Raw genomic sequence first — 56,610 nt, 5'->3', positions numbered from 1 at the left:
CAGCGTAACCCTGTGTACCAGCGAGGAAACCCTTCACGGCCATCGCGGCTGACATCGTAAAGACCAATGAGCACAAAGCCTGCCAACAGCACCCATAGCCCCGTCACCACATCGAACATCAGCGCAGGCCAGGCAATCAGGCTAGGCACCATGGCCAGTACCAAGCGCCTACCGTTACCCAGCCGCGAGACCTGCAGCGCACTGCCCCAATGAACGCCACCCAGAAATGACAGAATCACCGCACTGTAGTAAGTAAACCCGTAAATCGCCGTGACCTGCCAGGCGGTAGGCGCCCACCATGCTGCGCCACTCGCCGCAATGAACGGGATCAGCCCAGCAAGGCCCAGCCCCCAGGCCAATCGGCGTTCACTCACAACGCTTCCTGCTTGCTTACTCATCCGTCTCCTCGAACTCTTCGGCAGCAATCAGCCAGCGGTGCCACTCACTTGGCATGACGCAGGGAGGATCGAACCTGGAAGGCGCCGCGCGCCAAGGCTGGTGCCGTTCGAGGCCAAAGGGCAAGGACTCGAGGGCGGGCAGCCAGTATGCGACATAGAGGCCTTTTGGGTCATAATGTCCTGCCTGCTTCAACACGTTGAAGTAGCGATCCTGCCGGGGATCTCGCCCTACTCCGGCGATATAGCGCCAATTACCCCAGTTACTGGCCACATCGTAATCGATCAGACAGTGCTCGAACCAGCCAGCGCCCAAACGCCAGTCCACGCCGAGATCCTTGACCAGGAAACTGGCCACGTTCTGGCGTGCGCGATTGGATATCCATCCGGTCCCTTTGAGCTCGATCATCGCCGCATCGATGAACGGGACCCCTGTCTTGCCATCGCGCCAACGGTTGAACGCCTCGTTAGGCACGGGGAGCTGCTCGCGGCCGAATAGCGCAGGGCCTTCCAGCTGCGCTGCACGGTGAAAGTAGTCACGCCACAATAGTTCGAACACGATCCAGTAGCTGGACTCGCAGCTACCATTGATGGCTTCCCAGGCCTTGACCTCACGGTGTACCTGGCGAGCCGAGAGACAGCCCTTGGCCAGCCAAGGCGAAAACCGCGTCGAAAAGTTGGCTCCCAACAAACCATTGCGGGTTTTCTTGTAGGACTCAGCGCCGTTCTGCCGCCACAGATAGTGCTGCAGCCGGTCTCGAGCTGCGGATTCACCGCCGACGAATACAAGCCCCTGACGCTTGTCTGGCTGCCAGGCCGCACTCTGCTGACATACATCCCTGAGCGGCGGGAAGCCACGGGGGGCGTCGTCTGGCCACCCGGGCAGCGTCACCGGCATACTGAGCGGCGCGGGGATCTCACAATGTTTCTCCACCTGACGACGAAACGCCGAAAAGCTGGCAGGCAGCTCCTCCAACGCAAACGGCAGCGCCGAGGCGTCAATCAGGTAGCCGCTATCGGAACGCACCAGCGAGCAGTGCTCAGGCAGCGTCTCGGCCACCTGACCAATGTGCGCCCGTTCTTCGCAGCCCGAGTGTTCGGCGACCAGCACTTGCCGGGCTTTGAGGCGCGTGGCCATGGCCACTACCTCTTCGGCAGGGTGACCAATACGTACCAGCAGATCGCTGCCTAATTGCAGCAGCTCGCCACGCAGTTCCATCAGGCTTTGCCATAAGAAGCGCAGGCGCGCCGGGCCAAGGCGGCAAGTCTCCTCGCCTGCCATATTGGAACGTAACCACGCCCGGTCCAGTACGTAAAGGCAAACCAGTTGATCAGGGGCGGATGTGAAATGTAGTAGAGGGTTGTCCGCTACACGGAGGTTATCCTGTAGCCAGACAATATCAGTCGTGCTGTTCATGCTCGTGCCTCCTCGGCGTGCTGTGCTGTCTGGCTTCGCGTCGGCAGCGTTCGCTGCAAAAACGCACTTCCTCTCAACAGCGCGCCCATTTTTTCCGCCAAGTAAATGGGCGCTGGCATTGAACGCAGTCTTTTTCCGGTAGGTCTTGTTTTCGTCTCATCTGTCCATCTCGCTGCGCGTAAAGCACCGCGCCACGCTTTCATACATGGACACTATATCTTATACAGTACATATATTGTATATAAATTAACAGGCATTTAGTGGCACTGCGCACTTTGGTTAAACAGCAGCGCCTTATTAACTCCGCATAAAAAAAGCCACCCGAAGGTGGCTTTTGGTTAACTCGTTGATTAATGGTCAGTCGGGATCTGTAGGCCGAGGTTGACGCTTGGCATTTTCATGGGTCTCCAATCCGCTCTTCAATTCATGGGTGAGCGGATCATAATTGGGCCTGAGTTCATCCTTCACCGTACCGCTCCACAGTCGAGAGCCGACGAAGTAACCCGCCCTGCCAATCACATGGGCGGCAATAGGTGCGGTGATCAAGATGAATACGATGATCGCGAATGCCCGCGCCACGACCCCCACTTCGGCAAAGTGCATGGCTGCCGCCAGCATGATCAGGATCACCCCCAGTGCAGCAGCCTTGGTGGTGGCATGCATACGGGTCAACAAATCGGGCAGCCGCAGCAAACCAATGGAGGCCAGCAGCATGAAGCTGGCGCCGGTCAGAACCAGCGTTCCCTTGACGAAATCAATCATCCCGCGGCCCTCCACGTTCCAGAAAGCGAGCAAATCCGATGGCGGCCAGGAAGCCCATCAGCGCAATGACGATGGCCGCATCCAGAAAGCTCGATACACCTGATTGTATGGCATATACCCCTACCAGCCCCACCACCGTGGTGGAAAACAGCTCCAGCGCCACCACTCGGTCCGGCAGGCTAGGGCCACGCACCACGCGCACGAAGGTCAGTATCAGGGCACAGCCCATCACGACCTGGCTAATTAAAATCACGGTATCCATCAGCGAAATAACTCCAGGGCTCGGTACTCCATCTCTTTGAGGCTACGTCTCAACTCATCTTCGTCATCAAGGAACATGGCATGGATATAGAGCACCCGGCGATCATCGGAGACGTCCAGGCTCAACGTGCCCGGCGTCAGCGAAATCAGGTTGGCCACCATGGTGATCTCCATTTCCGTGCGCGCGGCCAGCGGAAAAGCAATGACCCCTGGCTGCATGTGCCAGGGCGGCGTCAGGATATCGAAAGCGACGCGCAAGTTGGCCTGCACCAGCTCTTTCATGAAGAAGCCAATGAAGCCGATGATGCGCGGCACTCGCGAAGGATAGCCTTTCAGCGCTTCAACCTGAGGTTCGATCAACACCAGCGCAATATAACCAAACACCATGCCTACCAGCAGGTTCAAGCCCGAGAAATCACCGCTCAACAGTACCCAGGCCAAGCCAAGTAACAAGTTCCAAATTGCACCGGTCATGGAGCATCCTCCTGAACGTCACTCGCCTGATCCACACCTGCTTCAGCCGCTTCCAACAGCGCATCGATGACACTTGCCGACTCACCGAGTACGGCCTCTATATAGCCTGCCGGGTTCATCAATTGATCGCCAACCTGATTCATGACCTGCATGATGGGCTCGGCGAACACACCCACCAGCAGCGACATCATGGCCAACACGATCACCGGCAGATACATCATCCACAGGCTCGGCTTGAGCATACGGCCGTCATCGCCCGTGGGCGTTTGGGTGGCGGGCACCTTGTTCTCTTCCGGGAGGGCTTTCCAGAACACTTCGTTCCAGATCTTGACCATCGAGTAGAGGGTCATCAAGCCCACGGCCAAAGCGATGCCGGTGGCCACATAGGCGCCCGCTTCCAGGCCTGCTCGCACCAGTACGAACTTGGCGAAGAAACCGGACAGCGGCGGAATGCCCGCCAACGAGAAAGCCGAGATAAAGAACGCCACGGCGAGCCAGGGGCGCTCGCGATACAGCCCGCCCATCTTCTTGAGCTGGTAGGTGCCCTGCAAGCGATGCGTGATACCACTGATCAGGAACAGATTCGTTTTCACGATGATATTGTGCATGATCGCAAACACGCCACCGGCGATGGCCAGCGGGGTATAGAGCGCCAGACCAAGAATCATGTAGCCAATCTGGCTGACGATGTGAAACGAGAGAATACGGCGGAACTCATACTGCGCCGCCGCCCCGAGTACGCCGGTGACCATGGTCAAGACTGCACCCCACAGTATGATGTCCTGAAGGTAGCCCATGGTCTGATCGAAGATCAGCGTGAAGACGCGGAACAGCGAGTACACCCCGACCTTGGTCAGCAGGCCAGCAAACAGCGCCGATACCGCCACGGGCGGCGTGTGATACGACGCGGGCAGCCAGAAGAACAGCGGAAACGCGGCCGCCTTGATACCAAAGGCCACCATGAACATCACGGCCAGCACTTCTACCATGCCGCTGTGCTCGGCTTCGTCCATGCGCAGGGCGATATCGGCCATGTTCAGCGAACCGACCGTGCCATACAGCAGACCGACGGCGGTCAGAAAGATCACCGATGCCAACAGGTTCAGCGTCACATACTTGATGGCTCCTTCCATCTGGGCACGCTCGCCACCCAGAATCAGCAGCGCGAACGATGCCACCAGCATCACTTCGAACCACACGTAGAGGTTGAACATGTCGCCGGTCAGGAAGGCTCCGGCCACACCGGCCAGCAGCAGATGCATCAGCGGGTAGTAGCCAAACTTTTCATGACCACGCCCGGTGGTGGCCAGTGAGTAGATGCCCATGGCCAAGCCGATGATACCGGTCATCAGGATCATCACGGCACTGAGCATGTCCGCCACCAGGGTAATGCCGAAGGGCGCAGGCCAGTTACCCATCTGCATGGTGACATAGCCATCTGTCAGTACCGCGACAAACAGCCACAGACTGACGCCCAGCAGCGCAACGTTGCCAGCAACGGCCACAAAGCGCTGCATGGGCCGCGACCGCCAGAACAGCAGCGATATCGCCCCCGAAAGCAGAGGCAACAGAACGGGAAGTGCAACTTCAGGCCTCACGTGTCGGTATCCTTCATCTTGTCCAAATCATCTGCCTTCACGATCTCATAGGCACGGCGAATCAGTACGACGGCAAATGCCAGTACGCCGAACGCGATGACGATGGCGGTCAGCACCACGGCCTGGGGCAGCGGATCGGCCACGGGGCCCAGTGGCTGCATCATGCCTTCGGGAATCAGCGGTGGCGCGCCACGGGTCATGCCTGCGGTGGTAAAAATCAGCAGGTTGGCGCCATTGGAAAGCAGCAGCAAACCGATCACCAGTTTGACGATCGAACGCCGCAGCATCATGAATACGGCAGTGGCGTACAGCAAACCAATCGCCAGGGCCATTAGCGGTTCCATGGGGAGCCTCCTATGTTATCCGGGGTATGCAGCTCAAGGCTCATCCTTGTCCACCTCCATTAACGCCATGACCATGCCCATCACGGAACCCAGCACCGCCAGATAGACGCCCACATCGAAGATCAGCGGCGTAGAGGCCTTGAACTCGATACCGGGAATCGTCCACCACTGTGCAGTCAAGAAGGGCTCACCCATGAACCAGGCGGGCACCACCGAGATCATGCCCAACAGCAGACCCGCCCCGACCAGGTCGCGGGGGTCGACCATGCGCAGCACTTCTCGGGTGGCGCTGGCACCAAAGGCGAACAGGTAAAGCGCAAACGCCCCCGCCGCCACCAGCCCGGCGATGAAGCCGCCGCCGGGCTCGTCATGGCCACGCAGCAACAGAAAAATAGAGAACATCAGTTGCAGCGGCATCAAAAAGCGTGCCGCCGTATTGAGAATGATCGTACCTGACTTAACCATCGTAGGGCTCCTTGACGCTGCTCTTCTCCGCCTCTACTGATTTGCCCTGGGGGCCATCGTGACGCAGTTTCAACATGGCAATGACACCAATGGCGGCCAGCGCCAGCACGAACATCTCACCCAGCGTATCCAGGGCGCGGTAGTCCACCAGAATCACGTTGACGATGTTACGGCCATGGGCCAGTGGCGCGCTGTTCTCGACCATGTACGTGGAAATGGTTTCGAACTGGTCGATGCTCCATGCCGTCATGATCAACAGGAAGATCATGACCCCCATGGCAGCTGCCACGACCCCATCGCGCACGCGCTCGAGGCTGGTCGAGAGGTTGGAGTAACGCGGCAAGCGGAACAGCACCAGCACCAGCAGAATGACCGTCATGGTCTCTACCAGCAGCTGGGTGATGCCGAGATCGGGGGCACTGAACAGAATGAAGATCAGCGCAATCGAGAAGCCCATGATGCCAACCGACACCACGGCTCCCAGGCGCGAGCGCGAGATGGTGGCAAAAATTGCCCCCATGGCCATGGTACCGACCACGATGATTTCATGGAAACGCACGTCCAGCGTCAGCGCCAGCTGGGGCGAGTGGCGCAGCAGAATCGAATTACCGATCAGGCCGATCAACACCACCAGCATCACCAGAATGTAATTACGCATGTAGCCATTCTGCAGAATGTGGGTCTGCCACTCGGAGAAGCGTACGACGCCATTCATGAAGCCTTCATAGCCTGCTTCCGGCCCATAGCGCATGACCGGTGCCAATCGCGCCAAATGACTGCGCACATCGTCCCAACGCTTGAACAGCAAAAAGCCCAGCGCCATGCTCACCAGCGACATGATTAGCGCCACGTTGATACCGTGCCACAGCGACAGGGTAACCGTCAGCGCATCGCCTACTACCGAAGTGGCCGCTGCGGTCAGCAGTGCATCCACCCCCAGCAGCGCGGGCGCCAGCCCCAGCAGTAGCGAGCCACAGGCCAACAAAGCTGGCCCCACCAACATGCTCAACGGCGCTTCATGGGCGACCTTGGGGGTGGCATGCTGCGCGCCAAAGAAAGGGCGCAGCGCAATGATGGCCGCCACGGCAATGGTCAGAATGGCCGAGAAGAACGCAAACAGCACCAGCATCAGACGCACGCTGTCGGCGCCCAAGGCAGCCTCCAGCATCAGCTCCTTGCCAATGAAACCGAACAGCGGTGGAACCCCGGCCAACGACAGCGCCGCCACGAAGGCAATCGTCGCCGTCACGGGCATGGCTCTCCGCAAGCCCCCCATGGCCGTGACATCCTTGGTGCCCGTTTCATGGTCCAGAATACCCGCCACCATGAAGAGCGCGCCTTTGTACATGGAGTGCGCTAGCAGGAAGGTGACGAACGCCGTCATGGCATAGTCGGAGCCAATGCCCAGCAGCATGGTCAAGGTGCCCAGCGCCATGATCGTCGAGTAGGCCAGCAGCTTCTTGATATTGGTATGGTGGATCGCCAGGAAGGCGCCCGTCAGCATGGTGGTCGCACCCACCACCGAGAGAATGCCCACCCACATGCCGGTACCGCCCAGCTCGGGCTGCAGGCGCGCCAGCAGGTAGATACCCGCCTTGACCATGGTGGCCGAGTGCAGGTAAGCCGAGACCGGCGTTGGTGCCGCCATGGCGTTCGGCAGCCAGAAATGAAACGGGAACTGCGCCGACTTGGTGAACGCCCCGAGCAGCAGGCAGATCAACATGGGCGTATAGAGCGCATGCTCGCGCAGGTTGTCGTCGGACTGCAGAATCTCGCTCAGCGACCAGCTGCCGCTGGCCACACCCAGCAGGACCAGTCCCGCCATCAGCGCAAGGCCACCGGAAACGGTCACGAACAAGCCCTGGCGAGCCGACTTTCTGGCCTCGATATCGTTATGGTTGAAGCCGATCAACAGATACGAGGTGATACTGGTCAGTTCCCAGAACACGAACAGGGTCAACAGGCCATCGGCCATGACCAGCCCCATCATGGAGGCCATGAAGGCCACCAGCGCCAGATGGAAGCGGGCAATATCCGGATGGCCTTTCAAGTACCCGCCAGCATAGATCAGTACGCAAGTACCGATGACGGAAATCAGCAGGCCAAACAGTAGCGACAGGCCATCCAGCAAAAAGCTCAGGCTGATCCCCAGCGACGGCACCCACGCCCACTCCAGCAGCTGCGGCCCTTCACTCAGCACCACCGGCGCTTGGCCAATCAGCCACGCGGCCATCAGCGCTGGAAACAGCGCAAGCACCAGACTGGTTCGTTCCCTACACCAGAGGTTGAGCAGCGGTGACGAAGCTGCCAGCACGAAGCCTATTAAAACGGCAAATTGCATCCGGCGTTCTCTCCCTAAAATAAGCGCAAACTATTCACGTGAGCGGCGCATGGTACGACATGTGCCGCTTAAACGTTGAATAAATGTGTTTTTATATGCACAAACCTTATACCAGCCCTTCGAAAAACTCCAGCCACCTCGCTGGCATAAAAAAGCCGCTCGGCCAGTGGCCAAAGCGGCGTCAGTGCGAGCAGAAATCTTACTGAGCGGGCACAGGCAACCAGCCCAACAGCTCATTGTTGACCACGGCCAACAGGGCATCGATATGATCATCGCGATCATTCAGGCAAGGAATATAGCTGAACGTCTCGCCACCGGCCTCCATGAAACTGTCGTGAATCTCCTCCTTGATCTCTTCGAGGGTTTCCACACAGTCGGAGGAGAAGGCAGGTGACAGAATGGCAATGTGCTTGTGGCCCTGCTTGGCCAGCTCGGCCACATGGTCTACGGTTTGCGGGCCTACCCACTTTTCCGGGCCAAACTGTGACTGGAAGGCGGTATCGACCTCCTCCTTGCTCAACCCCAGACGCTCACGTAGCAGGCGCGTGGTTTTCTGGCACTGGCAGTGGTAAGGGTCGCCTTCCATCAGATAGCGTTCCGGCACACCGTGGTAGCTGGCCACGAGCTTGGTGGGGCGACTTTCAAAGCCGTCGTACGCCTCTTGCACCGAGTTGGCCAGCGCCTGGATGTAAGCCGGGTGTTCAAAGTAGGCCGGCACCGTGCGCAGGTAGGGCTGCCACTTCATCTTCATCAACGTGCGAAACGCCTGATCGTTGGCGGTAGCCGTGGTGGGCGAGCCGTACTGCGGGTAGAGCGGGAAGAACACGATGCGCTCGCAGCCCTTCTCTTTCATGCGATTCAGCACGCTTTCCGTGGAAGGGTTGCCATAGCGCATGCAGAAATCGACCTCGACACTGTCGCCATACAGCGCTTTCAGCCGGGCGGTCATCTTTTCCGTTTGTGCACGGGTAATGGTCAGCAGCGGGCTCTCGTCTTTTTCGGTGTTCCAGATGCTTTTGTAGGCATGGCCCGACGTAAAGGGGCGCTTGGTCAGAATGATGAGCTGCAGCAGCGGTTGCCATTTCCAACCCGCATAGTCCACGACCCGCTTATCCGACAGGAATTCGTTGAGATAGCGCCGCATGGACCAGTAGTCAGTCGCATCGGGCGTCCCCAGATTGGCCAGCACCACGCCCACCTTGGCGGGGGCAACCGGAGGATGACTGCTTGGCGCGTGGGCCAAGCGCCCTTCACCGGGTTGATCCTTTACAACGCTGTCGGCCATCTCACTTACTCCTGGGGGCTGTCGATCATTCACAATGGTCTAAATCTTATCACTTTTCAGCAAAGACGCGGAATAAAGTTATACTATCAACATAATTTGTATAACTACAGGCGAACTCATGTCCAAGCCTTTGCTACTCATTCTGGGTGACCAGCTTTCCCTGACCCTGCCTACCCTTCGCCAGGCCCCTGAAGGCGCGGTGGTGGCGCTCTGTGAGGTCGCTGAAGAAGCACGCTACGTCCCTCACCATATACACAAGATCGGCCTGTTCCTGGCCGCCATGCGACATTTTGCCCAACAGCTGCGCGACAAGGGCTTCAACGTGCATTACAGCCGCATGGACGATGCGGATAACACCCAATCATTGATCGATGAAGCCGAGCGGCTGGCAAGACAGTACCAGTGCGATGAAATTCGTGTGACGCGCCCCGGCGAGTGGCGGCTGTGGAACGCCATGCAGCAGCGTCAGGCCGCCTCACTGCCCTGGAAAATCCTGGAAGACGACCGCTTCTTCACCACCCCAGACGACTTTGCCCAATGGGCCAAGGGGCGTAAGCAAATCCGCCTCGAATACTTCTACCGGGAACAGCGTAAACGTACCGGGCTACTGATGGAAGGCGACGCCCCCATGGGCGGACAGTGGAATTTCGACCACGATAACCGAGAACCCGTCCAGCCTGGGCTGAGCTTCCCTGAACTCCCCGCGCACGGGCAGGATGAAACCACTCAGGAAGCGCTGGCCAATGCCGCCGAGTGGTTCCCCGAGCACATGGGCGAGATCGAGACCTTCAATTTGCCGGTCACCCGACGTCAAGCACTGGTGGACCTGAAGCACTTCATCACCCACGGGCTGGCCGACTTTGGCCGCTATCAGGATGCCATCAGCGACCAGTCACCCTACCTGTACCACTCGCGCCTCTCTGCTGCCATGAACATTGGCCTGCTCACGCCCTTCGAAGTATGCGAAGAAGCGGCTGCGCAATATCAGGCAGGCAAGGCACCGATCAACGCCGTGGAAGGGTTCATACGGCAGATTCTCGGGTGGCGTGAGTACGTGCGCGGCCTCTACTGGACGCGCATGCCGGATTACAAACGAGAGAACCAGCTGGGTTTTCAGCGCGACTTGCCCGCCTTCTACTGGGATGCGAAGACCGACATGCGCTGCCTGCAACGCGCCATCCAGATGACCATCGACCACAGCTACGCGCATCATATTCAGCGCCTGATGGTCACGGGCAACTTCGCCCTGCTCTGCGGGGTCAAGCCAGAGGCGCTGTGCGACTGGTACCTGGCCGTTTACGCCGACGCCTGCGAGTGGGTCGAGCTACCCAACACCTTGGGTATGGTGCTGCACGCGGACGGCGGCTTGATGGGCTCCAAGCCCTACTGCGCTTCCGGCAAATACATCGACAAGATGTCCGACCACTGCCAGCACTGTCGCTACTCCCCCAAGCTGGTCACCGGCCCCAAGGCCTGCCCGCTCAACAGTCTCTACTGGCATTTTCTGGAGACCCATGCCGAACAGCTCAATCGGAATCCACGCATGAAGCTGATCTACGGCTCGCTGGCACGCATGAAAGAGGAAAAACGCGACGCCATGCGTCAGCAAGCAGAACAGTTCCTGGCATCGCCCCCCACTGCCGCCGGTTACGAGCAAGCCGCTCACACCCAAGGATACCCCCACGAGGAGCGCTCCTTATGAGCCGTTTCGCCACGCTGCATGCCGCACCACCGATCACCCTCTACCACGATGGGCACTGCCCCTTTTGTCGCGTCGAAGTAGCTTGGCTAACCAAACATCGCCACCACCAGCGCATTCGTCTGGTCGATATTCAGCACGAGGATTTCGATCCCGGCGCATTGGGGCTCAGCTTCGAAGCCATGATGGGGCAACTGCATCTTCAGGATCAGCAGGGAAACTGGTATGTGGGGATGGATGCCAGCCGGGCCCTGTATGCCGTGTTGGGCTACAGGCGGCTGGTAAGACTGTCTTGCTTGCCTGGCCTGCGCGCCGTCATGGATGCAGGCTATCGGTTCTTTGCCCGTCGCCGGATTCGGCTGGGCCAATGGTGGGAAAAGTTCGGGTCACGCTCGCGCAATCAGTGATCCTGGGCGTCAGAATACCAGCGGCATACGCGAGGTCAGCGGCGCGCTGTAGTGGGCGTCGCGACCGATGACTTCATCCTGAGGCACGTGCTGCACAAGATACGCCCGGTGGATACCGGCCCGCTTGAGTTCGAGGTAGACATCGTCCAGCGAACGAAACAGCATGGGCTTGCCACGCTGGGTCAGCATATGGCGCTCACCCTCGACATCTTCGAGCTCGACCTGATAGAAACGGCTGCCCGAGTGCGTGATTACTCGAATTTCAAAATTGTCATGACGTTCGACGAACTGTTTAAGCTCTTCAAGTTCCATGGTTCCCTCCTGTTATTGGTCATCGCCATGGAGCACAGCATGCCCTTGCCCCATGACAATAGTATTACCTTGGCACTATCCCCTTAAGAGGGCAATAACAGAAAAGAGTTCCTGACCGAAACGTCAAGATGTGTGTCGTATTACTGATATTCCGAGGGGTCGATGGCCTTGCCAAGCGAGTTGCGATCGATCCAGTTGCCCCCTTTGGTTTCCTTGTAACGAAACACGACCTTGTCGCCAATGGTGACCGGTAATTCCGCATCTTCTGTCTGGTAGCTGTACGGCTCCCCTTCCACTACCAGGTGGTAGCGGTAAAGGTCGGGCATGCCCAGCCACTCCTTGAAGGGACCTTCACGCTCTAACGACTGGAGCTCACCCCGACCTTCCAGCTTGGGAAGCCGCTTACGGTTACCGCGCCTAAAACCACCTGCCATGCGTTACTCCTGTCTATCTACCAATGCGATTGACCCACGCTTCTCATCCCGCCCTTCCAGTGAGGGTTACCCAGACGACTCAGCCAACGGGGAGCGCATTATACGTGCTCCCCCCTCAGCCTCAAGTCAATCGCCGAAGGCTTCACCGTAACTATCCGGCGCCAGGTCTTCGAAGCGCGTGTATTTGCCTATGAAGGCCAGGTGTACCGTCCCGATGGGACCATTACGCTGTTTACCAATGATCAGCTCGGCCAGCCCCTGGTTGTCCGGGTTATCGCGGTTATACACTTCGTCGCGATACACGAAGGCAATGACGTCTGCATCCTGCTCGATCGCGCCCGAGTTATGGCTCACGATGCCATCTGCTAGCCAGCACGCGTCACCGGGGACGGTCAAATCGAAGACCTCTTCTTCACCGCAAGGGCGTATCTCGACGATTTGGTCCCAAAAGAGATCGCTGGAGGCAATCTGTGTCAAAGCCACATCGCCCAGCGCATCTGCATAGCTGCCAAGGGTTTCTCGGGAAGGAGCAAAGCTAAAATGGGACGAGCCACCATAAGATGTGCCACGCATTGCAGCCATTTTCCGGTGACTCACGCCTTTAGCAAGCATGGCCTGCTTGACATGCTCGAACACCTCCTTGGGCAAGGTATCGATATTGGTGTTCGCCACGACGGATGCCGCTTTCAGCGGTGCTAACGACGCCACCTGATGCCCAAAAGCCCCAATTTTCTGTGCAAAGCGCTGCTGTTGATCGCTTCCCGACACGTCGGCGGTATACCAACCACTCCCCTCTCCTGACACGACATGGCGGATTCGGGTCACAATACCGAAACGTAGCAGCAGAGCACTGACATCATCGATAAGCCGACGGCTAACCGTAGAAAAATAGACGCGTGTGCGCCCATTTTCATCTGTCGTAATGCTGCCGTCGGTGGCCCACAAATGACGCATGAACAGCGCGAGCTGCTGATTGGACAGCCTGAAGATGTCACCTGGAATATATTTTTCTGCAGAGCGCTGCCCAAAGATACCCAGCGATTTCAACCAGGCGCCCACTCCCTGGGCGTGCCAGCGATTGCCATTGCCAGCAATGACGAGTTGATGCCAGTTGCCGCGTCCCGCATGGCGAGTCACCGTCGAGCCAAACTGCTCTGCGCAGCGCTTCACAACGTCGCTATTCGCTTCACTAGCGGTGGTATAGCGCAGCGGCTGCCCTTTGACATAGCTGCCGTCACCCAGCAAATGGGCCAGCAGGATAAGCGCATGCTCCTCCCACACGACCGGATGCTCAGGCTGCGCTAACTGCCTGGCCAAGGCGATACGATCCCCCACCTTGAGCTCGGCCACCGTTTTCCAATCCCATAGCGCTTTCAATCGATGCCTGGCTGTTGCACGTATACGCCGCCCACTAGCCAAACAAATCTCGAATACTGGCTTGGTGCCCACTGACCACACCAAATCCGTCGTCGAGCGGCGCAGCTTGCCATCTTCACCCAGCGATATGACGTCCGGCGTTTGCCCGACCAGATCACCAATCGGCAACCGCTCTCCGGTTGCCAGCATCACCCGCGTGTCTCCCGTGACACACTCACGCAAATCCGACATGACCGGACGCTTGTTGGGACGCTGCTCCAGCGAGCGGTTCAGCTGGGAAAGCGCCACCACCGGGCACTGGAACTCCTTGGCCAGGCCTTTCAGCGAACGCGAAATTTCCGAAATCTCGCCCGTGCGGTTTTCGTTAAAGCCAGGAATCTGCATCAGCTGCAGATAGTCGATCATGATCAGGGCAATATTGCCGTGCTCACGCACCACCCGGCGTAACCGTGAGCGCATCTCATTGGGTGACAGGGCCGCCGTGTCATCGATGAAAAGCTGCTTGTCTTTCAGCAGGTTCACCGCCGAGGTCAGCCGCGGCCAATCTTCGTCTTCCAACTGCCCCGAACGCACGCGGGTCTGATCGATACGCCCCAATGACGAGAGCACACGCAGCATCAGCGATTCGGCGGGCATCTCCATGGAAAACACCATCACCGGCTTGTCGCTGGAAATGACCGCATGCTCGACCAGGTTCATGGCGAAGGTGGTCTTGCCCATCGAGGGGCGTCCGGCAATGATGACCAGATCGGAAGGCTGCAGGCCCGAAGTCATCTCATCCAGATCCCGGAAGCCGGTGGAAAGGCCGGTCATTTCCCCTTTCAGGTTGAACAGCTCATCGATTCGATCCACGGCCTTGGTGAGCAGGTCACTCATGCCAATGGGGCCACCGGTCTTGGGCCGCTCTTCGGCAATCTGGAACACCAGCCGCTCGGCCTCGTTGAGCAGCTCGTCGGCGGGCCTGCCCTGAGGCGAAAAAGCCCCTTCGGCAATCTGGTTGGCCGCCCGGATGAGCTTACGCAGCGTGGCACGCTCACGGACGATATCGGCATAGGCGCGTATGTTGCTGGCCGAAGGCGTGTTGCGCGCCAGCTCGGCCAGGAAACTCAGTCCGCCCACCGTATCCAGCTGGTCGCGGGCTTCCAGCGCTTCGGAAAGGGTCACGACGTCCAGCGGCTGGCCCGACTCGGCCAGATGCGTCATCACATTGAACACCAGCCGATGTTCATAGCGGTAAAAATCGTCAGCCACCAGACGCTCGGAGACGTTGTCCCACGCCTGGTTGTCCAGCATGAGCCCGCCTAACACCGACTGCTCCGCTTCCAATGAATGCGGTGGCAGTTTTAACGCTGCCGTTTCCTGATCAGCAGAAGGCTGGTCCTGCATTGCGAGCTCCTTAACAATTACCCGATAGCCAACGGCGCTTATCTTAGCCGTGCGGCTCGGATAACACCACTGGCCCCCGCGTAAAGTGAGGGCTTTATAAGCCTGCTGTGTCGCCCTTTGCCAAAAGAGCCACAGGGCCTAAAAAGACAAAGGGTCTAAAAAGACAAAGGGTCTAAAAAGACAAAGGGCGCGGGAGAACCCGCGCCCTTTGAGGCGTCAGCGTTGGCGAGTATGATTACTCGGCGACAACGACCACGCGTACAACGGCGTCCACTTCTGCATGCAGGTGGAGGTCGATGTCGTATTCGCCAGTTTGACGAATCGGGCCTTGCGGCATACGTACTTCGCTCTTGGCGACGTCGATTCCCGCAGAGGAGATCGCGTCGGCCAGGTCACGAGGACCGATAGAGCCGAACAGCTTGCCTTCGTCGCCTGCCTTGGACACCAACGACAGTTCGATGTCGTTGAGTTGCTCGGCACGCGCCTGGGCTTCCGCCTTACGCTCAGCGGCTTGCGCTTCGAGTTCGGCACGCTGCGCTTCGAACGCTTCGATGTTGTCCTTGGTGGCCGGTACGGCTAAGCCGTAAGGCACCAGGTAGTTACGACCATAACCAGGCTTGACAGTGACCTTGTCACCCAGGCCGCCCAGCTTACCAATCTTGTCGAGCAGAATGACTTCCATCTCGTAAACCTCTTGTCAGTTGCTGCGGGCAAGGCGTGCGCGAACGTTCGCAAATGTATCGATCAGCCCCAACAGCAGCACAATGAGAATCGTGGGCCAGGTCGTGATCAGCAGCACATAAAATGCCACCAGCCACAGCCCGTTCATCCCCTTTATTCCAATAAAACCATGCACCAACGCAATACCGGCAATCAGCAGCGGAACCCAGCACAGCATCGCCAGCGCCTGCGCACCAAGCGCCATGCCTGCCACCCCCAGCACCACCAGAACGACAAGCTCACGGGGGCTCAGGCGCAACGCATGAAACTCTGCGCGAAAGCCACCGGGGTTATACAGCCCGGCTTGCCAGCTGCGGGCCAGCGCCAGACAGATAATGGCGGCCAGCAATACGACCAAGCCCGTCACACCACCGATAACCATGGCAGCCAAGGCCGTCGTGTCGACGCCCTGGTTGGCAAACTCGGTGAGCATACGGTCGATCTCCGCAGAGCTCTCCCGCAGCTGCTCCAGCATGAGCTGCGTTCCCCCTGGCGGGCTGAAAATGCCCAGCTGAACCATGACGGCGGCAGCCAATGTGCCCACGATCAAGGCTTCGCTCCAGCGCATCCGCTCGCGCAGGATGACGGACATCAGCGTGACCAGCAGAACGCTGGCCAGTGGTATCACGTCACCTTGTGCCCACCAGAAACCGGCAGGCAGAGCAGCGGCGATGATGACCGGCAGCGCAGGAGCGAACCCCTTGCGCAAGGTCACCAGTGCGGCAATGGCGGCACCCAGCCAAAACAGCCAGGGCACCAGCGATGCCAGGGCCGCCCCGCCTACGGCATAGGGCGTTCCGCGCATCAGCCATCTTGCCAGTGCCAGCATCACGTTAAACGCTTACTGATGGCTATCGGAGTAGGGCAGCAGTGCCAGGTAGCGTGAACGCTTGATAGCGGTCGCCAGCTGACGCTGATAGCGTGCTTTGGTGCCGGTGATACGGCTCGGAACGATCTTGCCGGTTTCCGTGATGTAAGCCTTCAGCGTGTCGAGATCTTTGTAGTCGATCTGCTTGACGCCTTCAGCAGTGAAGCGGCAAAACTTGCGGCGACGGAAAAAACGTGCCATGGACTAGCTCCTTAAAACGTGCAGTGGATAGAATCAGGCAGTTTCTTCAGCTTCAGCGCGCGGCTTTTCTTCGCGACGCGGACGCTTTTCTTCTGCCGGCTTCATCATCGGAGAAGCTTCGGTAACGGCTTCCTTGCAGCGCACAACCAGGCTGCGGATGATGGCGTCGTTGAAGCGGAAGATGTTCTCGATTTCTTCGAGAGTCTCGCCGGTGCACTCAACGTTCATCAGCACGTAGTGGGCTTTGTGGATCTTGTTGATCGGGTAAGCCAGGTGACGACGGCCCCAATCTTCCAGACGATGCACAGTACCGCCGCTTTCGGTGACGATGCTGGTGTAGCGCTCGACCATTGCCGGTACTTGCTCGCTCTGATCCGGGTGGACCATGAACACGATTTCATAATGACGCATGGAATCTCCTTGCGGTTTGGCAGCTTCCTGAGTGTGCCGGAGCATATGCTCTGGCAGCGACTGGGAAGCAAGGAGTTGACTGAAATGCCCTTGGCAAGCCACGTATGGCTGAAAAGAACATCAAGCAGATAAAACCAGTGTCGTAGAGGGGTTACCTATACGAACGCCCGCTTATGTATAAACGGGCGCAAGCATTCTAGTGGGACGGAGGCTTACTTGCAAGCTGCCGCTGACGCACCGCTTCAAACAGACAGATTCCGGCAGCCACCGAGACATTCAGGCTAGATACCTGCCCTGCCATGGGCAGCTTGGCCAGATGATCACACGCTTCCCGCGTCAACCGGCGCAACCCCTTGCCTTCGGCCCCCATCACCAGCGCGGTCGGGCCGGTGAAGTCGATATCGAATACGCTGGCCTGTGCTTCACCGGCGGTGCCGGTGATCCACACGCCCTCTTCCTTGAGCCTGGCCAGCGTGCGCGCCAGATTGGTGACCTGATAGACCGGCACCACCTCTGCGGCACCACAGGCGACTTTTCTGACCGTGGCGTTGAGCGGCGCCGCCTTGTCCTTGGCTACGATCACTCCATGGGCACCCGAGGCATCAGCACTGCGCAGGCACGCACCAAAGTTATGCACGTCGGTGACGCCATCCAGCACCAGCAGCAAGGGGGGCGTATCCGACGGCCAGGCGCGGAGCTTGAGCCACAAGGATTCCTCTCCTTCTGCCGTCAAGGGTGCACAGAAGGCAACCACCCCCTGATGCGCCGCCCCCTGGGTCAACTGGTCGAGCACGTCACGCGACTGCTCCTTGACCGCCGCACCACTGGCTCGGGCATCGGCCACCAGCGTTTGCAAACGCTGGCCTGCGCCCTGCTGCACCCACAGCTCCCTGGGCGACTCGCCCCGTGCCAGCAGGCTCTCCAGGGCATGCACACCATAGACGTGATCCAGGCCATCAGGCGTACGGACAGGAGTGCGGGTAGCCGGGCGCGGGCTACGTCGAGACGACGCCGATTTCATGCTCAACCCTTTTTCGAAGATGGTTTACGCGACCCGCTGCGCGTACGGCGCGGGCCACGACGGGCGGGCTGCTCACCGGCAGCCGCCTTTGCTCCTGCTCCAGCGCCTTTTTCACCAGAGCTTTCACTACGACGCTTGCGCGGCTGACGCTGTGGGCGCGGCTTGTCATCGGCAAGACCGAAGTCGATCTTGCGATCATCCATGTCCACCCGCGCCACTTGCACGGTCAGGCCATCCCCCAGGCGATAGGTGGTGCCGGTGCGCTCACCCTTGAGACGATGCTTCTCGGCTTCGTAGTGGTAGTAGTCGGAAGGCAGCGACGTGACGTGCACCAGCCCTTCCACGAAGAAGTCATCGAGACGCACGAAGAGCCCGAACTGGGTCACCGAGGCGATGGTGCCCTCAAAGGTTTCACCCAGCTTGTCCGACATGAACTCGCACTTGAGCCAGCTCTCCACGTCACGGGTGGCTTCGTCGGCCCGCCGCTCGGTCATGGAGCAGTGCTCGCCTAGCTCCAGCATCTGCTCGAAGGTATAAGGGCACCACTTGCTCGGCGGATCCACCGGCGCGCCCTCTACCCGCACCACGGTAGCGGTCTGGCGCGGCCCGCGAATCACCGAGCGAATGGCACGGTGCACCAGCAGGTCAGGATAGCGACGAATGGGCGACGTGAAGTGAGCGTAGGCCTGGTAAGCAAGGCCGAAGTGCCCCTCGTTCTGCGGCGAATAGACTGCCTGATTCATCGAGCGCAGCATCACGGTCTGGATGATGTCAGCATCCGGGCGGTCGGCAATCGCCTCCCGTAGCGCCTGATAATCCTGAGGCGTCGGCTCGTCGCCACCACCCAACGAAAGCCCCAGCTCACTCAGGAACAGGCGCAGCTTGTCGAGCCGCTCAGGCGTTGGACGCTCGTGGATACGATACAGCGCTGGCAGGTCGTGCTTGTCGAGGAAACGCGCCGTCGCCACGTTGGCGGCCAGCATGCACTCCTCGATCAGCTTATGGGCATCGTTACGGCTGCGCGGCACGATCTTCTCGATCTTGCGCTCTTCATTGAAGATGATCGCCGTTTCCGTGGTATCGAAGTCGATCGCCCCACGCTCTTCCCGGGCAGCGCGCAGCAGGCCATACAGCTCATGCAGGTTCTTGAGCGGCTTGACCAGCTCGGCGTGCTCCCGACGCAGCGCCTCCCCTTCTTCACTCTCGCCGTCCAGCATGGCCGCCACCTTGTTATAGGTGAGTCGGGCATGGGAATTCATCACGGCTTCATAGAAGGAGTAGCGGCTGATGGCACCGGTCCTGGAAATATTCATTTCGCACACCATCACCAGCCGGTCGACGTGCGGATTCAATGAACAAAGACCGTTGGAAAGCAGCTCGGGCAGCATGGGCACCACTTGCCCCGGGAAGTAGACCGAGTTGCCGCGGGTGCGCGCTTCGTTATCCAGCGCGGTACCAGGGCGCACATAATGAGAAACGTCGGCAATCGCGACGACCAGCTTCCAGCTACCGGACTTGGTCTTCCAGGCACACACCGCATCGTCGAAATCCTTGGCGGACTCGTCGTCGATGGTCACCAGCGGCAGGTCGCGCAGATCGACGCGGTGCTGCTTGTCGGCTTCCAGCACTTCAGCGGAGATTTCACTGATCTGATCCAATACCTCTGGCGGAAACTCGGCGGGAATGTCGTAGCTGCGGATGGCGATGTCGATTTCCATGCCGGGGTCCATACGCTCCCCCAGCACTTCGATCACTTCACCCACTGGCTGAACCCGAGTGGCGGGCTGCTGGACGATCCTGGCTGAGATCACCTGACCATCCTTGGCACCACCGCTGGCGGTGTGCGGGATGATCACCTCCTGGGTAATCCGCGGATTTTCGGGAATGAGAATCCCGAATTCCGGCGTATTGCTGCGGTATACGCCCACTATGGTCTCGGTATTGCGGGCAATCACTTCGGCGATCGTGGCTTCCTCTCGACCGCGACGGTCTCGCCCACTGACGCGCACCAGTACATGGTCTCCGTGGAAGACGCGACGCATCTGACGAGGCGGCAGCAGCAGGTCCGGCTTCTTGCCGTCATCACGCAGCACGAAGCCAAATCCATCCCGATGGCCCAGCACCTTGCCCTTGATCAGGTCGAGCTTGTCGATCAGGGCATAGGCGCCTCGGCGGTCGCGCAGCACCTGGCCGTCGCGCTCCATGGCCGCCATACGCCGACGCACCGCTTCCAGATGGTCTTCATCTTCGATGCCCAGCATGCGGCTCATGTTTTCATGGGTAATCGGCTTGCCATAGCTTTCCAGGGCAGCCAACAGGTATTCACGGCTAGGAGCCGGGTTATCGTAATTCTTCGCCTCGCGCTCGGCGTGCGGATCATCACTCAACGTCCAGTACTTCATGCGATCAACATCCTTGATAACGGTTGCGGGAGGCGAACAAAAAGCGCGGGCAGCGTGCACTGCGGGCGAAAGGCATGTGCGCCTCGAAGGGCGTCGTGTTCAACTAACGATGAGTTGAAATAAGTCATGTTTTGTTTGGTCATGGGCGCAGTATAGCGCCGCCCGTTCAATCACCCAACCACTTGGCGCTGCAAACCCCGGTTTTTTACATTAAAAAAATCACCCGAGGGCTTGCATTTAGCCACAGCCTCGGTATTATACGCGCCACTTGCCCAGATGGCGGAATTGGTAGACGCGCTAGCTTCAGGTGCTAGTGACCGTATGGTCGTGGAGGTTCAAGTCCTCTTCTGGGCACCAAACTGTTTCATGTTATCCCCTTTCATGAATCAGCACGGTGCGGCGGCAAGCAAAGCAGTGAAAGAAAGGCAGTACGTTTGTGTTCGCCCAGGTGGCGGAATTGGTAGACGCGCTAGCTTCAGGTGCTAGTGACCGCATGGTCGTGGAGGTTCAAGTCCTCTCCTGGGCACCATGCGAACACTGACGTAATGGCCGAATGTATTGTGAAAGCAGTACCGCAGTGAAAGAGTCGATACGCCCAGGTGGCGGAATTGGTAGACGCGCTAGCTTCAGGTGCTAGTGTCCGTACGGACGTGGAGGTTCAAGTCCTCTCCTGGGCACCATTGATGCCCCGTATCGCTCCTGCTTTCGTATTAGCCCCTCTGATGCATTTCTATCTGTTTACTGCCCCTCATTAGTCGCCCTGTTTTGGCGCACTCTCATCTGTATGCTTCTATTCTCTGATACCCTTTTGCTCTGATACTTTTTCTTCCCCACTATTTCTCTTCTGCCTGCCTTCTCTTCTGCCTGTCTATTTCATGTATATCGAGCCCATGCCGTTCGAGCATTGCCGTATCTGCGCTCAAGCGGCAGGCCAGGGCAACGCCTTGGCCTGCCAGCATGCAGCGTATCGTACTACTGGAACCGGCCTGGGCGACGAGATACCTCCTCCAGCGCCCACCCCTGGGTACGCAGCTCGCCTTCCAGCACGGCTTCAAGCTGGGGTGAGAGATTCGGGAAGAAGTTCAGCCCCGTGCGGGCTTCGATCTCATCGATGGTCACCAGGTAGTCGTTTAGCGGCTCATTGCCCTGCACGTCCTGGGGCATGATGAACGCCAGCGCCAGGGGCGCCTCATCATGGGGTGCCACGATGATCTTGTAAAAGGCTTCGGGTATTTCCACCCAGCCCACGCGGTTGAAGACGTTATCCATGAAGCGCTCGGGGTAGACCGGCCCGGTAATCACCTGCAAGCGCTCGAAACGCGGCGCAAAGTGATCCATGACGGAGGCTTCGAGCCGCTGCCAGAGCTGGCGATTCAGATTCGGCCGCTGGGGCAGCATGTTGCTCATCAAGAACGTGTCCACCTGCGCGCTGCGCCCATGCACGGCAGCAATGGCGTAGTTGGGCGCCAGATGTCCTCTGTCGTAGCCGCTGCCGGAATAGCTATCGGTACTCACCGGCCACAGCATGCGCCAGTCTGGCTGAAAATTGGGCCTGGGCCCAATGCGCATATCCTCAGGCACGGCCTCTACCTGGTAGCTGACCCACAAGGCCCCCACCCGTACATCCGACCACCCCACTAAAAAGCCATCGTTACGCAGTACACGGTGCAGGCTGGTAGGGTGCAATGTTTCCCAGGTGGGTACGCCCATCCAGGTATAAGCCTGCTGGTGCTGGCGCCCTTGATACTCCCACAAGCCCGTACCGACCAGCACGAACAGCACGGCAATGCCCAGGCGTCGCCCTTGACGACGCCAGCGCAAAAGTGATTTAGCCAACGGAGGACTCCCCTGCTATCTTTCAAGACGCCTTATCAGAGGGTGTTTTCAAACTACTGCGCTTGGCCATGCGGCGTTGAAATCAACCTCAAAATGCTCATTTACAGCCCGTAAACTCCGCTTTTTCGGCTGATTTCGCCTTGCCTGGCCGTCGCTCGTGACATTTGTAAACACCCTCTCAGCGGCGTTTCATCATTCGCTTCATTGGCTTTGCAAAGCCGGGGCGTTACCAACCAACGGAAAACATGGTTTCCAGGTCATGGCGTGAGTGAACCTGCATGGCGTTCAGCGTCTCGGTATCGCTGATGCCTTCCACGGCATTCAACCGCTCGGTCACCAGCTCGGCCAGACTTTCGAAATCGCGGGTGCGCGCAATGGCCACCAGATCGTAACGGCCGCAGGTGGAGTACACCTCACTGATACCTTCCACATCGGCCAGGCGTTCGGCCACGGCCTTGATCTGGCCTTTTTCGGTATTGATCAGGATGACTGCGCTTTGCATGGCGTCCTCGCAAATGAGTGGCGGTAAGATGAATACTGCACGACGCAGCGAGTATAGCAGCCTGCCCGGCGGGGCCAAGCCTTGCCGGCCAGCGTGGTCAATTGTCGCGCTTTTCATAAGGTTATTCGCACTAATTTTACGCTTGCGCTAGCATGTACTAGAGATCTCCAGCAGCGTTTCGCTGTCGGAGTTTTATAGAGGTGGCCCACCACCCGATCACCGTAGCACACCGTCAGACCGTGACGATAAGGAGACACCATGGCTAATCAGAGCCGTCGTAAGTTCATGCGTAACAGCGTGCTGGGGCTTGCTGCCCTGCCGTTTGGTGCGGGTATCCTGTCGAAAACTGCTTTTGCTCAGGAGCTGCCCCGTCTGGACCCGTCCTCACCGACGGCCCAGGCACTGAACTACGTTGAAAATGCCAGCGACGCCAGCGACCACCCGGCTTTCGAAGAGGGTGAACTGTGCTCCAACTGCATGTTTTTTGTGGAAGGCACCGAAGGCTGCCAGCTGTTCCCGGAAAGCAGTGTCGAGCCGGACGGCTGGTGCCAGTCCTGGACCGCACAAGGCTGATGCCCTGGACCCCGCGCTCGCCGCGGGGTCACTGTTTTCAGGGATGGCTTTCCTTGTTTTCTTCTTCTACCGGCCACTGGTAGCGGCGAGTCACCCGCCCTTCGTCCAGCGACACCAGGTGCACCGGAAACCCCCACAGCTGCTGAAGGTGACGAATCACCGGATACACGCTTCTGGCCAGCGGACGACGATGGTCCTGAACGTGATGCAGTGTCAGGGAACGATCCCCCCGAATGTCGGCCTCCACCACTTGAATATTGGGCTCGCGTACCGATAGCGCATACTGGGTCGATAGCGCTTCGCGCACCCGCCGATACCCCCGTTCGTCATGAATCGCCGCCACTTCCAACATTTCCGACTGGTCGTCGTCGACGATCATGAACAGCTTCAGGTCACGCATCACCTTGGGTGATAGAAACTGCTGAATGAACGACTCGTCCTTGAAGTTACGCATGGCGAACTCCAGCGTGGCTCGCCAGGGGCTGCCGGCAATGTCCGGAAACCATTCGCGATCTTCGGCGGTGGGGTCTTCGCAGATACGCTTGATATCCATGAACATCGCAAAGCCCAGCGCGTAGGGGTTCAGGCCGCTGTAGTAAGGGCTATCGAACCCAGGCTGATTGATGACCGCCGCGTGGGACTGCAGAAACTCCAGCATCAGCCCTTCGTCCACCTTGCCCTCGTCATAGAGCCGATTCATCAGGGTGTAGTGCCAGAAGCACGCCCAGCCCTCATTCATTACCTGGGTTTGCCGCTGAGGGTAGAAGTACTGCGCCAGCTTGCGCACGATGCGCACGATCTCCCGCTGCCAGGGGGCCAACAGCGGCGCGTTCTTCTCGATGAAGTAGAGCAGGTTCTCCTGGGGCTCCGAGGGGTAGCGCCCGCCACTGTGCAGCCCTAGCGGGTCATCGTCGCTGTGCAACGCCCCGGGTAGCGGCACAGCACCCGTCGGCGGCTCGGGAATGGTACGCCAGAGCATGTTGACCTGGGTTTGCAGGTAGGCCTCTCGCTCCTCCTGGCGCCTGGCCTCCTCCTCGGCCGACATGGGCGAAGGCCGCTTGTAACGGTCGACCCCGTAGTTCTGCAGGGCGTGGCAGGCATCCAGCAGTTGCTCCACGGCGTGGGAACCGTGGCGCTCTTCGCACTGGGCGATGTACTTGCGGGCAAATACCAGATAATCGACGATGGACTCGGCATCGGTCCAGGTACGAAACAGGTAGTTGCCCTTGAAGAAGGAGTTATGGCCGTAGCAGGCGTGGGCAATCACCAGCACCTGCATCATCAACGTGTTCTCCTCCATCAGGTAAGCGATACAGGGGTTGGAGTTGATCACCAACTCGTAGGCCAGGCCCATCTGGCCCCGCTTGTAGGCCTGTTCCACGGCCAGAAACTGCTTGCCAAACGACCAGTGGTGATAGCCCACCGGCATCCCCACGCTGGCGTAGGCATCCATCATCTGCTCAGTGGTGATCACTTCTATCTGATTGGGATAGGTATCCAGCCGATACTCGTCAGCCAGCCGCGCCAGCGCTTCGTCAAAGCGCTCCAGAATCCCGAAGTTCCAGTCGGAACCCGTCGCGATGGGGTTGCGGTCGACACTCATGGCCCACTCCTTAACGCGCGCTAGCGCTCCTGGCTCAAGCGGCGCTTGAACAACTCACGGAAGACGGGATAGATATCCCCGGTATTGACGATCTGGCGCATGGCAAAACGCTCGGGAAACTGGGCAGCCACGGTTTCATACTCATGCCACAGCGACTGATGATCATGGGGAGTGATCTCCACGTAGGCGTAATACTGCAGCTGCGGCATCAGCTGCTTGACCAGCAAGTCGCGGCAGATATTGGAGTCATCGTCCCAGTTGTCGCCGTCGGAGGCCTGGGCCACGTATAGATTCCACTGGCCTGCCGGGTAGCGCTTTTCGATGATCCTGTTTACCAGCGTCAGCGCGCTGGAGACGATGGTTCCGCCGGTTTCGCGGGAGTAGAAGAACTCCTCCTCGTTGACCTCCCGAGCGGCAGTATGGTGGCGCACGAACACCAGCTCGACCTTTTCGTAGTGCTTCTCCAGAAACAGGTAGAGCAGCAGGAAAAACCGCTTGGCGATATCCTTGTGGTTCTGGGTCATCGAGCCGGAAACGTCCATCACGCAAAACATCACCGCCTGGCTCGAGGGCTGTGGCTGGGCGGCAAGTTGGTGATAGCGCAGGTCGTAGGTATCGATGAACGGAATCGCCTCGATGCGCTTCTCCAGCCGCTCCACCTCGGCCTTGAGCTGCGCCACCCGGGCCGGGTTGCGCAGCACGGGGTCCTTGCGCTCTTCCGCCGCCAGCGCCTCTTCGGCCTCTTTCAAGGCCCGTTTGATGGGGGCGCGCATGGCAATGCGGCGGGCGTAGGCTTCGCGCATGGAGCGGGTAATGCTGATGCGCGAAGGCACGCCGTCACGGGCCAGCCCGGCCCGCACCATCTTGATCTCTTCCAGCGACTTCAAGGGCTTGCGCTGCAAGTGTGGCAGCTCCAGACCGTCGAAGACGAATTCCAGAAACTCCTCGCGGCTGAGGGTGAAGGCAAACTCGTCGTTGCCCTCCCCCTGGTTGGCCGCCCCGCCTTCTCCCGCGCCGCCACCGCCGCCGCCCTGCCCACCGGGGCGACGAATCTTGTCCCCCTGCAGAAACTCCTTGTTGCCGGGGGAAACGATGGTGCGGGCGCCGCCGCTGCCGTGCTGGAACACCGGCTCGGAGATATCCCTGGTTGGAATCGAGATTTTCTCGCCGCGCTCCATGTCGGTGATGGAGCGACGGTTCACGGCTTCCTCGACCGAACGCTTGATATGCTTGCGGTAACGCTCCAGAAAGCGCTGCCGATTGACCGCGCTCTTGTGCTTGGCGTTAGGTCTGCGATCAATGAAGTAGGTCATTCGACCTCCTTGATGCCTCAGGCGGGAGCGCTGAACATTCGCGCCCGCCCATCGTGAGGTTCACCCCCGTAACCGGCTGGCTACTGGGACTTGCGAACGCGCAGATACCACTCGGAAAGCAACCGCACCTGCTTTTCGGTATAGCCGCGGTCCACCATGCGCGCCACGAAATCCTCGTGTTTCTTCTGATCGGACCTGGATGCCTTGGCGTTGAACGAGATGACCGGCAAAAGCTCCTCGGTATTGGCAAACATCTTGTGCTCGATGACGCCCTTGAGCTTCTCGTAGGACTGCCAGCTAGGGTTCATGCCGTTGTTCTGCGCCCGCGCCCGCAGCACGAAGTTGACCACTTCATTACGGAAGTCCTTGGGATTGGAGATCCCGGCCGGTTTTTCGATCTTCTCCAGCTCTTCGTTCAGCGACTGGCGGTTCAACAGCTCGCCGGTTTCGGGGTCGCGGTACTCCTGATCCTGAATCCAGAAGTCGGCATAGGTCACATAGCGGTCGAAAATGTTCTGACCATACTCGCTGTAGGACTCCAGGTACGCGGTCTGAATCTCCTTGCCGATGAAATCCACGTAACGCGGGGCCAGAAACTCCTTGATGAAGCCCAGGTAGCGCTCGAACACCTCCGATGGCAGCTGCTCCCGCTCCAGCGCCTGCTCCAGCACGTACAGCAGATGGACCGGGTTGGCTGCCACTTCCTGGCTGTCGAAGTTGAACACCCGCGAAAGGATCTTGAAGGCAAAGCGGGTAGACAGCCCCTGCATGCCTTCATCGACGCCTGCCGCGTCGCGGTACTCCTGGATGGACTTGGCGCGGGGATCGGTATCCTTGAGGTTGTCGCCGTCATAGACCCGCATCTTGGAGTAGATACTGGAGTTTTCGGGCACTTTCAGCCGGGACAGCACGGAGAACTGGGCCAGCATGCGCAGCGTATCCGGGGCGCAAGGCGCGGCGTTCAGGGACGAGTCTTCCAGCAGTTTCTGGTAGATCTTGATCTCTTCGGAGACGCGCAGGCAGTAAGGCACCTTGACGATGTACACACGGTCGAGGAACGCCTCGTTATTGCGGTTGTTGCGGAAGGCCTGCCATTCGGATTCGTTGGAGTGGGCCAGAATGACGCCATCGAAGGGGATCGCGCCCATGCCTTCGGTGGGGTTGTAGTTCCCCTCCTGGGTGGCGGTCAGCAGCGGATGCAGCACCTTGATGGGTGCCTTGAACATCTCCACGAACTCCATCAGGCCCTGGTTGGCGCGGCACAGCCCGCCCGAGAAGCTGTAGGCGTCCGGGTCGTCCTGGGAGTAGAGCTCCAGCTGGCGGATATCCACCTTGCCCACCAGCGAGGAGATATCCTGGTTGTTCTCGTCACCGGGCTCGGTCTTGGAGATGGCGATCTGGTTCAAGCGCGACGGATAGAGCCGCACCACGCGGAATTGGGAGATATCACCACCGTACTCCTTCAAGCGCTTGGCGGCCCAGGGTGACATGACGCTGCGCAAGTAGCGGCTGGCAATACCGTACTCCTGCTCCAGCAGCTTGCCGTCCTCTTCCGGTGAAAACAGCCCCAGCGGGGATTCGTACACCGGCGAGCCCTTGATGGCGTAAAACGGGATACGCTCCATGAGCAGCTTCAAACGCTCGGCCAGCGACGATTTACCGCCGCCCACCGGCCCCAGCAGGTAGAGAATCTGCTTGCGCTCTTCCAGGCCCTGGGCGGCGTGGCGGAAGTAGGCCACGATCTGCTCGATGGCCTCTTCCATGCCGTGAAATTCGGCAAACGCGGGGTAACGGCGAATCACCTTGTTGGAAAAGATACGTGACAGACGCGGGTCTTTCGCCGTGTCGATCACCTCAGGCTCGCCTATGGCTTCCAGCATGCGCTCGGCGGCGCTGGCATACACCTTGGGATCACGGCGGCATAGCGCCAGATACTCCTCCAGGCTCATGTCCTCTTGCTGAACGCGGGCAAAACGGTCTTGAACGTGATCAAAGATGCTCATGGAACTCTCCTGTGGCCCATCCCCGGCAGCCATCGCCTGACCCAAACCCCCAGGCCGCCTGCCGTGCGAAGTGTCGCTCTATCAGCGTAGTCAGCATTAGCAAAATGTGATGACGAAACCTTCAACGCAGCGCAACGATCCGCGTCTTATATGGCTATGAGCAAAGGCGAGGCAAAATAGTTGCGTTGAAAACACCGGGCTGACAAGAATCCTCTCCAACAACGCAACGCGCCGCCTGAGCAGGCGGCGCGACGACCACAACCGGGCCTTGCTGGCGGCTTACTCCAGCACGGATTTGACGTCGGCCAGCAGCTGGTCCAGCAGCTCGATGGTAGTGTTCCAGGCGCACACGAAGCGAGCGCCGCCCGCACCAATGAAGGTATAAAAGGTCCATCCGCGCGCTTTCAACGCTTCGATGGCTTGCGGAGGCAATTCAACGAAAACGCTGTTGGCTTCGGTGGGGAACATCAGCGAGACGCCAGGCAGCGCCTGCAACCCTTCCGACAGATAGCGGGCCATGGCGTTGGCGTGCTCGGCATTGGTCAACCAGGCGCCGCTTTCCAGCAGGCCCAGCCAGGGCGCCGAGACATAGCGCATCTTGGAGGCGAGCTGGCCCGCCTGCTTGCAGCGGTAGGAGAAATCCTCGGCCAGTTCCCGGTTGAAAAACAGGATGGCTTCGCCAAACGCCAGGCCGTTCTTTGTGCCTGAAAAGCACAGCGCATCCACCCCAACCTGCCAGGTCAGCTCGGCCGGTGACGCCTTCAGGCTGGCGCAGGCATTGGCAAAGCGCGCGCCATCCATATGCAGGCGCAGGTCATGCTTGTCGGCCATGGCGCGAATCGCCAACAGCTCTTCACGGGAGTAGACCGTACCCACTTCGGTGGCTTGGGTCAGCGACACGACCTTGGGTTTGGGGTAGTGGATATCGCTACGCTTGGTGACCAGCGCCTCGATCCCTTGGGGAGTCAGCTTGCCATTGGCACCCGGGGAGGTGAGCAGCTTGGCCCCGTTGGAGAAGAACTCCGGACCGCCACACTCGTCGGTTTCGATGTGGGCCAACTCATGACAAATCACGCTGTGGTAGCTGCGCCCCATCGCGGAAAGCGCCAGTGAATTGGCAGCGGTGCCGTTGAACACGAAGAACACATCGCAATCGTAGTCGAACATCTCACGAAAGCGGTCGGCGGCACGGGCAGTCCAGCGGTCGTTGCCGTAGGCCAGGTCATCGGCCTGATTGGCTTCCAGCAGGTACTGCATCGCTTCCGGGCAAATACCCGAGGTGTTGTCACTGGCTAAAAATCGTGGGGTACACTCCGAGGGCATGACGATTATCCTTTTTCTCTGGCGGTCGTGCAGCGCAGGCCGGGTGCCACCTGCGCCTTAATTCCCTAACAGGGCTTAGTCGTTAGGGTTGACCTTCAGTCTATCGTCATTTGAGCATTAACGTCACGCGCTCAATGCCGCTACAGCGTGGCAGCCAGACGGGTGCCCTGGTCAATCGCCCGCTTGGCATCCAGCTCGGCCGCTTCGTCTGCGCCACCAATCACATGCACGCGTTTGCCCGCCTGCTCCAGAGGCGCCAGCAGGTCCCGCACCGACTCCTGACCCGCGCACACCACAATGGTGTCCACCGCCAGCACCTGCGGCTCTTCGCCTTGGCGAACATGCAGCCCGGCATCGTCGATTTTCAGGTACTCGCAGCCGGTCAGGGTACGCACCCCACGCTGTTTAAGCGACGCACGATGCACCCAGCCCGAGGTCTTGCCCAGGTTTTTACCCGGCTTGGAGCTTTTGCGCTGCAACATCACGATGCTGCGTGGCGAGACGGGCGGTGTGGGGGCTCTCAGCCCGCCTGGCTCACTCACCGTGAGGTCCACGCCCCACTCTTCACACCAGGACTGCAGATCCAGGGCCGGGTGGCCATGATGCGCCAGCAGTTCCGACACATCGAAGCCGATACCTCCGGCACCAATCACGGCCACCCGGCGGCCCACGCGCTCGGGCTGCGCGATGGCTTCGGCGTAACTCAACACACTGGGATGGTCGGCGCCGGGCAGGGTCAGCTCGCGGGGCGTCACGCCGGTGGCCAGCACCACGTCGTCGAAGGCAGCCAGCGCCTCCAGCGTGGCCTCGGTATTCAAGCGCACCTCCACGCCGTGCTTCTCAAGCATGACGCGGAAGTAGCGCAGCGTTTCGTTGAACTCTTCCTTGCCCGGAATCTTGCGCGCAAAGTTGAACTGCCCGCCAAGCTCGCTGCGCCGTTCGAACAGCACCACCCGATGACCTCGGCGGGCGGCTTCCACGGCGGTGGCAAGCCCGGCAGGCCCACCGCCGACCACGGCCACTCGCTTGGGAGACTCGGCAGCCACCAAAGGCAGTTCGGTTTCGTGGCATGCACGCGGATTGACCAGGCAAGAGGTCAGCTTGCCCATGAAGGTATGGTCGAGGCACGCCTGATTACAGGCGATACAGGTATTGATCTCTTCGGCCTTGTCGGCCTCGGCCTTCTGCACCCATTCAGGGTCTGCCAGGAAAGGCCGCGCCATGGAGACCATGTCCGCGTGCCCTGACGCCAGCAGACGCTCGGCCACATCGGGCATATTGATGCGGTTGGTGGTGATCAGCGGGATCGACAGCGCGCTGCGAATCCGTTTGGTCACCTCGCTGAAGGCTGCGCGAGGCACGCTAGTGACGATGGTGGGCACCCGCGCTTCGTGCCAGCCAATGCCGGTATTGATCAGGTTGGCGCCCGCCGCTTCGATGGCCTGGCCAAGCTGCACGACCTCTTCCCAGGTGCTGCCCTCCTCCACCAGGTCGATCATCGACAGCCGGAAGATGATCAGGAAGCGGTTGCCCACGGCTTCACGAACGCGTCTGACGATCTCCACCGCAAAGCGTATACGCCCTGCGAAGTCACCGCCCCACTCATCGTCCCGGTGGTTGGTGCGGCGACAAATGAACTGATTGATCAGGTACCCCTCGGAGCCCATCACTTCGACCCCATCGTAGCCCGCCTGCTGGGCCAGCGTGGCACAGCGCACGTAGTCGGCAATTTGCTGCTCGACCTCGTCGCTGGTCAGCGCACGGGGCACGAACGGATTGATGGGTGCCTGCAACGCCGAAGGCGCCACCAGCTCAGGGGAGTAAGCGTAGCGACCGGCGTGCAGAATCTGCATGCACAGATGTCCGCCCGCCTGGTGAACGGCATCCACCACCTGGCGGTGCTCTTCGAGCTGGCTGGCCTCGGTGAGCGCATGTGCCCCTTGGAACACCGCACCCTCGGCATTCGGCGCAATGCCGCCAGTGACGATCAAGCTGACCCCCGCCCGCGCCCGCTCGGCATAGAACGCCGCCAAACGTGCAAAGCCGTTGGGGGCCTCTTCCAGGTTGGTGTGCATGGAGCCCATCAGCACCCGGTTGGGCAGCGTCAGGTGGCCCACGGTCAAGGGGCGAAAAAGGTGCGGATAAGCGTGCATCACGGCGCTCCTTTGGAGTTGTTAGAAAGACAAGCCTCTCATATTCAAACAAGCGTATGACATAGTTCCTTCGGCGTACAGCCTTTTACCACCGTTGCCCCCTTGCTCATCATGGAAAAGCACGTCACATTAACCGGCTAACGATAAGGGATTGTTTTAAGGGAATGCGCTATGCCATTGATCTACTTCTTGCCCCCACTGGCCACCGTGCTGATCTGGTCGGGGAACATGACCATCAACCAGTTGACGGTCGGCGCGATTGCGCCCAGCAGCATCGCCTTCTTACGCTGGCTGCTGGCGCTGGCGGTCATGACCCCTTTCGTGCTGCCTGCGGTATTGCGTCACCGCGACGAGATTCGCCGCAACTGGCTGAAGCTGGCGCTGCTTGGGCTGCTGGGCATGGGCCTGTGGCAGGGGCTTGCCTACGTGGCAGCCGAAACCACCACCGCCACCAACATGGGCATTCTGGCGGCCATGGTACCCCTGCTGACGGTGCTGCTCAGCGCGCTGATTCTGCGTGAGCCCCCCACGCTGGGCGGCGTGGCGGGCGGCGTACTGGCCTTCATTGGCGTGACGGTACTGCTGGGGCGAGGCAACCCGCTGTCGCTGCTGCAACTCCAGGTGGCCCAGGGCGATGCACTGATGGTGGTGGCGGCCACCTGCTATGCGCTGTACGGCGTCATGTTGAAACGCTGGGCCATGAACCTTCCTCCTTGGGTAATGCTCTATGCCCAGGTCTGTTTTGCCGTGCTGTTCCTGCTACCACCGTACCTGATGGGTCCCATGACCCCAGTCGATAGTAGCAACGTCTGGCTGATTCTCTACGCGGGCATTCCGGCCTCGGTGATCACGACCTTCCTGTGGATGCGGGCCGTCCGTCAAATCGGGGCCAACCAGTCGAGTATTTTCATCAATCTGATGCCGCTGTTCAGCGCTCTGATTGCCATGGCGTTTTTGGGTGAGCGGGTGGCGGGCTTCCACTTCATTGGCGGACTGCTGATCCTGGCAGGCGTGATCATGGCGCAGACCTTGACCCGCCCCCTGGTCAGCCGCGTGGCGGCCGGTAAAACGAGCAACGCCCAGCAATGATACAATGGGCTAACATCATTCGCTGAATGGGAACCCCTGACCTATGTCCCTGGAAGAACTGCACCTTAATCTGCGTAACCTGAGTAGCGACGATTACGAACAACTGAAGTCGCTGATGGACGCGGTGTATCATGATATTGGTGGCGCCTGGCCCGAGCACACCATCGCCAAGCTGATCCAGGAGTTTCCTGATGGCCAGATTGCCATCGAAGACGACGGCGTGCTGGTGGGCGTGGCCTTGACGGTACAAGTGGATTACGACGAGTTCTCCAACCCACACAAGTACGACGACCTGATCGGCCATCGGGAAATCATTCTCAACAACCCCGACGGCGACGCCATGTACGGGCTGGATGTCCTGATCCACCCCGACTACCGTGGCTACCGCTTGGGCCGCCGTTTGTACGAAGCGCGCAAGGAGCTGTGCCGCTCCCACAACCTGCGCGCCATTCTCGCCGGCGGGCGCATTCCCGAGTATCACCAGCATGCTGGCGAGCTGACCCCGGCCCAGTACATCGACAAGGTCTCCCGCAAGGAGATCTACGACCCGATCCTCTCCTTCCAGTTGGCCAACGACTTTCAGGTCAAGCGCCTACTGCGCAAGTACCTGCCCGAGGACGAGCAGTCGCGCGGCTACGCCACTCTGCTGGAGTGGAACAACATCCTCTTCGAACCCGCCGACAGCGTGCTGGATACCCGCCCGACGCAGGTTCGTGTGGGGGGCAGTCCAGTGGCAAATGCGTGAGTTTGCCTCGGTGGAAGCAGCGCTTCAGCAGATCGAGTATTTCGTCGATGCGCTCTCGGATTACCAAAGTGATTTTGCCGTTTTCCCGGAGCTGTTCACCACGCCGCTGATGGGCCTGCAGGATCGCGCCGCCCAGAAAGACCAGACCGCCGCCATCCGTTTTTTGGCGGGCTTCACCGACCGTTTCAAGAGCGAGCTGTCGCGGATGGCGGTGTCCTACAACATCAATATCGTCGGCGGTTCGATGATCGAGGTGGGCGAGGATGATCGCCTCTACAATGTGGCTTACCTGTTCCATCGGGACGGCGAGGTGGAGAAACAGTCCAAGCTGCATATCACCCCGCAGGAACGGCGCGACTGGGTGATCGAAGGCGGCGACGACCTGCAGGTGTTCGAAACCGATGCCGGCCGTGTCGGCATCCTGATCTGCTACGACGTGGAGTTCCCGGAGCTGGGGCGCCTGCTGGCCGACCAGGACATGGATATTCTGTTCGTGCCGTTCTGGGTCGACACCAAAAATGGCTACCTGCGTGTGCGCCACTGCGCTCAGGCACGGGCTATCGAGAACGAGTGCTACGTGGTCATCTGCGGAAGCGTCGGCAACCTGCCGTCCATCGAGAACCTGGATATCCAGTATGCCCAGTCGGCGGTGTTCACCCCCTCCGACTTTGCCTTCCCCCATGACGCGGTGCTGGCCGAAACCACGCCCAATACCGAGATGATCATCTTCTCGGACCTGGATTTGACCCGCCTGACCGTAGTGCGTGCAGAAGGCTCGGTGACCAACCTCAAGGACCGCCGCAAGGATCTCTTCGACCTGCGCTGGCGGGACTGGTCGCTGAAGTCCGGCGCCAAACGGGAAGAGTAAGCCCCCGGCCGCCGTGATGGCTGGATAAAAAAAGCCGCTCCCTCGAGAGAACCTCAGGGAGCGGCTTTTTATTGAACATCCTGCTTAGCGTCGCAACTGGCATGAGATGCCAAAACGGCTGCGCTAATCCGGCCATACCAGATGGGCAGGCACCCTGCCCTTGGCATCGAACACCACGCCCTCGTCACGCAACTTCTGGTGCTGGCGCGCCGCGCCGCCATGGTCGGCCAGCGTCAGCGATGCCGCAATCACGCGGTGCCAGGGCACCTGGTGCCCCTCGGGCAAGTGTCGCATGGCAGACCCCACCATGCGCGGCGTGGCCCCTTCGGTCATGCTGGCCACGCGCCCATAAGTGGTCACCCGTCCCGCCGGGATCTGATCGACGATGGTATAGATCTGTTCCAACAGCTCGGGACGCGGCATGGCTACCTCGAATGCGGGATCTCCAAGGTGAGATGGCTTACAGGCCATCCACCAGTTGATTAATGGCCTGGAAGGCTTCTTTCAGTGCGCTATCACGCTGGGCGTCGCCCATGTTGAGGCCTTCCGCAAACACCACGTCCACATCGCTGATGCCCATCAGGCCCAGCATGGTTTTCAGGTGCGGGGTCTGGCTATCGAACTCGGTGCCAGCGTATTGACCACCCCGGGCCGCGAGGATGATGGCGCGCTTACCTTCCAGCAGCCCCTGCGGGCCATTTTCAGTATAGCGGAACGTTTCACCAGCGCGCAGCACGCGGTCGAACCACGCCTTCAGCTGCGAAGGAATCCCGAGGTTGTACATCGGCACCGCCAGCACCAGTACGTCGTGGGAACGCAGCTCGGCCAGCAGTTCATCGGAGCGGGCCGCCAGTGCTTGTTGGGCGTCGCTGCGCTCGTCAGCCGGGGTTTGCCATGCGCCCAGCTCTTCGATGTCCAGGTGGGGCAGCGCATTGGCCACCACGTCGCGGTGGCTGACCTCCACGCCGCCACGGGCAGCGGCCTGCTGCTGAAAATGGTTCGCCAGCGCATTGGACTGGCCGTTTTCACCCAGAACGGAAGACGTGACTAACAGAGTACGAGTTGCCATCGTAAGATTCCTTGCCAAAAATTAAAGAGATGGCGCTATTCTAAGGCGCTTTCCAATAAGCAAAAGCGCAACGTTTTCCGCCGTTCATTCGACAAAATCGAATCGTGCTCCATAAAATAAAGGTTCTACGCAGACTCGCGTGAATCAATTGGCCTCCCACAGGGTGATTCAGGCAAGGTGCTTGCTCAGGTTGTGGGAGGGAGCTTCAGCTCGCGATGATTCCAGCACCCAGCTTGATAGGGGTGCCTGCTCAGACAGTCGCCCAATGAAATTGGCCTCCCACAATCCGCCATCAACAAGGTTCATCGCACTTTTCCGGGAATGGCTTCACTGTCTCGCTAGAATGCAATGACCTTAAAAAAAGCCCCGCTCCGTGGCCATGGCGGCAACACGGGCGGGGCGTTTTCATGACGCGGTTACGGCTTTTTAGGCCAGGCCTTGGGGTCCACCTTGTTGGCCAGTTTGGGGAACTGGCTGGGGTCGAACACCGGCTCCTTGCCCGCCTTCAACTGCGCGTCGTAATCCTTGAACAGAGCAAAGGCAATGGGCGACAGCATCAGAATGGCCACCAGGTTGATGATCGCCATCATGCCCATGGAAAGGTCGGCAAAATTCCAGATGGCTCCCAGGCTGGCCACCGAGCCCACCATGATCATGCCCAGCACGGCCAGACGATACAGCATCACCGCCAGCGGTGCCCGGCGGCCAGCCAGGTATTCGATGTTGGACTCACCGTAGGAGTAGTTGGCAATCACGGACGTAAACGCAAACAGCAGAATCGCTACCGCAATGAACATGCCGCCCCACTCGCCCACATGGCTGGAGAGCGCCATCTGCGTCAGCTGGATGCCGTTGCTCTCCTCGCTGGCCAGCAGTTCCGGGCCCGCCATGATGATGATGGCCGCCGTGGCGGTACAGATCACCAGCGTATCCAGGAAGACCCCCAGCATCTGAATGAACCCTTGGGCCGCCGGATGATCCGGCCGGGTGCTGGCCGTGGCCGCCGCGTTGGGAGCAGAGCCCATGCCCGCCTCGTTGGAGAACAGACCGCGCTGAATACCGTTGATGATGGCCTGGGAAATGGCATAGCCCATGGCCCCGCCTGCGGCCTGCTCGATGCCGAAGGCGCTCTGCACGATAGTCAGCAGCGCGGCGGGCAGGTCGGCGATATTCAGGGCCACCACCACCAGTGCCAACACCAGATACAGCAAGGCCATCAGCGGCACGACCAGCTCGGCCACCTTGGCAATCGACTTCAAGCCGCCAAAGATGATCGGCGCCACGACGGCCATCAGCACCAGGCCCATGGCCCAGGTGGGAATGGCAAACGCCTGCTCCATGGCCTGGGCAATGGAGTTGGCCTGCACGCTATTGAAGGCCAGGCCGAAAGCAATGATCAAACAGATCGAAAACAGCACCGCCAGCCAGCGCAGCCCAAGGCCACGCTCGATATAGCGAGCCGGGCCGCCACGGAAGGTGTTGTCGCCGTGGTCGGTCTTGTAGGCCTGCGCCAGCGTGGACTCCACGAAACTGGTCGCCATGCCGACCATGGCGGTCATCCACATCCAGAAAATGGCCCCTGGGCCACCGAAGTAAATGGCGACCGCCACCCCGGCCAGGTTACCCGTTCCCACCCGAGCCGCCAGGCTGGTCGAGAGCGCTTGAAAGGAGGAGATCCCGCCATTGGACTGCCGCGAGGTACGCAGCAGTTTGAACATGTGGCCAAAATAGCGAATCTGAATTCCCCGTGTCATCACGGTAAAATAGAGACCTGCTCCAATCAGCAGATAAATCAGTACGCTGCCCCATAACAGCCCGTTGCTGCGATCCACGACCGCCGTCAACAGGGATGAAAGTGTCGCATCCATGGTTAATCGACCTTGATTGAATAAAGTGAAGGCGCATCATTCTTCACGGCTGCACCAAAATGGCAATAAAAATGGCAAATTAGTCCATACACGGAAAGAAACGCTGCGCCATGCTCAGCAGCCCGTGATGGTCGCCAGGATTCTTCTGGGTCCGCCCTGTTCGCGATGCTCGCCCAGCCAGATGCCTTGCCAAGTGCCCAGCGCCAAACGCCCATCGCGCACGGCCAGGCTCAGCTGGGTACCCAGCAGGCTGGACACCACGTGGGCAGGCATGTCGTCCGGCCCTTCCAGGGTATGTCGAAAGTAATCCAGCCCTTCGGGCACCAGGCGACGCAGAAAGGCGTTCAGGTCGTGACGTACATCCGGGTCGCTGTTTTCATTCAGGGTCAAGGAGGCCGAGGTATGCAGAAGCTGTAAGTGCACCAGCCCCTGATGGCACTCTTCGAGGCAGGGCAGTGCCCGAGCAATCTCATCAGTGATCAGATGGAAGCCTCTGGGCATGTCGGGCAGGTGAATCTCTTGTTGGTGCCACATAAACACTCCTTTGTCATGGTGGGCCTGCAAACAAGCATGGGTGTCTTCAAACCCAAACGTTTCGTTCAACCATAGCCTATTTCGCCGCGCACCCATAAAACTCACCACAGGTCATCGCCGCCATGGCGGTGGCGTCGCCTCGCTGTTAAATTGAATGGCGATATTCCCATCGCTTGCAAGGAACCGTTCACATGGAGGTCGTCATGCGCTATTCCCTACTGTCGCCAAGGAAACTGGCAACGGCATCGGCGCTTTGTGTTTCGAGCGTGCTGCTGGCCGGATGCACGGGCATCCCCGATGGCACCGAGGCCGTCACCGGGTTCGAGCTCGATCAGTACCTCGGGGAGTGGTATGAAATCGCTCGTCTGGACCACTCCTTCGAGCGCGGGCTGGACTGCGTGACCGCCAACTACAGTCTGCGCAACGATGGCGGTGTGCGGGTCATCAACCGGGGCTACAACCTGGAAGAAGGCAGCTGGGACGAAGCCGAGGGCCGGGCCTATTTCATCGATGACGACAGCGTTGGCCGCCTGAAGGTAAGCTTCTTTGGCCCGTTCTACGGCGGCTACAACGTGCTGGCACTGGATGACGACTATCAGTGGGCGCTGGTTTCCGGCCCTAACCGAGACTACCTGTGGATTCTGGCACGCACACCGACGCTGGATAGCGAGCTGGAAGCGCGCCTGCGCCAGCAAGCCGCCGAGCTGGACTTCCCTACCGACGAGCTGATCGATGTGGTTCAAGACGAGCGCTGTCCCGGCCGCTAGGCTCTGCCTGAAAACTGGCTGCGCTCGACCATACGGCGTTAAAAATCGGATCAAAGTACTCATTTACAGCGTGTAAACTCCGTCTTTTCACCGATTTTTGCCTTGTCTGTTCTTCGCTCGCCGACTTTTCAGACAGAGCCAGGCTCGCCTGCACAGCACCTACTCAGCGTCAGGCAGCGCAGGCACCCGGCCCGCGATCTCCTGCTGGAGAAAATCGATCAGCGCACGGATGCGGGCCGGGGTATGGCGGCGCTGCTCGAACACCGCATAGAAGTCTGCCCGTACGCCCTGCCACTCGGGCAGCAGCAGTTGCAGCTCGCCACTGGCCAGGTGTTCGTTGACATCCCACCAGGAGCGCAGCATGACGCCATGGCCATCCAGCGCCAGTCGCGTCACCACTTCGCCATCGTTACTGGCCAGGTGGCCACTGACCTTGACCGATTGCTGGCGCCGCGCTGCCGCACGCTGCTCGAAGCGCCACAGCGCAAAGTCACTATCGTTCTCGCGGATCAACAGGCAGCGGTGCTGCGCCAGATCCTGCGGCGTACGCAGGGCGGGCATGCTGGCAAGGTAGCTCGGCGACGCGCAGAGCATGCGCCGATTGGGCAGGATACGCCGAGCCACCAGCCGTGAATCCGGCGGTTCGCCAATGCGAATCCCCACATCGAACCCATGGTCGCTGAGATTGAGAGGAAAGTTGGTCAGCTCCAGCCAACTCTCGATGCCCGGATGCCGAACGCAGAAGCGTGACAGCAGCGGCGCAATGTGGCGTCGTCCAAAGCCAAAGGTGGCATTGACCCGCAACCGCCCCTGCAGCCCCTGGCTGGCCGCATCGCGCAGGTCACTCTCCAGGGCGTCCAGCTCATCGAGAATCAGGCTGCCCTGGGCAAGATAGCGCTCGCCTTCGGCGGTCAGCGTCAGGCGGCGGGTCGTGCGCGCCGCCAGCGACACCCCCAGCCGCGCCTCCAGCTGCTTCAGCCGTTTACTCACCGCCGAGAGGGAAATACCCAACTCCCGGGCTGTCGCCGTCAGGCTGCCCGCTCGAGCCAACTGCTGAAAAAACGCCAGATCGTCCAGTGGAGCCATGGGATTCTATACCTGAAAGCAACAATGGCTTGAATAGTAGCCTGAATATCTCATCGCCAACAGCCGCTACACTGCATGAACGGTACGCCTTTCACACGACCATAAAAAAAGGAGGCCCCATGGCCCATCAGATTGCAGTCATCGCTGGCGACGGCATCGGCACAGAAGTCATGCCGGAAGGTATTCGCGCACTGGAAGCGGTGGCCCAGCGCTTCGACCTCGCGCTGGAGTTCACCACCTTTGAGTTCGGTAACTGCGACTACTACCTTGAGCACGGCAAGATGCTGCCGGATGACTGGTACGAGCAGCTCAAGGGCTTTGATGCGCTGTTTTATGGCGCCGTGGGCTGGCCGGACAAAGTGCCTGACCATATTTCCCTGTGGGGCTCGCTGCTGCAGTTCCGCCGCCAGTTCGATCAATACATCAACCTGCGCCCCTGCAAACTGATGCCGGGCATCAAGAGCCCGCTGGCCGGTCGCGCCCCGGGGGATATCGACTTCTACGTGGTGCGTGAAAACACCGAAGGCGAATACTCCAGCATCGGCGGCAAGATGTTCGAAGGCACCGAGCGGGAGATCGTCATTCAGGAAACCGTGATGAGCCGCACCGGGGTCGACCGAGTCTTGAAATACGCCTTCGACCTGGCCCAGACGCGACCACGCAAGAAGCTCACCTCGGCCACCAAGTCCAACGGCATCTCGATCACCATGCCCTACTGGGACGAGCGGGTCGCCGAGATGGCCAAACAGTACCCGGATATCAACGTCGACAAGTTCCATATCGACATCCTCACGGCCAACTTCGTGCTGCACCCCGATTGGTTCGACGTGGTCGTGGGCAGCAACCTGTTCGGCGACATCCTCTCCGACCTGGGCCCGGCCTGCACCGGCACCATCGGCATTGCGCCTTCCGCCAATATCAATCCGGAAGGCAAGTTCCCCAGCCTGTTCGAGCCGGTTCATGGCAGCGCACCCGACATTGCGGGCAAGGGCATTGCCAACCCTATCGGCCAAATCTGGTCAGGCGCCATGATGTTGGAACATCTGGGACACAAGGAAGCTGCCGACGCCATGGTCGAGGCCATCGAAGCCGTGCTCAGTGAAGGGAACCCGCAGGTGCTCACCCGCGACGTGGGCGGCCAGGGCACCACGGAAAGCCTAGGCAAGGCCATTGCCGAGCGCCTGCGCGGCTAGCGTCAGGCCCCACTGGCCATGTCGTTGATCAATGTGGTTGGTAAAAATGGTTGGTAAAGGTGGTTGAAACGGTAGTTGATAAAAATTAGTTGTAAAAGCGCGAACGCCTGCCCTCAACGGGGCAGGCGTTCACACTGTGCGCGCTGAGCGTTAGCTGGTCAGTTTGGCAGCGACTTCAGCCACGTATTTACCCTGGAAACGGGCTATTTTCAGCTCGCGGTCGTCCGGCTGACGCGAACCGTCGCCGCCTGCCAGCGTCGCCGCGCCATAGGGCGTGCCGCCGCTGACCTTCGAGATATCGAACTGCTCTTCGATGCCGTAACCAATCGGCACGATGACCATGCCGTGGTGGGCCAAGGTGGTCCAGGTCGACGTGATGGTCATCTCGTCGCCGCCGCCGGTGCCGGTCGAGGTAAATACGCTGGCGACCTTGCCACGCAGTGCACCCTTCGCCCATAGCCCGCCGGTCTGGTCGAGGAAGGTACGCATCTGCCCCGCCATGTTGCCAAAGCGCGTCGGCGTGCCGAAGATGATGGCATCGTAGTCGGCCAACTCTCCAGGCGTGGCTTCCGGAGTAGTGAAGTCCTGCTTGCCACCGGCATTCTTGAACGCATCTTCCGGCATGGTTTCCGGTACGCGCTTGACGGTGACCTCGACCCCCTCCACGCCTTCGGCGCCTTCTGCCACGGCGGCCGCCAGGGTGTCGATGTGCCCATACATCGAGTAATACAGTACCAATACCTTCGTCATGGCTCACTCCTTTCAGGTGACGACACGCTGCCCCAGACGGGCAGCAAGGACTGGTTACACCATAGTCCAGCCCCAGCCACTTATCAGCGAAAGTTTTCGACGCTCTGAATCGATTTCATCGATGTGGGCACCTTGCACTTTTGCCACTTCAGCACTAATTTTTTTGTATTCAACTTGTTTGCCGTTTCATTCGGGTACAACGCCAAGGAGCCAGGCATGACCATTTTCGAAGCACTGCGTAAAGACCACGATATTCAGCGTGACCTGTTGGCCCAACTGGTAGAGACCCACGGTGACAGCGACGCCCGCGACTCTCTTTACCAACGGGTACGGGCGGAGCTCAAGTACCATGCCAACGCCGAAGAGCGGGCTCTGTATATTCCGATGATGGACCTCGACCTCACCCAGGAAAAGGCGCGCCACAGCGTTGCCGAACACCACGAGATCGATGAGCTGATCGAGCTGCTGGACGACACCGACTACAGTGCCAGCCACTGGCTCACCCACGCCAAGCAGCTGCAGCATCTGGTGACCCACCATCTGGACGAAGAAGAACAGGAGGTGTTTCAACTGGCCGGTCGGGGCTTGCAGGAAGCCCAGAAAACCACGCTGGCCAAGGAGTATCAGGACGAAATGCAGCGCCAACGGTCGGGCTGACCTCCCGGCCTTACCCGCCCGGTATTGCAAAGCGCTTGTGGCTCACGCCATGGGCGCTTTTTTACGGGTTACTTTCATCCTCGCACCGACCATTTTCACGCGCACGACGCCACCCCTTGCGACACGAGCTGAGCGTGGTAAAGGTAGGGCAACACAAGTAGATGCCCATGACCAAGGACACTTTCATGCTAGGCCAATGGCTCGACTGGACCCTTGACGGTGAACGCCCGTCGCCACGCATAGGCCGCTTTGCCAGCGGCACCTATCACCTGCACCGTCCGGGCGTACTGGAATTGACGCCCAACATACTGCGCCCCGATGCCCGGGCCTGTGTCTTTTCCGCCGCCATTCATGGCAACGAGACCGCTCCGGTAGAACTGCTGGGCGAGTGGTTGGCTGCCCTGGAAGCCAGCACCCTGCCACTGGGCGCTCCCGTGCTGGTGATTCTGGGCAACATTCCCGCCCTCAAGGCCCAGCAGCGCTACATCACCACCAACCTGAATCGCTTGTTCAAGCGCGAACTGGCCGACCAGGGCGACGAGCCCGAACGAGCGCGACAACTGATGGAAGCCGTGGATACGTTCTATGCTCGCCATCACGCCCTGCCTCGGCTGCATTACGACCTGCACACCGCCATCCGCGACAGCCTGCATACCCGCTTCGTGGTCGAGCCGTTCGCCGAGTCGGCGACCGACCCGGAACAGTGGGAGTGGCTGGCCGCCGCCGACATGCAGGCGGTGCTTCACCAGCATCAGCATAGCTGGACGTTTTCTCACTACAGCAAGCACTACCATGGTGCCCAGGCCTTTACCTTCGAGCTGGGGCGAGTCGCCCCGTTCGGCCACAACGACATGGACGCCCTGGCTCCCATGCTCACGTTGATCAGTGCTCTCGGTAGCGGCTATGCGCCACCCACCCAGCCAGCCAGTGCCATGGCGTTCTACCGGGTGCAGCATGAACTGATGCGTCATTCCGAGGAGTTCACGCTGTGTTTCGATGAAGACGCTCCCAACTTCAGCCGCTTCGACACCGGCACCTGCCTGGCCAAAGACGCCGCCGCCGGTGACTTCGTGGTGGAAGATACGCCGCTGCACGTGGTGTTTCCCAACGCACAGGTCGAGATAGGTGCTCGTGCCGCCTTGCTGGTGGCACCGGAACGGACGGCAAACTAGCCACAGAAAGTCCCGTTGAAGAAAAGATAGTGTAACTATTCAGGTGGCTGCGGATGGGATATCGCCAACCACCTGATTTTTCTGGTATAGTGTGCCTAATCCTTCGGCATATCTATGCGGTGACATGACCATCAGCGATATCAACGTCGACGAGGCTCTGGAGCGGGTCCGACAGCAGCTCAAGGAAGACCAGACGGTCTCTCCGTCGCTGCGTGCGGCCATCGATGTGCTGATGTTGCTGGTCAAGCTCATGGCCGATCGCCTGGCCACCAGTAGCCGCAACAGCAGCAAGCCACCGTCCCAGGATCCCAATCGCCAGCGCCGCTCGCGCGCCAAAGGCGAGCGGCGCCCCGGCGGACAGCCAGGGCATGAGGGTAAGACGTTGGCGCCGGTGACGGACCCCGACGAGGTGGTCAAGCTCCGTGTCGATCGTCGGCAACTCCCCAAGGGGCGTTCTTACCGCCCGGTCGGCGTCGAAACGCGCCAAGTGCAGGACATCGTAATCCAGGCCGTGGTCACCGAATATCAGGCTGAGGTCCTCGAAGATGATCAGGGGCAACGCTACGTGGCGCCATTCCCCGAGGGCGTGACTCGCCCCATCCAGTATGGCCCTCGCCTCAAGGCGCATGTCGTCTATCTCTCCCAGTATCAGCTGTTGCCCTATGCGCGTATCCGCGAGTTGCTCACCTCGCAGTGCGGCCTGTCGCTGAGCACCGGCACCCTGTTCGCCTTCAACCAGGAGGCCTACCAGCGGGCCGAGGCGTTCGCCGAGTGGGTGATCCCGGCGCTACGTGAAGCAGCCACCGTCCATGCCGATGAAACCGGAATGCAGGTCGGTGGCAAACGCTACTGGCTACACAGCGCCTCCAACGAGGCCCTGACCTGGTTGGCCCCGCACCCCAAGCGCGGCCAGGAAGCGATGGACGCCATCGGCGTATTGCCCTTCGTGCGTGGCGTGCTGGTGCATGATCACTGGAAGCCCTACTACCGCTATCCGGATTGCCGGCACGCGCTCTGTAATGCGCACCACCTTCGGGAGCTGACAGCGGCCTGGGAGAACGATGGCCAGGCATGGGCCAAGGCCTTGCATGACCTGTTGTTGGAGATGCATCGCGCCGTGGAGGTGGCCGACGGCTGCCTCTCGGCCGATGAGACCCGAGCCTGGCGGCAGCGCTATCGAGATTGCCTGGCGAAAGGGGACGCCGAGAGCCCCCCGCCGGTGAAACCGCCACCTGGAACGCGAGGCCGGGCCAAGCGCACCAAGTCGCGCAACCTCCTGGAACGCCTCCAGGCGTACGAGGACGACGTGTTGCGCTTCCTCGACGACCCTGCCGCTCCCTTCACCAACAACCAGGGGGAACGCGATCTGCGAATGACCAAGGTCCAGCAGAAAATCTCGGGCTGTTTCCGCTCCTGGGAGGGGGCGGAGATCTTCTGCCGGATGCGCAGCTTCCTCTCGACCGCCGTCAAGCAAGGGGTGGCGGCGCATACCGCACTGGAGCAACTGTTTGCGGGTGATGTGCCAGCCTTCATGCAGCAAGAAGCCCCGACTCAGCCAACCGGTGCTGAATAGTTACAAGATAGTTTGATAACAATAACGTAGAGGGGCCATCAGGAGTGCTCTTCAGGCAACACGACCAAGGTCGCCCTGATAAAGTACGCGTCTCCGGCGCACTCCTGATAGAATCGCCCCTTTTTTCGCGCCAGCCGCACAGAAACACGAACACTCATTCGTTGTTGCTGCGGCAACCCTGTACTGGAGCCTAAGTTATGGCCGCTACGCCGACTCCCCTTGAAGTGCGTAACATCAAAAAGCGCTTCGGCGATACAGAAGTCCTCAAAGGCCTCTCTCTTGAAGCCCAGAAAGGTGATGTGATCACCCTGATCGGTGCTTCAGGGTCTGGAAAAAGCACCTTTTTACGCTGCATGAATTTGCTGGAACAGCCCGATGATGGCGACCTGATCGTCCACGGCGAACAGATCCGCTTCAAGACCACCCGCCATGGCCGCGAACCCGCCGACTGGAAACAGGTCGTGCAGATGCGCGCCAAGCTCTCCATGGTTTTCCAGAGCTTCAACCTGTGGGCCCACATGACGCTGCTGGAAAACATCATCGAAGCGCCGATTCATGTGTTGGGTAAACCCAAGAAAGAAGCCATCGAACACGCCCACGCGCTGCTCGACCGAGTCGGCCTCAGCGCGCGTGCCAACGCCTACCCGGCGCAAATGTCCGGTGGTCAGCAGCAGCGTGGCGCCATCGCCCGGGCGCTGGCCATGAACCCGGAAGTCATGCTGTTCGACGAACCCACCTCGGCGCTGGACCCTGAGCTGGTGGGCGACGTGCTCAAGGTCATGCGCGATTTGGCCAACGAAGGGCGCACCATGGTAGTGGTGACCCATGAGATGAGCTTTGCCCGGGACGTGTCCAGCAAGGTGATCTACCTGCACCAAGGCCTCGTGGAAGAAGCCGGCACGCCCGATGACGTGCTGGGCAACCCGCAATCGCCGCGCCTGAAGCAGTTTCTGGCGCCCAAATACTGATCCGCGAGGCATGCACGATGCTTGATTTGCAAGGCTACGGCCCCCGCCTGCTGGAAGGCGCAGGCGTGACCGTTCAGTTGGCCCTCCTCTCGCTGATCCTGGCGATTGTGCTGGGGCTCTTGACCGCCAGCGCCAAAATGTCCCGCAACTGGCTATTGCGCCGTAGCGCAACGGTCTACACCACGGTGATTCGTGGTGTGCCCGACCTGGTGCTGATGATGCTGCTGTTCTTCGGCGGGCAGATCGGGGTCAATGCGATCAGCGATATGCTCTATGACCGCTACGACATCGATATCTACATCAACTTCAACGCCTTCGCGGCCGGTGTCCTCACCATCGGCTTCATCTTCGGCGCCTATATGGGCGAAACCTTTCGCGGGGCGTTCATGGCCGTCGACAATGGCCAGATCGAGGCAGGCAAGGCCTACGGCATGAGCAACGCACTGGTATTTCGGCGTATTCGCTTTCCCCAGATGATGCGTCACGCGCTGCCCGGCCTCTCCAACAACTGGATGGTGCTGCTCAAGACCACCGCCCTGGTGTCGGTGATCGGCCTGACGGACATGGTGCGGGTGGCGGCAGAAGCCTCTCGGGCCACCCACGAGCCGTTTGTCTTCCTCATTCCGGTGGCGGCAGCCTATCTGCTGATTGCCAGCGTCTCCGAGTGGGTCTTCGCACGGTTGCAAAAACGTTACGACATCGGCTTCGGGGGGCAGTGACATGCTGGACATCTCTGCATGGTTCAACGATTTACTGGCGGGTAACCTGATCTTCACCCCCACCACCCTGGGCTACTACTGGGAAGGCCTGGTGACCACCACCCAGCTGGTGTTCCTCTCGCTGGTGGCCGGCCTGATCCTGGCCGTCCCGCTGGCCATCATGCGCAGCTCAAAACACAAATGGATCAGCCTGCCGGTCTATGTGTATACCTATGTGTTTCGTGGCACCCCGCTGCTCATTCAGCTCTACATCATCTACTACGGGGTGGTGTTCATCGATGGCATTCAGGAAACCTTCCTGTGGCCGCTGCTGCGCGAAGCCTTCTACCCGGCACTGATCGCCTTCACCTTGAACACGGCGGCCTACACCACGGAGATTTTCCGGGGTGCCATCAAGGCCACCTCACGGGGTGAAATCGAAGCCGCCAAGGCCTATGGCATGTCCAACAGCCTGATGATGCGCCGTATCATCCTGCCCAGCGCCTTTCGCCGTGCCCTGCCCGCCTACGGGAACGAAGTCATCTTCATGCTGCATGCCAGCGCCATTGCCAGCGTCGTCACCCTGATGGACCTGACCGGGGCCGCACGCTTCGTCTATGCGCGCTTCTATGCCCCCTTCGATGCCTTCCTGTTCGTGGCGGCCATTTATCTGTGCCTCACCTTTGCCATCCTGTATTTTTTCCGTTATCTGGAAAAACGGCTGCTGGCACATTTGCGGCCACAAACCTGAGCATGACGAAAAATCCAACGTACGCCAACGTAAAACAAGCGTTGGTTTAATTCAGGTCACCCCCCTTTTCGCCAACCGCAAGCTGGGGTAGCTTAAAGGGGATCACCTCCGGTGAACCTGCTTCCTTTGGAGTCTACAATGAAAAAACTGCTGACCGTTTCTCTGCTGGGCCTGGCCGTGGCTGCTGCGTCTTCTGCTCAAGCCCGTGATTACGACCACGTGCGTATCGGCGTGGACGTACCTTACGAGCCCATGGAATACCGCACCCCCGAGGGCGAGCTGACCGGCTTCGATATCGACCTGGGCAACGCTCTGTGCGAGCGCATCGGCGTGACCTGCGAGTGGATCGAGCAGGAGTGGGACGGCATCATTCCGGGCCTGATGTCACGTAACTACGATGCCATCATGTCGTCGATGACCATCAACGACGAGCGTCGTCAGCAGGTGCTGTTCTCCGACCCCTACATCACCATGCCGTCGGCCTGGTTCGCCCCCGCCAGCCTGGAACTCAGTGACGCCAACGAAGAGACCCTGGCCGGCAAGACCATCGGCGTACAGCGCGGCACCCTGCAAGACAACTACGTGACCGACCAGTACGGCCGTATCGCCAGCGTCAGCCGCTACTCCACCGCTGACGACATGGTGCTGGACATGCAGGCACAGCGCCTGGATATCGTCTTCCTCGACTATCCGATCGGCCAGTCCACCCTGCTGAACAACGAAGACACCGAGTACGTGGTCGTAGGCGAGCGCATCAGCGAGCCCAAGGAGTACTTCGGTGACGGCTTCGGCATCGCCTTCCGCCAGCGCGACCAGGCCCTGGCCGAGCGCTTCAACGAAGCACTGGCCGAGCTGCAGGAAGACGGCACCTACGATGAAATCTACGCTCGCTACTTTGGCGAAGAGTAAGCATTGACCGTCTCGCCATGCCTTCCTCAGGGAAGGCATGGCAGCACGCCAATACCATGACTCCATACCGCCTACTCCCCTCTACGCCCCATGCGCAACGCCCAGGTACCCGTGGCACCATTGCCCGCTTCTACCTGAGCGAGTGGTTCGACGAATAGCCCCCTCTTTGGCACGCCCGTGCCGAATCACGCCTCTGTGCGTGCATGTTGCCATGCGTGATCGACGCAGGGCACTCCCACGCCTGGCGCACCCCGTGCTGTAGCCGCCCCTTTCGGCGCTTGGCATAAAGCAACACCCACATACCTACTAAAAATCGTTTCAGGAGACTGACCATGCGTTATGCAACGCTGTCCGTGGCTGCCGTGCTGGCGGCTGGTGCTTCACTTTCCATGGTATCCACTGCCGCACTGGCCCGAGACTACGACGAGATCCGTCTGGGTGTGGATATTCCCTACGAGCCCTTCATGTACCGGGAAGCCGACGGCACTCTCACCGGCTTTGAAATCGAGCTGGGCAATGCCGTATGCGACTACCTGGAAGTGAGCTGCACCTGGGTAGAACAAGACTGGGACGGCATCATTCCCGGCCTGCTGGCCCGTAACTACGACGCCATCATGTCGTCCATGGCAATTACCGACGAGCGCGCCCAGCGTGTGCTGTTCTCCGAGGCTTACTACACCACTCCCAGCGCCTGGATCACGACCCACGCCCACGATATCGACATCGAAGACCGGGCCAGCCTGGAAGGGCTCACGGTCGGCGTACAGCGAGCAACCCTGCAGGATAACTATGTCACCGAACTCTACGGCGACGTGCTGGAAATTCGCCGCTATACCGGTGTGGACGATGTGGTCACCGACCTGCTGGCAGGCCGCCTGGACCTGACGTTCATGGACTACCCGATTGCCGAAGCCGCCATCGACATCGACACGCCCGAAAGCGATTTCCAGCGCATCAGCGACTTCATCAAAGAGCCCGAGGAAATCTTTGGCAAGGGCGTTGGCGTCGCGTTCCGCCCCCGTGACGAGGCCCTCGCCGAACGCTTCAACGACGCCCTGCGTGCGGTGAAAGAGAACGGCACTTATGATGAAATCATGAACCGTTACTTCAACTACGATGTACGCTTGTAAGATCGGCGGCCGCCGCGCTTGAACCGCGCCACCCGCCTACACGCGCCGACCTCAGGTCGGCGCGTACCGTTTGCTCATCACTTTTCCGGAAAGCCCATGCTGACACTTGTCAAAAACGCCCAGCTTTTTGCCCCAGAACCCCGCGGGCTGTGCCATCTGCTGATCGCCGACCAGCGCATCGCGGCCGTGCTGGATGCCAACGAAGCGTACCAACTGGGCACGCTGATCAAGACCATCGACCTGGAGGGCCGTCGGGTGATTCCGGGGCTGGTCGACCCGCTGGTGCACTACATTGGCGGGGGCGGTGAAGGCGGGTTTGGCAACCGCACTGCAGAACTCAGCCTGGCAGACGCCTGCGCTTCAGGCGTGACCACCCTGATTGGCGCTCTGGGCACCGATGCCCTTACCCGCACCCCCGCCAACCTGATCGGCAAGGCGCGGGAGCTCGCTGCCGGTGGGCTGAGCACCTACGCCTACACCGGCTCTTATCAGCTGCCTCCGGTCACGCTGACCGGCACGGTGGCCAGCGACATTCTCTACGTGCCGGAATTCATCGGGGTGGGCGAAGTGGCCATCAGCGACCACCGTGGCTCCCAGCCCACTACCCAGGAGCTGACGCGACTGGCTTCCGACGCTCGCACGGCCGGGCTGCTGGCAGGCAAATCCGGCATCATGTTCATTCATACCGGCGACGCCGACTCCCACCTGGAACCACTGCGTCAGGTGGCCAGCACCAGCGCCATTCCCATCACGCAATTCTACCCGACCCACATCAACCGTACTGGCGCACTGTTCGCAGACGGCCTGCGCTTTGCCCGTGAAGGCGGACGCATCGACTTCACCACCAGCACCACCCCCGAGCTGCTGGCCGGTGGCGAAGTGCCCGCCTCCGAGGCGGTAGCGCGGGCACTGAAAGCGCGGATCGATCCGAGCCAGCTCAGCCTCTCCTCGGATGCCAACGCTTCGCTGCCGGAGTTCGATGACCAGCGCCGTTTCGTGGGCCTGAAACCCGGCAAACTCAGCAGCCTGTTCGACGTGTTGGGCGAGTGTGTCAACGACCACCAGATCCGCATGGAGCACGCCCTGCAATGTGCTACCACCACCGCCGCCGATGCCTTGAAGCTTCCCCAAAAAGGCCGCCTGATACCCGGCTCGGATGCCGATTTCATCGTGTTGAGCGAAGGCCGCTGGGCCATTGACCACGTGTGGGCGCTGGGCAAACCGATTTTCAGCGCCCCCTGAGCGCCCGAGGCCGCCCAGCGAACTTGCTCAGCCAATGCCGGTCTTTAATGGCATAATGCGCTTTTACAAGGAGGTAACATGGCAGAACACTCAGCGGCACACACAACGCCCGCCACGGGCCTCCCCGAGACGATGCGCCCCTCTTCCCATTGGACCGCCTGGGGCCAGTGGCTGGCGCTGTTCACCATGACCGTGGATCACCTGACCCGCTACGTACTGCCCGATGCTTGGGACCTGGGCTGGGCGGGCTCTTCGATTGGGCGCATTGCCTTTCCGCTGTTTGCTGCCATGGTGGCCTGGCACGGCCTGTTCAACACCCGCAACCCGCTGCGCTACGCGCGCCGTATCCTGATCATCGGTATCGCGGCACAAGTGCCCTACATGATGATGCCCAGGGCCTCGGATGCGTTTATCCTGAATGTCTGCTTTACGCTGGCCAGCGGCCTGGCACTCGGTGCCTTGGTACGCCAGGGGTGGCAGCACTATCAGGCACAGACGCTGGGCCTGGGTTGGCTGATGCTGGGGGCCGCCGTGTGTGTCACCGCCTGGTATCTGCTGGGCTTCTGGGTGGAGTATGGCCACAACGGCCTGCTGCTGATTCCGCTGTTCATGTTTGCCATGCAGGCCCTCAGCGAGACCCGCGATGCCCTCAAATCAAGGCTATGGGCGGGTCTGGCGGCGTTTCCGCTGCTGTGGATCGCCGGGCAGATGAACGCGTCGGACATGGCCAAATCCTTTACCGTCGGCACCTGCGTTCTGGTGTTGATGCTGGCCGCGGGCGCCGCCCAGCGCGTACCGCCCGTGGCGCTGGCCATGCCCCGCCGCCTGTGGCTGGCCTGGTACCCGGGGCACTTCGCCCTGATTGCCCTGTGGCTATTGATCAGCGGCCAACTGGCAGGTTGAACGTCTTTTCTGCCACCTGCCGATTGACCTCGTCCTGCATCCAGGGCTGGTAGCGGCGCAGCCGATCACGCCCTTCCAGCTTGGCCTGATACATGGCGGTATCGGCCTGCTTGAGCACTTCGGCATGGTCACAGGTCGATGCTTCAAAGCAGGTGTACCCCATACTCGGGGTCACCTCTACCCAGCGGCTCTCCAGCCGGTACTCCCCCGACAGCGCCTGCTTCACTCGCTGCATGTACTGCTCGGCCAGGGCGCTCAGCTTGTCCAGATCAGGCTCTGAAAACTGCGCCAGCAGCACGAATTCATCGCCACTCAACCGAGCGGCCATGTCACCGTCGCGCAGGCACGACTCCAAGCGCCGCGCCACCTGCACCAACAAGTCATCGCCCGCGGCATGTCCCAGCGTGTCGTTGATCAGTTTGAAGCGGTCCATGTCCATGAACATCACCAGGCCACCCCGCTGCGGCGTCTCCTCCTCCTGGCACAGCGTTGCCATACGCTCGATGAACAGGCGCCGATTGGGCAGGTCCGTCAGCGCATCGTAGTACGCCTGACGATAAATGATCTCCTCACTGCGCTTGCGCTCGGTGAAGTCTTCGATGATCGCCACGCCACCGATCATCCGGTTGCCCATGCCATGTACGCCGTTGAAGAACGCTCGCAGCGGCGTCCCCTCACTGGCCTGGGGTAGCCGATAGGTCCCCTCGTAGTAGCCGGTGCCTTTTTCCAGCGCCGCGGAAACGGCCCGGGCAACGCTTCGGTCGGCTGAACGGTCCAACATGCGATAGCCCAGCAGACGAGAACGCTCGACGCCCAGGATCTCCAGCAGCTTGTTGTTGCAGTCGGTGATCTGCCCCTGGTCGTCAAAGTGCAAAACACCTAGAGGGGAGTGCTGGAAAATCGAGCGATAGCGGTTTTCGCTTTCCCGAAGCTGCGCCTCACGGGCCGCCATGGTAACGCGCAGGGCGATATTGTCATGGATGGTTCGGCTCAAGCGGCGGCTGGTGATCAGGATCAGCAGCAGAAACAGCACCAGCATCAGCCCGATCAACACGGAAAGCGAGGTTCCCATCAGCATGAACTGGAACTTCAAAGGCAACAGGATGGGCAATACGAAGCCAGTGGCCACCCACCACACCGACGACAGCGTCGTGACGCCCCCCGCCGCGATACCGGCCAGCACGATCGACAGCGCCGCAATTTGCCCAGGATATTCAGGGCTGAACAGCAGTACTCCCGTACTGCCCCACACCACCCCGGAAACGATGGCCCCCAAGGCAAACCAGCGCAGCCACCGGTGCCCTTGCTGCTGCTGAATCGGCAAGCGCTTGAAACGGTGAGCCAACGCCAAACGCAATCCCGACACCACCACCAAGGCGGTGTACCAACCCAACAGTACCCAGCCTTCCACCACGGGCCACATCGCCGCCACCAGCAAGCCGCCCGCCAAAACGCTGCTGAGCACCGGTTGCCAAAGGTTGTCATACAACATCCGCACTTTTTCTCCGCGCAGCTGTTGCAGGGTGAGATGGTGATCGCGCTGGTAGCCGCTGCGTAACCCTGACGCAGTTGCCGTCGACGCCACTGGCTTGCTGGGCGACATAGAACCCCCGTTTTCGTTGGCCTATGGGCCAATCTTATTGATTAATACAAACGTTTTATCACGCCCTATCTTTTAGCATGTTTACGCAGTAAAAGTAGCCTTCGAACATGAAAAAGCCGCCTCTAAGGGCGGCTTAAGAGGCCATGACAGCCATCGAACGCACGTCTCAGAGCGAGTCGGCAAAGCTCCACTCGACCGCCGGAGCACCCGGCAGCAGTGCCTGGCAGGCGCGTACTTTTTCCAGCAGCTCGGCATGGCTGGCCGCCACGACGTTCACGTGGGCCAGCTTGCGCCCCGCCCGCTCGGCCTTGTCGTAGCGGTGCAGGTGGGTATGAGGAATCGCCAGCAGCGCGGGATTGTCTCCCTCTTGCCCAATCACGTTGACCATGCAGGTGGGGCCAATCGCCTGAGTCGAACCCAGCGGCAAGCCCTGTACGGCCCGTAGATGGTTTTCGAACTGGCTGGTCACCGCGCCGTCCATGGTCCAGTGGCCGGAGTTATGCACCCGCGGAGCCATCTCATTGGCCAGCAGGCTACCGTCGTGGGTCTGGAACAGCTCCAGCGCCAGCACGCCCACGTAATCCAGCTCATCCAACAGCGCACGAATGTAGCCATCGGCGGTTTGCTGAACGCTGTCGTCCAGGTCGGGCAGCGGCGCCACCGAATAGCGCAGAATGCCGTCTACGTGCTGGTTCTCTGCCATGGGGTAAAACACCACTTCCCCATCGCGACCGCGCACCGCAATCATCGATACTTCGCGCACGAAATCGACGAAGGCTTCCACGATCAACCGGGAATGGCCAATCGACTCCCAGGCGGCCTGGGCCTGCTCTGGCGCTCTCAGCACCGCCTGGCCCTTGCCGTCGTACCCTTCGGTGACGGATTTGGCTACCACGGGGCAGCCCAGCTCAGTGGCAGCGGCCTGCAGCTGCTCGGCGCTCTCCACCACCCGGTAGGCAGGCGTCGGGATGCCCAGCCGATCGAACAGCGCCTTCTCTTCCACGCGGTTCTGGCACACGGCAATGGCCCGGCTGCTGGGGTAGACCGGCTTGTGCTGTTCGATCTGCTGCACCAGCGCCACGGGCAGGTGCTCGAACTCGTAGGTCACCACATCGACCTTGTCGAGGAACGCTGCCAGATGCTGGTTATCCGGGTCGACCACCACCTCACCGATACCGGCGCTAGGGTGGCCGGTGGTGTCCAGAAAGGTAAACGTGTTGCCCAGCGGGTAGCCCGCCAACGCCAGCATACGGCCCAGTTGCCCGGCACCCAGTACGCCAATGTGTTTTACGCGATTACTATGCACGCTCATGATGGGCTTCCTATTGTGCCGATTCGCTGGCCGCAGGCGCATCCGGGCGGGGGTCCGGGTTATCCAGCACCAGCTGCGTTTGCTCTGCTCGGAAGGCCTCGACGGCCTGACGCACGGCGCTGTCCTGCAAGCCGACGATTTGCGCCGCCAGTAGCCCCGCATTGGTGGCCCCGGCTTTGCCGATGGCCAACGTGCCCACGGCAATGCCACCCGGCATTTGTGCAATGGAGAGCAGCGAATCCAGCCCCTTCAAGGCCTTGGACTCTACCGGCACACCCAGCACCGGCAGCGCCGTTTGCGAGGCTACCATGCCCGGCAGGTGCGCCGCGCCACCAGCGCCCGCCACGATGACCTGAAGGCCACGTTCCGCTGCGCTTTTCGCATAGTCGAACAGCAGGTCCGGGGTACGGTGTGCCGAGACCACGCGGGTTTCGTAGGCAACACCCAGCCGTTCCAACATCGCCACCGCGTGCTCCATGACCGGCCAATCCGACTTCGACCCCATGATCACGCCCACCTTGGGTGCGCTGTTCGACATGCAATAACTCCTCGGCCCATGGCCTGTTCTAGCGAAAAACAGTGGAACGAGCCGCGTACAGGCTGCGGCTCATTGAAAAAATGGGAAGGGGCATAGTTTACCAGAGCCAGCGCGTTTGCGGGCTGTCTCATGGTCGTGAAATTTTCATCTAAATAGGCATTGAAAAGCGCGTGAGTTGGCGGCATTGTGTGTTTGTCATTTCAGACCCATGGAGTCACATGAGTACGGCATACTCGACTGCTCACGCAGAAGTGCAGGATCCTCCGCGAAGCAGCCCTGACCTCGATGTCAGGGAACTGGAAAAACGCACGCGCCTCATGCGCATCATCACACGTCTGATCGCCGTATCAGACCTGGGAAGCCGAGAAATTGCCCGCCGGGCAGGCTTGCCAGTACAGAAGATCAGCGACCTGCTCGCCGGAAGGCTGGAGCATCTGGACATCGATGAACTCAATGTCCTGCGTCGCACCCTAGAGCTGGAGGCGCCATAGCCGCAGCCTAACGTCACTTCCCCATCACACCTCGGCACGACACCTGTACTGCACCATAGGCGTGCGCTGTACATAGGTGATGCCTGATCGCCCCACGCTCGTGGGGCGAATCGTTCATGTCAGGCGCCGCGCTTCACGCCGCCATCACCATCCCGCCCAAGGCCACCACGATCACCACCAGCCAGGCTGGCAGCTTCCACACGGTCAGTAGCAAAAAACCCGTGAGCGCCAGGGCAAACTCGTACGGCCCCACCATCGCGCTGGTCCAGACGGGGTCGTAGAGCGCAGCCCCCAGAATCCCCACGACGGCCGCGTTGGCACCGCGCATGAGCGCCTGGGCACTGCCCCATTGGCGAAAACGGTTCCAGAACGGCAGCACGCCCACCAGTAGCAGGAAGCCGGGAATGAAAATCGCCAGCAGCGCCAGCACTGCACCCATCACGCTGGGCAGCCCAGGCAGCAGTGCGCCCAGGTAAGCCGCAAAGGTGAACAGTGGCCCCGGCACGGCCTGTGCGGCGCCATAGCCCGTCAAGAACTCATCCGCCGTGATCCAGCCCGACTGTACCACTTCGGCTTCCAGCAGCGGCAGCACCACGTGGCCGCCCCCAAACACCAGCGCCCCCGAGCGGTAGAAGGCATCCACCACCGCCAGCCACATGGCGCCGCCCGCCAGCAGCGGCAACAGCACCAGCAGCGCCACGAACAGCCCCAGAGAGATCAAGCCCACCTTGCGCGACACCGCAAAGTGCAGCGAATCCGCCAGCTCGCCCTGAGCGCTTTCGCGGCAGAGCAACAGCCCTGCCATACC

Annotated in this window: 54 protein-coding genes, 3 tRNA genes and 1 pseudogene (1 of these 58 only partly in view); 21 read left to right on the top strand and 37 right to left on the bottom strand. The window is 60.2% G+C overall.

Annotated features, from left to right (window positions below):
* The 11 genes from HSS18214_RS0117520 to hemH all read right to left on the bottom strand — a co-directional run.
* Positions 1-374, bottom strand: partial view of a DUF3429 domain-containing protein gene (locus HSS18214_RS0117520; RefSeq protein ID WP_016916571.1) — the 5' portion only. 61 nt of this gene lie to the left of the window's left edge; the window shows 374 of its 435 coding nt (coding positions 1-374); its start codon is at positions 372-374; its stop codon lies off the left edge, out of view.
* Positions 375-390: 16 nt separating this feature from the next.
* Positions 391-1,812 (bottom strand): DASH family cryptochrome, encoded by a 1,422-nt coding sequence (locus HSS18214_RS0117515; protein ID WP_016916570.1) that lies wholly within the window; start codon positions 1,810-1,812, stop codon positions 391-393.
* Positions 1,813-1,885: 73 nt separating this feature from the next.
* Positions 1,886-1,972: a DUF2256 domain-containing protein gene (locus HSS18214_RS18950; RefSeq protein WP_081192809.1), complete on the bottom strand. Its 87-nt coding sequence runs from the start codon at positions 1,970-1,972 to the stop codon at positions 1,886-1,888.
* A gap of 197 nt (positions 1,973-2,169) precedes the next feature.
* Positions 2,170-2,574, bottom strand: a complete 405-nt coding sequence (gene mnhG / locus HSS18214_RS0117510; protein ID WP_016916569.1) for a monovalent cation/H(+) antiporter subunit G — start codon at positions 2,572-2,574, stop codon at positions 2,170-2,172.
* Entirely contained in the window at positions 2,567-2,836 is a 270-nt protein-coding gene (locus tag HSS18214_RS0117505; protein WP_016916568.1) for an MrpF/PhaF family protein, read from the bottom strand. Before HSS18214_RS0117505 ends, mnhG begins: the two co-directional genes overlap by 8 nt.
* Positions 2,836-3,309: a Na+/H+ antiporter subunit E gene (locus tag HSS18214_RS0117500; protein WP_016916567.1), complete on the bottom strand. Its 474-nt coding sequence runs from the start codon at positions 3,307-3,309 to the stop codon at positions 2,836-2,838. Before HSS18214_RS0117500 ends, HSS18214_RS0117505 begins: the two co-directional genes overlap by 1 nt.
* Positions 3,306-4,907 carry a Na+/H+ antiporter subunit D gene (locus HSS18214_RS0117495; protein WP_016916566.1) on the bottom strand — a complete coding sequence of 534 codons (1,602 nt, stop codon included), beginning with the start codon at positions 4,905-4,907 and terminating at the stop codon, positions 3,306-3,308. Before HSS18214_RS0117495 ends, HSS18214_RS0117500 begins: the two co-directional genes overlap by 4 nt.
* Complete coding sequence (locus tag HSS18214_RS0117490; RefSeq protein WP_026002026.1) at positions 4,904-5,251, bottom strand: Na+/H+ antiporter subunit C; 348 nt, start codon at positions 5,249-5,251, stop codon at positions 4,904-4,906. Before HSS18214_RS0117490 ends, HSS18214_RS0117495 begins: the two co-directional genes overlap by 4 nt.
* A 33-nt stretch (positions 5,252-5,284) precedes the next feature.
* Positions 5,285-5,716, bottom strand: coding sequence for a Na+/H+ antiporter subunit B (locus tag HSS18214_RS0117485; protein ID WP_016916564.1), 432 nt, complete (start codon positions 5,714-5,716; stop codon positions 5,285-5,287).
* A complete protein-coding gene (locus HSS18214_RS0117480; RefSeq protein WP_016916563.1) occupies positions 5,709-8,057 on the bottom strand; it encodes a putative monovalent cation/H+ antiporter subunit A in 2,349 nt (782 codons plus the stop codon). Before HSS18214_RS0117480 ends, HSS18214_RS0117485 begins: the two co-directional genes overlap by 8 nt.
* 199 nt (positions 8,058-8,256) lie before the next feature.
* Positions 8,257-9,342 carry a ferrochelatase gene (gene hemH, locus HSS18214_RS0117475; RefSeq protein WP_016916562.1) on the bottom strand — a complete coding sequence of 362 codons (1,086 nt, stop codon included), beginning with the start codon at positions 9,340-9,342 and terminating at the stop codon, positions 8,257-8,259.
* Positions 9,343-9,460: 118 nt separating this feature from the next.
* Between hemH and HSS18214_RS0117470 the strand changes: the two genes are divergently transcribed.
* The gene (locus HSS18214_RS0117470) at positions 9,461-11,044 is read left to right on the top strand and encodes a cryptochrome/photolyase family protein (protein WP_016916561.1); all 1,584 of its coding nucleotides are present in this window, start codon (positions 9,461-9,463) and stop codon (positions 11,042-11,044) included.
* On the top strand, positions 11,041-11,448 hold the full coding sequence (locus HSS18214_RS0117465; RefSeq protein ID WP_016916560.1) for a thiol-disulfide oxidoreductase DCC family protein: 408 nt from the start codon (positions 11,041-11,043) through the stop codon (positions 11,446-11,448). The genes HSS18214_RS0117470 and HSS18214_RS0117465 overlap by 4 nt, the downstream gene beginning before the upstream one ends.
* Before the next feature lie 9 nt (positions 11,449-11,457).
* On the opposite strand, the gene HSS18214_RS0117460 is transcribed toward HSS18214_RS0117465, so the two are convergent.
* From HSS18214_RS0117460 to rnr, 9 genes are all read right to left on the bottom strand, one after another.
* Complete coding sequence (locus tag HSS18214_RS0117460; RefSeq protein ID WP_016916559.1) at positions 11,458-11,760, bottom strand: DUF6482 family protein; 303 nt, start codon at positions 11,758-11,760, stop codon at positions 11,458-11,460.
* 140 nt (positions 11,761-11,900) lie between these two features.
* Complete coding sequence (locus HSS18214_RS0117455; RefSeq protein ID WP_016916558.1) at positions 11,901-12,194, bottom strand: hypothetical protein; 294 nt, start codon at positions 12,192-12,194, stop codon at positions 11,901-11,903.
* Positions 12,195-12,320: 126 nt separating this feature from the next.
* Positions 12,321-14,975 (bottom strand): replicative DNA helicase, encoded by a 2,655-nt coding sequence (locus tag HSS18214_RS0117450; RefSeq protein ID WP_272942922.1) that lies wholly within the window; start codon positions 14,973-14,975, stop codon positions 12,321-12,323.
* A gap of 217 nt (positions 14,976-15,192) precedes the next feature.
* A complete protein-coding gene (gene rplI / locus HSS18214_RS0117445; RefSeq protein WP_016916556.1) occupies positions 15,193-15,639 on the bottom strand; it encodes a 50S ribosomal protein L9 in 447 nt (148 codons plus the stop codon).
* Positions 15,640-15,654: 15 nt separating this feature from the next.
* Positions 15,655-16,506, bottom strand: a complete 852-nt coding sequence (locus tag HSS18214_RS0117440; protein ID WP_026002025.1) for a hypothetical protein — start codon at positions 16,504-16,506, stop codon at positions 15,655-15,657.
* Positions 16,507-16,518: 12 nt separating this feature from the next.
* Entirely contained in the window at positions 16,519-16,746 is a 228-nt protein-coding gene (rpsR, locus tag HSS18214_RS0117435; RefSeq protein ID WP_009097135.1) for a 30S ribosomal protein S18, read from the bottom strand.
* 33 nt (positions 16,747-16,779) lie between these two features.
* The gene (rpsF, locus tag HSS18214_RS0117430; protein ID WP_016916554.1) at positions 16,780-17,157 is read right to left on the bottom strand and encodes a 30S ribosomal protein S6; all 378 of its coding nucleotides are present in this window, start codon (positions 17,155-17,157) and stop codon (positions 16,780-16,782) included.
* 196 nt (positions 17,158-17,353) lie between these two features.
* Positions 17,354-18,178 (bottom strand): 23S rRNA (guanosine(2251)-2'-O)-methyltransferase RlmB, encoded by an 825-nt coding sequence (rlmB, locus tag HSS18214_RS0117425; RefSeq protein ID WP_026002024.1) that lies wholly within the window; start codon positions 18,176-18,178, stop codon positions 17,354-17,356.
* 2 nt (positions 18,179-18,180) lie between these two features.
* Positions 18,181-20,580, bottom strand: coding sequence for a ribonuclease R (gene rnr, locus HSS18214_RS0117420; RefSeq protein ID WP_016916552.1), 2,400 nt, complete (start codon positions 20,578-20,580; stop codon positions 18,181-18,183).
* Between the two features lie 270 nt (positions 20,581-20,850).
* Here rnr and HSS18214_RS0117415 point away from each other — a divergent pair.
* From HSS18214_RS0117415 to HSS18214_RS0117405, 3 genes are all read left to right on the top strand, one after another.
* A tRNA-Leu gene (locus HSS18214_RS0117415) sits at positions 20,851-20,937 on the top strand.
* 85 nt (positions 20,938-21,022) lie between these two features.
* Positions 21,023-21,109 (top strand) — tRNA-Leu (locus tag HSS18214_RS0117410).
* Between the two features lie 64 nt (positions 21,110-21,173).
* Positions 21,174-21,260 (top strand) — tRNA-Leu (locus HSS18214_RS0117405).
* A 292-nt stretch (positions 21,261-21,552) separates the two neighbouring features.
* On the opposite strand, the gene HSS18214_RS0117400 is transcribed toward HSS18214_RS0117405, so the two are convergent.
* On the bottom strand, positions 21,553-22,416 hold the full coding sequence (locus tag HSS18214_RS0117400) for a DNA/RNA non-specific endonuclease (RefSeq protein ID WP_230478394.1): 864 nt from the start codon (positions 22,414-22,416) through the stop codon (positions 21,553-21,555).
* Positions 22,417-22,642: 226 nt separating this feature from the next.
* The gene (locus HSS18214_RS0117395) at positions 22,643-22,918 is read right to left on the bottom strand and encodes an Lrp/AsnC family transcriptional regulator (RefSeq protein WP_026002022.1); all 276 of its coding nucleotides are present in this window, start codon (positions 22,916-22,918) and stop codon (positions 22,643-22,645) included.
* 258 nt (positions 22,919-23,176) lie between these two features.
* Between HSS18214_RS0117395 and HSS18214_RS0117390 the strand changes: the two genes are divergently transcribed.
* Positions 23,177-23,491: a high-potential iron-sulfur protein gene (locus tag HSS18214_RS0117390; RefSeq protein ID WP_016916549.1), complete on the top strand. Its 315-nt coding sequence runs from the start codon at positions 23,177-23,179 to the stop codon at positions 23,489-23,491.
* 37 nt (positions 23,492-23,528) lie between these two features.
* Here the strand turns inward: HSS18214_RS0117390 and HSS18214_RS0117385 are convergent, their stop codons facing one another.
* The 5 genes from HSS18214_RS0117385 to HSS18214_RS0117365 form a co-directional block, all read right to left on the bottom strand.
* Entirely contained in the window at positions 23,529-25,094 is a 1,566-nt protein-coding gene (locus HSS18214_RS0117385) for a SpoVR family protein (protein WP_016916548.1), read from the bottom strand.
* A 20-nt stretch (positions 25,095-25,114) separates the two neighbouring features.
* Positions 25,115-26,407, bottom strand: coding sequence for a YeaH/YhbH family protein (locus HSS18214_RS0117380; RefSeq protein ID WP_016916547.1), 1,293 nt, complete (start codon positions 26,405-26,407; stop codon positions 25,115-25,117).
* 80 nt (positions 26,408-26,487) lie between these two features.
* Positions 26,488-28,410, bottom strand: coding sequence for a PrkA family serine protein kinase (locus HSS18214_RS0117375; protein WP_016916546.1), 1,923 nt, complete (start codon positions 28,408-28,410; stop codon positions 26,488-26,490).
* Between the two features lie 279 nt (positions 28,411-28,689).
* Positions 28,690-29,733: a threonine aldolase family protein gene (locus HSS18214_RS0117370; protein WP_016916545.1), complete on the bottom strand. Its 1,044-nt coding sequence runs from the start codon at positions 29,731-29,733 to the stop codon at positions 28,690-28,692.
* A gap of 140 nt (positions 29,734-29,873) precedes the next feature.
* Positions 29,874-31,886, bottom strand: coding sequence for an NADPH-dependent 2,4-dienoyl-CoA reductase (locus HSS18214_RS0117365; protein WP_016916544.1), 2,013 nt, complete (start codon positions 31,884-31,886; stop codon positions 29,874-29,876).
* A 171-nt stretch (positions 31,887-32,057) separates the two neighbouring features.
* Between HSS18214_RS0117365 and HSS18214_RS0117360 the strand changes: the two genes are divergently transcribed.
* Positions 32,058-32,975 carry a DMT family transporter gene (locus HSS18214_RS0117360; protein ID WP_016916543.1) on the top strand — a complete coding sequence of 306 codons (918 nt, stop codon included), beginning with the start codon at positions 32,058-32,060 and terminating at the stop codon, positions 32,973-32,975.
* Positions 32,976-33,018: 43 nt separating this feature from the next.
* Positions 33,019-34,588: pseudogene (locus HSS18214_RS18430) on the top strand (GNAT family N-acetyltransferase).
* Between the two features lie 123 nt (positions 34,589-34,711).
* Here HSS18214_RS18430 and HSS18214_RS0117350 read toward each other — a convergent pair.
* The 4 genes from HSS18214_RS0117350 to HSS18214_RS0117335 form a co-directional block, all read right to left on the bottom strand.
* Positions 34,712-35,011, bottom strand: a complete 300-nt coding sequence (locus tag HSS18214_RS0117350; protein WP_016916542.1) for an MGMT family protein — start codon at positions 35,009-35,011, stop codon at positions 34,712-34,714.
* Positions 35,012-35,048: 37 nt separating this feature from the next.
* Positions 35,049-35,657, bottom strand: a complete 609-nt coding sequence (locus tag HSS18214_RS0117345) for an FMN-dependent NADH-azoreductase (protein WP_016916541.1) — start codon at positions 35,655-35,657, stop codon at positions 35,049-35,051.
* A 416-nt stretch (positions 35,658-36,073) separates the two neighbouring features.
* Positions 36,074-37,525 (bottom strand): alanine/glycine:cation symporter family protein, encoded by a 1,452-nt coding sequence (locus HSS18214_RS0117340; RefSeq protein WP_016916540.1) that lies wholly within the window; start codon positions 37,523-37,525, stop codon positions 36,074-36,076.
* 114 nt (positions 37,526-37,639) lie between these two features.
* Positions 37,640-38,059 (bottom strand): secondary thiamine-phosphate synthase enzyme YjbQ, encoded by a 420-nt coding sequence (locus HSS18214_RS0117335; RefSeq protein WP_016916539.1) that lies wholly within the window; start codon positions 38,057-38,059, stop codon positions 37,640-37,642.
* 203 nt (positions 38,060-38,262) lie between these two features.
* Here HSS18214_RS0117335 and HSS18214_RS0117330 point away from each other — a divergent pair, with 203 nt between their 5' ends.
* Positions 38,263-38,826, top strand: a complete 564-nt coding sequence (locus HSS18214_RS0117330; RefSeq protein WP_050980345.1) for a lipocalin family protein — start codon at positions 38,263-38,265, stop codon at positions 38,824-38,826.
* 159 nt (positions 38,827-38,985) lie between these two features.
* Here HSS18214_RS0117330 and HSS18214_RS0117325 read toward each other — a convergent pair whose 3' ends face one another.
* Positions 38,986-39,912 (bottom strand): LysR family transcriptional regulator, encoded by a 927-nt coding sequence (locus HSS18214_RS0117325; protein WP_016916537.1) that lies wholly within the window; start codon positions 39,910-39,912, stop codon positions 38,986-38,988.
* A gap of 119 nt (positions 39,913-40,031) precedes the next feature.
* On the opposite strand from HSS18214_RS0117325, the gene HSS18214_RS0117320 reads away from it, so the two are divergent.
* Positions 40,032-41,105 carry a tartrate dehydrogenase gene (locus HSS18214_RS0117320; protein WP_016916536.1) on the top strand — a complete coding sequence of 358 codons (1,074 nt, stop codon included), beginning with the start codon at positions 40,032-40,034 and terminating at the stop codon, positions 41,103-41,105.
* Between the two features lie 150 nt (positions 41,106-41,255).
* Here the strand turns inward: HSS18214_RS0117320 and wrbA are convergent, their stop codons facing one another.
* A complete protein-coding gene (gene wrbA, locus HSS18214_RS0117315; RefSeq protein WP_016916535.1) occupies positions 41,256-41,855 on the bottom strand; it encodes an NAD(P)H:quinone oxidoreductase in 600 nt (199 codons plus the stop codon).
* Between the two features lie 216 nt (positions 41,856-42,071).
* On the opposite strand from wrbA, the gene HSS18214_RS0117310 reads away from it, so the two are divergent.
* The 10 genes from HSS18214_RS0117310 (at position 42,072) to HSS18214_RS0117265 (ending at position 51,858) form a co-directional block, all read left to right on the top strand.
* Positions 42,072-42,512: a hemerythrin domain-containing protein gene (locus tag HSS18214_RS0117310; RefSeq protein WP_016916534.1), complete on the top strand. Its 441-nt coding sequence runs from the start codon at positions 42,072-42,074 to the stop codon at positions 42,510-42,512.
* A gap of 185 nt (positions 42,513-42,697) precedes the next feature.
* Positions 42,698-43,684 (top strand): succinylglutamate desuccinylase, encoded by a 987-nt coding sequence (locus tag HSS18214_RS0117305; RefSeq protein ID WP_026002020.1) that lies wholly within the window; start codon positions 42,698-42,700, stop codon positions 43,682-43,684.
* Positions 43,685-43,808: 124 nt separating this feature from the next.
* A complete protein-coding gene (gene tnpC / locus HSS18214_RS0117300; RefSeq protein WP_016915835.1) occupies positions 43,809-45,257 on the top strand; it encodes an IS66 family transposase in 1,449 nt (482 codons plus the stop codon).
* A gap of 197 nt (positions 45,258-45,454) precedes the next feature.
* Positions 45,455-46,225, top strand: a complete 771-nt coding sequence (locus HSS18214_RS0117295; protein ID WP_016916532.1) for an ABC transporter ATP-binding protein — start codon at positions 45,455-45,457, stop codon at positions 46,223-46,225.
* Between the two features lie 17 nt (positions 46,226-46,242).
* Positions 46,243-46,944: an ABC transporter permease gene (locus HSS18214_RS0117290; RefSeq protein ID WP_016916531.1), complete on the top strand. Its 702-nt coding sequence runs from the start codon at positions 46,243-46,245 to the stop codon at positions 46,942-46,944.
* A gap of 1 nt (position 46,945) precedes the next feature.
* Positions 46,946-47,674 (top strand): ABC transporter permease, encoded by a 729-nt coding sequence (locus HSS18214_RS0117285; protein WP_016916530.1) that lies wholly within the window; start codon positions 46,946-46,948, stop codon positions 47,672-47,674.
* A 138-nt stretch (positions 47,675-47,812) separates the two neighbouring features.
* Complete coding sequence (locus tag HSS18214_RS0117280; RefSeq protein WP_016916529.1) at positions 47,813-48,583, top strand: transporter substrate-binding domain-containing protein; 771 nt, start codon at positions 47,813-47,815, stop codon at positions 48,581-48,583.
* A 332-nt stretch (positions 48,584-48,915) separates the two neighbouring features.
* Complete coding sequence (locus HSS18214_RS0117275; RefSeq protein ID WP_016916528.1) at positions 48,916-49,713, top strand: transporter substrate-binding domain-containing protein; 798 nt, start codon at positions 48,916-48,918, stop codon at positions 49,711-49,713.
* A gap of 96 nt (positions 49,714-49,809) precedes the next feature.
* A complete protein-coding gene (gene iadA, locus HSS18214_RS0117270) occupies positions 49,810-50,955 on the top strand; it encodes a beta-aspartyl-peptidase (RefSeq protein WP_016916527.1) in 1,146 nt (381 codons plus the stop codon).
* Positions 50,956-51,033: 78 nt separating this feature from the next.
* Complete coding sequence (locus HSS18214_RS0117265) at positions 51,034-51,858, top strand: TraX family protein (protein WP_016916526.1); 825 nt, start codon at positions 51,034-51,036, stop codon at positions 51,856-51,858.
* Here the strand turns inward: HSS18214_RS0117265 and HSS18214_RS0117260 are convergent.
* The 3 genes from HSS18214_RS0117260 to purE form a co-directional block, all read right to left on the bottom strand.
* Positions 51,836-53,461 carry a diguanylate cyclase domain-containing protein gene (locus HSS18214_RS0117260; protein ID WP_016916525.1) on the bottom strand — a complete coding sequence of 542 codons (1,626 nt, stop codon included), beginning with the start codon at positions 53,459-53,461 and terminating at the stop codon, positions 51,836-51,838. The two genes, HSS18214_RS0117265 and HSS18214_RS0117260, sit on opposite strands and share 23 nt — an antisense overlap.
* A 166-nt stretch (positions 53,462-53,627) precedes the next feature.
* Positions 53,628-54,773, bottom strand: a complete 1,146-nt coding sequence (locus HSS18214_RS0117255; RefSeq protein WP_016916524.1) for a 5-(carboxyamino)imidazole ribonucleotide synthase — start codon at positions 54,771-54,773, stop codon at positions 53,628-53,630.
* 10 nt (positions 54,774-54,783) lie between these two features.
* On the bottom strand, positions 54,784-55,311 hold the full coding sequence (gene purE / locus HSS18214_RS0117250; RefSeq protein ID WP_016916523.1) for a 5-(carboxyamino)imidazole ribonucleotide mutase: 528 nt from the start codon (positions 55,309-55,311) through the stop codon (positions 54,784-54,786).
* A 218-nt stretch (positions 55,312-55,529) separates the two neighbouring features.
* Between purE and HSS18214_RS0117245 the strand changes: the two genes are divergently transcribed.
* The gene (locus HSS18214_RS0117245; RefSeq protein ID WP_016916522.1) at positions 55,530-55,802 is read left to right on the top strand and encodes an XRE family transcriptional regulator; all 273 of its coding nucleotides are present in this window, start codon (positions 55,530-55,532) and stop codon (positions 55,800-55,802) included.
* A gap of 133 nt (positions 55,803-55,935) precedes the next feature.
* On the opposite strand, the gene chrA is transcribed toward HSS18214_RS0117245, so the two are convergent.
* Positions 55,936-56,610, bottom strand: a 675-nt coding sequence (chrA, locus tag HSS18214_RS0117240) for a chromate efflux transporter (RefSeq protein ID WP_016916521.1), incomplete at its 5' end; no start/stop codon positions are given.

Source organism: Vreelandella stevensii S18214, from assembly GCF_000275725.1.
GTDB lineage: Bacteria > Pseudomonadota > Gammaproteobacteria > Pseudomonadales > Halomonadaceae > Vreelandella > Vreelandella stevensii.
The sequence above is the reverse complement of the archived record's forward strand: the minus strand, read 5'-3'. Positions and strand labels throughout refer to the sequence as shown.

Bases quoted from the DNA above. Each gene is read 5' to 3' on its own strand.
- HSS18214_RS0117515 (WP_016916570.1), bottom strand. From the start codon at position 1,812: ATGAACAGCACGACTGATATTGTCTGGCTACAGGATAACCTCCGTGTA.
- HSS18214_RS18950 (WP_081192809.1), bottom strand. From the start codon at position 1,972: ATGAGACGAAAACAAGACCTACCGGAAAAAGACTGCGTTCAATGCCAG.
- mnhG (WP_016916569.1), bottom strand. From the start codon at position 2,574: ATGATTGATTTCGTCAAGGGAACGCTGGTTCTGACCGGCGCCAGCTTC.
- HSS18214_RS0117505 (WP_016916568.1), bottom strand. From the start codon at position 2,836: ATGGATACCGTGATTTTAATTAGCCAGGTCGTGATGGGCTGTGCCCTG.
- HSS18214_RS0117500 (WP_016916567.1), bottom strand. From the start codon at position 3,309: ATGACCGGTGCAATTTGGAACTTGTTACTTGGCTTGGCCTGGGTACTG.
- HSS18214_RS0117490 (WP_026002026.1), bottom strand. From the start codon at position 5,251: ATGGAACCGCTAATGGCCCTGGCGATTGGTTTGCTGTACGCCACTGCC.
- HSS18214_RS0117485 (WP_016916564.1), bottom strand. From the start codon at position 5,716: ATGGTTAAGTCAGGTACGATCATTCTCAATACGGCGGCACGCTTTTTG.
- HSS18214_RS0117480 (WP_016916563.1), bottom strand. From the start codon at position 8,057: ATGCAATTTGCCGTTTTAATAGGCTTCGTGCTGGCAGCTTCGTCACCG.
- hemH (WP_016916562.1), bottom strand. From the start codon at position 9,342: ATGGCCGACAGCGTTGTAAAGGATCAACCCGGTGAAGGGCGCTTGGCC.
- HSS18214_RS0117470 (WP_016916561.1), top strand. From the start codon at position 9,461: ATGTCCAAGCCTTTGCTACTCATTCTGGGTGACCAGCTTTCCCTGACC.
- HSS18214_RS0117465 (WP_016916560.1), top strand. From the start codon at position 11,041: ATGAGCCGTTTCGCCACGCTGCATGCCGCACCACCGATCACCCTCTAC.
- HSS18214_RS0117460 (WP_016916559.1), bottom strand. From the start codon at position 11,760: ATGGAACTTGAAGAGCTTAAACAGTTCGTCGAACGTCATGACAATTTT.
- HSS18214_RS0117455 (WP_016916558.1), bottom strand. From the start codon at position 12,194: ATGGCAGGTGGTTTTAGGCGCGGTAACCGTAAGCGGCTTCCCAAGCTG.
- rplI (WP_016916556.1), bottom strand. From the start codon at position 15,639: ATGGAAGTCATTCTGCTCGACAAGATTGGTAAGCTGGGCGGCCTGGGT.
- HSS18214_RS0117440 (WP_026002025.1), bottom strand. From the start codon at position 16,506: ATGCTGGCACTGGCAAGATGGCTGATGCGCGGAACGCCCTATGCCGTA.
- rpsR (WP_009097135.1), bottom strand. From the start codon at position 16,746: ATGGCACGTTTTTTCCGTCGCCGCAAGTTTTGCCGCTTCACTGCTGAA.
- rpsF (WP_016916554.1), bottom strand. From the start codon at position 17,157: ATGCGTCATTATGAAATCGTGTTCATGGTCCACCCGGATCAGAGCGAG.
- rlmB (WP_026002024.1), bottom strand. From the start codon at position 18,178: ATGAAATCGGCGTCGTCTCGACGTAGCCCGCGCCCGGCTACCCGCACT.
- rnr (WP_016916552.1), bottom strand. From the start codon at position 20,580: ATGAAGTACTGGACGTTGAGTGATGATCCGCACGCCGAGCGCGAGGCG.
- HSS18214_RS0117395 (WP_026002022.1), bottom strand. From the start codon at position 22,918: ATGCAAAGCGCAGTCATCCTGATCAATACCGAAAAAGGCCAGATCAAG.
- HSS18214_RS0117390 (WP_016916549.1), top strand. From the start codon at position 23,177: ATGGCTAATCAGAGCCGTCGTAAGTTCATGCGTAACAGCGTGCTGGGG.
- HSS18214_RS0117385 (WP_016916548.1), bottom strand. From the start codon at position 25,094: ATGAGTGTCGACCGCAACCCCATCGCGACGGGTTCCGACTGGAACTTC.
- HSS18214_RS0117380 (WP_016916547.1), bottom strand. From the start codon at position 26,407: ATGACCTACTTCATTGATCGCAGACCTAACGCCAAGCACAAGAGCGCG.
- HSS18214_RS0117375 (WP_016916546.1), bottom strand. From the start codon at position 28,410: ATGAGCATCTTTGATCACGTTCAAGACCGTTTTGCCCGCGTTCAGCAA.
- HSS18214_RS0117370 (WP_016916545.1), bottom strand. From the start codon at position 29,733: ATGCCCTCGGAGTGTACCCCACGATTTTTAGCCAGTGACAACACCTCG.
- HSS18214_RS0117365 (WP_016916544.1), bottom strand. From the start codon at position 31,886: ATGCACGCTTATCCGCACCTTTTTCGCCCCTTGACCGTGGGCCACCTG.
- HSS18214_RS0117360 (WP_016916543.1), top strand. From the start codon at position 32,058: ATGCCATTGATCTACTTCTTGCCCCCACTGGCCACCGTGCTGATCTGG.
- HSS18214_RS0117350 (WP_016916542.1), bottom strand. From the start codon at position 35,011: ATGCCGCGTCCCGAGCTGTTGGAACAGATCTATACCATCGTCGATCAG.
- HSS18214_RS0117345 (WP_016916541.1), bottom strand. From the start codon at position 35,657: ATGGCAACTCGTACTCTGTTAGTCACGTCTTCCGTTCTGGGTGAAAAC.
- HSS18214_RS0117340 (WP_016916540.1), bottom strand. From the start codon at position 37,525: ATGGATGCGACACTTTCATCCCTGTTGACGGCGGTCGTGGATCGCAGC.
- HSS18214_RS0117335 (WP_016916539.1), bottom strand. From the start codon at position 38,059: ATGTGGCACCAACAAGAGATTCACCTGCCCGACATGCCCAGAGGCTTC.
- HSS18214_RS0117330 (WP_050980345.1), top strand. From the start codon at position 38,263: ATGCGCTATTCCCTACTGTCGCCAAGGAAACTGGCAACGGCATCGGCG.
- HSS18214_RS0117325 (WP_016916537.1), bottom strand. From the start codon at position 39,912: ATGGCTCCACTGGACGATCTGGCGTTTTTTCAGCAGTTGGCTCGAGCG.
- HSS18214_RS0117320 (WP_016916536.1), top strand. From the start codon at position 40,032: ATGGCCCATCAGATTGCAGTCATCGCTGGCGACGGCATCGGCACAGAA.
- wrbA (WP_016916535.1), bottom strand. From the start codon at position 41,855: ATGACGAAGGTATTGGTACTGTATTACTCGATGTATGGGCACATCGAC.
- HSS18214_RS0117310 (WP_016916534.1), top strand. From the start codon at position 42,072: ATGACCATTTTCGAAGCACTGCGTAAAGACCACGATATTCAGCGTGAC.
- HSS18214_RS0117305 (WP_026002020.1), top strand. From the start codon at position 42,698: ATGCTAGGCCAATGGCTCGACTGGACCCTTGACGGTGAACGCCCGTCG.
- tnpC (WP_016915835.1), top strand. From the start codon at position 43,809: ATGACCATCAGCGATATCAACGTCGACGAGGCTCTGGAGCGGGTCCGA.
- HSS18214_RS0117295 (WP_016916532.1), top strand. From the start codon at position 45,455: ATGGCCGCTACGCCGACTCCCCTTGAAGTGCGTAACATCAAAAAGCGC.
- HSS18214_RS0117290 (WP_016916531.1), top strand. From the start codon at position 46,243: ATGCTTGATTTGCAAGGCTACGGCCCCCGCCTGCTGGAAGGCGCAGGC.
- HSS18214_RS0117285 (WP_016916530.1), top strand. From the start codon at position 46,946: ATGCTGGACATCTCTGCATGGTTCAACGATTTACTGGCGGGTAACCTG.
- HSS18214_RS0117280 (WP_016916529.1), top strand. From the start codon at position 47,813: ATGAAAAAACTGCTGACCGTTTCTCTGCTGGGCCTGGCCGTGGCTGCT.
- HSS18214_RS0117275 (WP_016916528.1), top strand. From the start codon at position 48,916: ATGCGTTATGCAACGCTGTCCGTGGCTGCCGTGCTGGCGGCTGGTGCT.
- iadA (WP_016916527.1), top strand. From the start codon at position 49,810: ATGCTGACACTTGTCAAAAACGCCCAGCTTTTTGCCCCAGAACCCCGC.
- HSS18214_RS0117265 (WP_016916526.1), top strand. From the start codon at position 51,034: ATGGCAGAACACTCAGCGGCACACACAACGCCCGCCACGGGCCTCCCC.
- HSS18214_RS0117260 (WP_016916525.1), bottom strand. From the start codon at position 53,461: ATGTCGCCCAGCAAGCCAGTGGCGTCGACGGCAACTGCGTCAGGGTTA.
- HSS18214_RS0117255 (WP_016916524.1), bottom strand. From the start codon at position 54,773: ATGAGCGTGCATAGTAATCGCGTAAAACACATTGGCGTACTGGGTGCC.
- purE (WP_016916523.1), bottom strand. From the start codon at position 55,311: ATGTCGAACAGCGCACCCAAGGTGGGCGTGATCATGGGGTCGAAGTCG.
- HSS18214_RS0117245 (WP_016916522.1), top strand. From the start codon at position 55,530: ATGAGTACGGCATACTCGACTGCTCACGCAGAAGTGCAGGATCCTCCG.